The sequence below is a fragment of the Actinosynnema sp. NPDC004786 genome (assembly GCF_053601135.1).
In genome coordinates, this window is sequence record NZ_JBSGBG010000023.1 from 1 (window position 1) to 56,557 (window position 56,557).

Annotated in this window: 53 protein-coding genes, 1 rRNA gene and 1 pseudogene; 39 read left to right on the forward strand and 16 right to left on the reverse strand. The window is 72.2% G+C overall.

Annotation, left to right across the window (positions count from 1 at the left end; genetic code table 11):
* Positions 1-71, forward strand: a 5S ribosomal RNA gene (gene rrf, locus ACWEFJ_RS21350); the annotation flags it as partial.
* Between the two features lie 52 nt (positions 72-123).
* Here the strand turns inward: rrf and ACWEFJ_RS21355 are convergent.
* A complete protein-coding gene (locus ACWEFJ_RS21355) occupies positions 124-348 on the reverse strand; it encodes a hypothetical protein (RefSeq protein ID WP_449714788.1) in 225 nt (74 codons plus the stop codon).
* Positions 349-419: 71 nt separating this feature from the next.
* On the opposite strand from ACWEFJ_RS21355, the gene ACWEFJ_RS21360 reads away from it, so the two are divergent.
* Positions 420-1,988 (forward strand): deoxyguanosinetriphosphate triphosphohydrolase family protein, encoded by a 1,569-nt coding sequence (locus ACWEFJ_RS21360; RefSeq protein WP_449714789.1) that lies wholly within the window; start codon positions 420-422, stop codon positions 1,986-1,988.
* A 180-nt stretch (positions 1,989-2,168) separates the two neighbouring features.
* Positions 2,169-4,922: a S8 family serine peptidase gene (locus ACWEFJ_RS21365; protein ID WP_449714853.1), complete on the forward strand. Its 2,754-nt coding sequence runs from the start codon at positions 2,169-2,171 to the stop codon at positions 4,920-4,922.
* A gap of 52 nt (positions 4,923-4,974) precedes the next feature.
* On the opposite strand, the gene ACWEFJ_RS21370 is transcribed toward ACWEFJ_RS21365, so the two are convergent.
* Positions 4,975-5,952 carry a hypothetical protein gene (locus ACWEFJ_RS21370; RefSeq protein ID WP_378092279.1) on the reverse strand — a complete coding sequence of 326 codons (978 nt, stop codon included), beginning with the start codon at positions 5,950-5,952 and terminating at the stop codon, positions 4,975-4,977.
* 319 nt (positions 5,953-6,271) lie between these two features.
* Here ACWEFJ_RS21370 and ACWEFJ_RS21375 point away from each other — a divergent pair, with 319 nt between their 5' ends.
* From ACWEFJ_RS21375 to ACWEFJ_RS21395, 5 genes are all read left to right on the forward strand, one after another.
* Positions 6,272-6,841: a hypothetical protein gene (locus tag ACWEFJ_RS21375; protein ID WP_449714790.1), complete on the forward strand. Its 570-nt coding sequence runs from the start codon at positions 6,272-6,274 to the stop codon at positions 6,839-6,841.
* The gene (locus ACWEFJ_RS21380) at positions 6,838-7,518 is read left to right on the forward strand and encodes an acVLRF1 family peptidyl-tRNA hydrolase (RefSeq protein WP_449714791.1); all 681 of its coding nucleotides are present in this window, start codon (positions 6,838-6,840) and stop codon (positions 7,516-7,518) included. The genes ACWEFJ_RS21375 and ACWEFJ_RS21380 overlap by 4 nt, the downstream gene beginning before the upstream one ends.
* 80 nt (positions 7,519-7,598) lie before the next feature.
* Entirely contained in the window at positions 7,599-7,991 is a 393-nt protein-coding gene (locus tag ACWEFJ_RS21385) for a hypothetical protein (protein ID WP_449714792.1), read from the forward strand.
* A 4-nt stretch (positions 7,992-7,995) separates the two neighbouring features.
* Positions 7,996-8,517 carry a SigE family RNA polymerase sigma factor gene (locus ACWEFJ_RS21390; RefSeq protein WP_378092271.1) on the forward strand — a complete coding sequence of 174 codons (522 nt, stop codon included), beginning with the start codon at positions 7,996-7,998 and terminating at the stop codon, positions 8,515-8,517.
* A complete protein-coding gene (locus tag ACWEFJ_RS21395; RefSeq protein WP_378092269.1) occupies positions 8,504-8,926 on the forward strand; it encodes a hypothetical protein in 423 nt (140 codons plus the stop codon). Before ACWEFJ_RS21390 ends, ACWEFJ_RS21395 begins: the two co-directional genes overlap by 14 nt.
* Positions 8,927-9,533: 607 nt before the next feature.
* Here the strand turns inward: ACWEFJ_RS21395 and ACWEFJ_RS21400 are convergent.
* Positions 9,534-10,307, reverse strand: coding sequence for an SDR family oxidoreductase (locus tag ACWEFJ_RS21400; RefSeq protein ID WP_378092267.1), 774 nt, complete (start codon positions 10,305-10,307; stop codon positions 9,534-9,536).
* A 141-nt stretch (positions 10,308-10,448) separates the two neighbouring features.
* On the opposite strand from ACWEFJ_RS21400, the gene ACWEFJ_RS21405 reads away from it, so the two are divergent.
* The 6 genes from ACWEFJ_RS21405 to ACWEFJ_RS21430 all read left to right on the forward strand — a co-directional run bounded on the left by ACWEFJ_RS21405 (position 10,449) and on the right by ACWEFJ_RS21430 (position 17,571).
* Complete coding sequence (locus ACWEFJ_RS21405) at positions 10,449-12,077, forward strand: ABC-F family ATP-binding cassette domain-containing protein (protein ID WP_378092265.1); 1,629 nt, start codon at positions 10,449-10,451, stop codon at positions 12,075-12,077.
* A 177-nt stretch (positions 12,078-12,254) separates the two neighbouring features.
* A complete protein-coding gene (locus ACWEFJ_RS21410; RefSeq protein ID WP_015103570.1) occupies positions 12,255-12,464 on the forward strand; it encodes a helix-turn-helix domain-containing protein in 210 nt (69 codons plus the stop codon).
* 66 nt (positions 12,465-12,530) lie between these two features.
* Entirely contained in the window at positions 12,531-13,343 is an 813-nt protein-coding gene (locus ACWEFJ_RS21415) for an enoyl-CoA hydratase/isomerase family protein (protein ID WP_449714793.1), read from the forward strand.
* Between the two features lie 338 nt (positions 13,344-13,681).
* The gene (locus ACWEFJ_RS21420) at positions 13,682-14,089 is read left to right on the forward strand and encodes a YciI family protein (protein WP_449714794.1); all 408 of its coding nucleotides are present in this window, start codon (positions 13,682-13,684) and stop codon (positions 14,087-14,089) included.
* Positions 14,086-15,243, forward strand: coding sequence for an RNA polymerase sigma factor (locus ACWEFJ_RS21425; RefSeq protein ID WP_449714795.1), 1,158 nt, complete (start codon positions 14,086-14,088; stop codon positions 15,241-15,243). Before ACWEFJ_RS21420 ends, ACWEFJ_RS21425 begins: the two co-directional genes overlap by 4 nt.
* A gap of 351 nt (positions 15,244-15,594) precedes the next feature.
* Complete coding sequence (locus tag ACWEFJ_RS21430; protein ID WP_378092257.1) at positions 15,595-17,571, forward strand: ABC transporter ATP-binding protein; 1,977 nt, start codon at positions 15,595-15,597, stop codon at positions 17,569-17,571.
* On the opposite strand, the gene ACWEFJ_RS21435 is transcribed toward ACWEFJ_RS21430, so the two are convergent.
* Together ACWEFJ_RS21435 and ACWEFJ_RS21440 are read right to left on the reverse strand one after the other, a co-directional pair.
* The gene (locus tag ACWEFJ_RS21435; protein ID WP_449714796.1) at positions 17,475-19,046 is read right to left on the reverse strand and encodes a penicillin-binding transpeptidase domain-containing protein; all 1,572 of its coding nucleotides are present in this window, start codon (positions 19,044-19,046) and stop codon (positions 17,475-17,477) included. The two genes, ACWEFJ_RS21430 and ACWEFJ_RS21435, sit on opposite strands and share 97 nt — an antisense overlap.
* Before the next feature lie 62 nt (positions 19,047-19,108).
* Positions 19,109-19,849, reverse strand: a complete 741-nt coding sequence (locus ACWEFJ_RS21440; protein WP_378092253.1) for an SIS domain-containing protein — start codon at positions 19,847-19,849, stop codon at positions 19,109-19,111.
* 114 nt (positions 19,850-19,963) lie between these two features.
* Here ACWEFJ_RS21440 and ACWEFJ_RS21445 point away from each other — a divergent pair, with 114 nt between their 5' ends.
* On the forward strand, positions 19,964-20,719 hold the full coding sequence (locus ACWEFJ_RS21445) for a DeoR/GlpR family DNA-binding transcription regulator (protein ID WP_378092251.1): 756 nt from the start codon (positions 19,964-19,966) through the stop codon (positions 20,717-20,719).
* Between the two features lie 453 nt (positions 20,720-21,172).
* Here ACWEFJ_RS21445 and ACWEFJ_RS21450 read toward each other — a convergent pair whose 3' ends face one another.
* Together ACWEFJ_RS21450 and ACWEFJ_RS21455 are read right to left on the reverse strand one after the other, a co-directional pair.
* Entirely contained in the window at positions 21,173-23,305 is a 2,133-nt protein-coding gene (locus ACWEFJ_RS21450) for a transglycosylase domain-containing protein (protein ID WP_449714797.1), read from the reverse strand.
* 124 nt (positions 23,306-23,429) lie between these two features.
* Complete coding sequence (locus tag ACWEFJ_RS21455) at positions 23,430-23,807, reverse strand: hypothetical protein (protein ID WP_378092247.1); 378 nt, start codon at positions 23,805-23,807, stop codon at positions 23,430-23,432.
* 295 nt (positions 23,808-24,102) lie between these two features.
* Here ACWEFJ_RS21455 and ACWEFJ_RS21460 point away from each other — a divergent pair, with 295 nt between their 5' ends.
* Both ACWEFJ_RS21460 and ACWEFJ_RS21465 read left to right on the forward strand, forming a co-directional pair.
* On the forward strand, positions 24,103-24,945 hold the full coding sequence (locus ACWEFJ_RS21460) for a lysozyme (RefSeq protein ID WP_378092245.1): 843 nt from the start codon (positions 24,103-24,105) through the stop codon (positions 24,943-24,945).
* Between the two features lie 22 nt (positions 24,946-24,967).
* Positions 24,968-25,591, forward strand: a complete 624-nt coding sequence (locus ACWEFJ_RS21465; protein WP_378092243.1) for a hypothetical protein — start codon at positions 24,968-24,970, stop codon at positions 25,589-25,591.
* A gap of 3 nt (positions 25,592-25,594) precedes the next feature.
* Here ACWEFJ_RS21465 and ACWEFJ_RS21470 read toward each other — a convergent pair whose 3' ends face one another.
* Genes ACWEFJ_RS21470 through ACWEFJ_RS21485 form a run of 4 tightly spaced genes read right to left on the reverse strand, consistent with a single transcriptional unit; the run spans position 25,595 to position 27,776 of the window.
* Positions 25,595-26,128 (reverse strand): hypothetical protein, encoded by a 534-nt coding sequence (locus ACWEFJ_RS21470; protein WP_449714798.1) that lies wholly within the window; start codon positions 26,126-26,128, stop codon positions 25,595-25,597.
* A gap of 29 nt (positions 26,129-26,157) precedes the next feature.
* Entirely contained in the window at positions 26,158-26,724 is a 567-nt protein-coding gene (locus ACWEFJ_RS21475) for a nucleotidyltransferase family protein (RefSeq protein WP_449714799.1), read from the reverse strand.
* Between the two features lie 4 nt (positions 26,725-26,728).
* Positions 26,729-26,914, reverse strand: coding sequence for a helix-turn-helix domain-containing protein (locus tag ACWEFJ_RS21480; protein ID WP_378092237.1), 186 nt, complete (start codon positions 26,912-26,914; stop codon positions 26,729-26,731).
* A 37-nt stretch (positions 26,915-26,951) separates the two neighbouring features.
* The gene (locus tag ACWEFJ_RS21485; RefSeq protein ID WP_378092235.1) at positions 26,952-27,776 is read right to left on the reverse strand and encodes an alpha/beta fold hydrolase; all 825 of its coding nucleotides are present in this window, start codon (positions 27,774-27,776) and stop codon (positions 26,952-26,954) included.
* Between the two features lie 325 nt (positions 27,777-28,101).
* On the opposite strand from ACWEFJ_RS21485, the gene shbA reads away from it, so the two are divergent.
* From shbA to ACWEFJ_RS21520, 7 genes are all read left to right on the forward strand, one after another.
* Positions 28,102-28,800: an RNA polymerase sigma factor ShbA gene (gene shbA, locus ACWEFJ_RS21490; RefSeq protein WP_378092233.1), complete on the forward strand. Its 699-nt coding sequence runs from the start codon at positions 28,102-28,104 to the stop codon at positions 28,798-28,800.
* A 22-nt stretch (positions 28,801-28,822) separates the two neighbouring features.
* Positions 28,823-29,902 carry a PfkB family carbohydrate kinase gene (locus ACWEFJ_RS21495; protein ID WP_378092231.1) on the forward strand — a complete coding sequence of 360 codons (1,080 nt, stop codon included), beginning with the start codon at positions 28,823-28,825 and terminating at the stop codon, positions 29,900-29,902.
* A gap of 48 nt (positions 29,903-29,950) precedes the next feature.
* Positions 29,951-30,088 (forward strand): hypothetical protein, encoded by a 138-nt coding sequence (locus tag ACWEFJ_RS21500; protein ID WP_449714800.1) that lies wholly within the window; start codon positions 29,951-29,953, stop codon positions 30,086-30,088.
* A 269-nt stretch (positions 30,089-30,357) separates the two neighbouring features.
* A complete protein-coding gene (locus tag ACWEFJ_RS21505) occupies positions 30,358-32,472 on the forward strand; it encodes a transglycosylase domain-containing protein (protein WP_449714801.1) in 2,115 nt (704 codons plus the stop codon).
* A gap of 412 nt (positions 32,473-32,884) precedes the next feature.
* A complete protein-coding gene (locus ACWEFJ_RS21510) occupies positions 32,885-33,694 on the forward strand; it encodes a M23 family metallopeptidase (protein ID WP_378092227.1) in 810 nt (269 codons plus the stop codon).
* 248 nt (positions 33,695-33,942) lie between these two features.
* Positions 33,943-34,893: an LLM class F420-dependent oxidoreductase gene (locus tag ACWEFJ_RS21515; protein ID WP_449714802.1), complete on the forward strand. Its 951-nt coding sequence runs from the start codon at positions 33,943-33,945 to the stop codon at positions 34,891-34,893.
* 2 nt (positions 34,894-34,895) lie between these two features.
* Positions 34,896-35,519, forward strand: a complete 624-nt coding sequence (locus ACWEFJ_RS21520) for a TetR/AcrR family transcriptional regulator (RefSeq protein WP_449714803.1) — start codon at positions 34,896-34,898, stop codon at positions 35,517-35,519.
* 367 nt (positions 35,520-35,886) lie between these two features.
* Here the strand turns inward: ACWEFJ_RS21520 and ACWEFJ_RS21525 are convergent, their stop codons facing one another.
* Positions 35,887-36,351, reverse strand: coding sequence for a peroxiredoxin (locus ACWEFJ_RS21525; protein WP_378089820.1), 465 nt, complete (start codon positions 36,349-36,351; stop codon positions 35,887-35,889).
* 109 nt (positions 36,352-36,460) lie between these two features.
* Here ACWEFJ_RS21525 and ACWEFJ_RS21530 point away from each other — a divergent pair, with 109 nt between their 5' ends.
* From ACWEFJ_RS21530 to treZ, 6 genes are all read left to right on the forward strand, one after another.
* Complete coding sequence (locus tag ACWEFJ_RS21530; protein WP_449714854.1) at positions 36,461-37,384, forward strand: LacI family DNA-binding transcriptional regulator; 924 nt, start codon at positions 36,461-36,463, stop codon at positions 37,382-37,384.
* A gap of 121 nt (positions 37,385-37,505) precedes the next feature.
* Entirely contained in the window at positions 37,506-39,398 is a 1,893-nt protein-coding gene (gene malQ / locus ACWEFJ_RS21535) for a 4-alpha-glucanotransferase (protein WP_449714804.1), read from the forward strand.
* An 88-nt stretch (positions 39,399-39,486) separates the two neighbouring features.
* Entirely contained in the window at positions 39,487-39,825 is a 339-nt protein-coding gene (locus ACWEFJ_RS21540; protein ID WP_378089817.1) for a hypothetical protein, read from the forward strand.
* A 48-nt stretch (positions 39,826-39,873) separates the two neighbouring features.
* Positions 39,874-41,997, forward strand: a complete 2,124-nt coding sequence (gene glgX / locus ACWEFJ_RS21545; RefSeq protein WP_449714805.1) for a glycogen debranching protein GlgX — start codon at positions 39,874-39,876, stop codon at positions 41,995-41,997.
* On the forward strand, positions 41,994-44,165 hold the full coding sequence (gene treY / locus ACWEFJ_RS21550; RefSeq protein ID WP_449714806.1) for a malto-oligosyltrehalose synthase: 2,172 nt from the start codon (positions 41,994-41,996) through the stop codon (positions 44,163-44,165). Before glgX ends, treY begins: the two co-directional genes overlap by 4 nt.
* A complete protein-coding gene (gene treZ, locus ACWEFJ_RS21555) occupies positions 44,162-45,904 on the forward strand; it encodes a malto-oligosyltrehalose trehalohydrolase (RefSeq protein ID WP_449714807.1) in 1,743 nt (580 codons plus the stop codon). Before treY ends, treZ begins: the two co-directional genes overlap by 4 nt.
* Here treZ and ACWEFJ_RS21560 read toward each other — a convergent pair.
* Together ACWEFJ_RS21560 and ACWEFJ_RS21565 are read right to left on the reverse strand one after the other, a co-directional pair.
* The gene (locus ACWEFJ_RS21560) at positions 45,864-46,367 is read right to left on the reverse strand and encodes an ANTAR domain-containing protein (RefSeq protein WP_378089809.1); all 504 of its coding nucleotides are present in this window, start codon (positions 46,365-46,367) and stop codon (positions 45,864-45,866) included. The genes treZ and ACWEFJ_RS21560 overlap by 41 nt on opposite strands.
* A 208-nt stretch (positions 46,368-46,575) precedes the next feature.
* Positions 46,576-46,935, reverse strand: a complete 360-nt coding sequence (locus ACWEFJ_RS21565; protein ID WP_378089807.1) for a VOC family protein — start codon at positions 46,933-46,935, stop codon at positions 46,576-46,578.
* A 71-nt stretch (positions 46,936-47,006) separates the two neighbouring features.
* Between ACWEFJ_RS21565 and ACWEFJ_RS21570 the strand changes: the two genes are divergently transcribed.
* From ACWEFJ_RS21570 to ACWEFJ_RS21580, 3 genes are all read left to right on the forward strand, one after another.
* The gene (locus ACWEFJ_RS21570; protein WP_378089805.1) at positions 47,007-47,189 is read left to right on the forward strand and encodes a CsbD family protein; all 183 of its coding nucleotides are present in this window, start codon (positions 47,007-47,009) and stop codon (positions 47,187-47,189) included.
* Positions 47,173-47,805 (forward strand): UdgX family uracil-DNA binding protein, encoded by a 633-nt coding sequence (locus ACWEFJ_RS21575; RefSeq protein WP_378089804.1) that lies wholly within the window; start codon positions 47,173-47,175, stop codon positions 47,803-47,805. Before ACWEFJ_RS21570 ends, ACWEFJ_RS21575 begins: the two co-directional genes overlap by 17 nt.
* 318 nt (positions 47,806-48,123) lie before the next feature.
* A complete protein-coding gene (locus tag ACWEFJ_RS21580; protein ID WP_449714808.1) occupies positions 48,124-48,852 on the forward strand; it encodes a 3-oxoacyl-ACP reductase family protein in 729 nt (242 codons plus the stop codon).
* 149 nt (positions 48,853-49,001) lie between these two features.
* Here the strand turns inward: ACWEFJ_RS21580 and ACWEFJ_RS21585 are convergent, their stop codons facing one another.
* Positions 49,002-49,517 carry a lytic polysaccharide monooxygenase auxiliary activity family 9 protein gene (locus ACWEFJ_RS21585; RefSeq protein WP_378089800.1) on the reverse strand — a complete coding sequence of 172 codons (516 nt, stop codon included), beginning with the start codon at positions 49,515-49,517 and terminating at the stop codon, positions 49,002-49,004.
* Between the two features lie 276 nt (positions 49,518-49,793).
* On the opposite strand from ACWEFJ_RS21585, the gene ACWEFJ_RS21590 reads away from it, so the two are divergent.
* The 6 genes and pseudogenes from ACWEFJ_RS21590 (at position 49,794) to ACWEFJ_RS21615 (ending at position 55,017) form a co-directional block, all read left to right on the forward strand.
* Complete coding sequence (locus ACWEFJ_RS21590; protein WP_449714809.1) at positions 49,794-50,552, forward strand: TnsA-like heteromeric transposase endonuclease subunit; 759 nt, start codon at positions 49,794-49,796, stop codon at positions 50,550-50,552.
* A 148-nt stretch (positions 50,553-50,700) separates the two neighbouring features.
* Complete coding sequence (locus ACWEFJ_RS21595) at positions 50,701-51,585, forward strand: hypothetical protein (RefSeq protein ID WP_449714810.1); 885 nt, start codon at positions 50,701-50,703, stop codon at positions 51,583-51,585.
* Positions 51,537-52,109: pseudogene (locus ACWEFJ_RS21600) on the forward strand (integrase); the annotation flags it as partial. The gene ACWEFJ_RS21595 and the pseudogene ACWEFJ_RS21600, both read left to right, overlap by 49 nt.
* Before the next feature lie 424 nt (positions 52,110-52,533).
* The gene (locus tag ACWEFJ_RS21605) at positions 52,534-53,280 is read left to right on the forward strand and encodes a TniB family NTP-binding protein (protein ID WP_449714811.1); all 747 of its coding nucleotides are present in this window, start codon (positions 52,534-52,536) and stop codon (positions 53,278-53,280) included.
* A 143-nt stretch (positions 53,281-53,423) separates the two neighbouring features.
* Positions 53,424-53,843, forward strand: coding sequence for a hypothetical protein (locus ACWEFJ_RS21610; RefSeq protein WP_449714812.1), 420 nt, complete (start codon positions 53,424-53,426; stop codon positions 53,841-53,843).
* Positions 53,844-54,024: 181 nt separating this feature from the next.
* The gene (locus tag ACWEFJ_RS21615) at positions 54,025-55,017 is read left to right on the forward strand and encodes a hypothetical protein (protein WP_449714813.1); all 993 of its coding nucleotides are present in this window, start codon (positions 54,025-54,027) and stop codon (positions 55,015-55,017) included.
* Positions 55,018-55,535: 518 nt separating this feature from the next.
* On the opposite strand, the gene ACWEFJ_RS21620 is transcribed toward ACWEFJ_RS21615, so the two are convergent.
* Positions 55,536-56,246: a toll/interleukin-1 receptor domain-containing protein gene (locus ACWEFJ_RS21620; RefSeq protein WP_449714855.1), complete on the reverse strand. Its 711-nt coding sequence runs from the start codon at positions 56,244-56,246 to the stop codon at positions 55,536-55,538.
* Between the last annotated feature and the right edge of the window lie 311 nt (positions 56,247-56,557).

Below are 56,557 nucleotides of genomic sequence, written 5' to 3' on the forward strand. Positions count from 1 at the left end.
CGGTAGTTAAGCCTTCCAGCGCCGATGGTACTGCACTCGTGAGGGTGTGGGAGAGTAGGACGCCGCCGAGCATTCTTTGCCTTCAGGGGCACCCGGTTGGTCGGGTGCCCCTGAAGGCTTTTTTCAGTTCTGACCCGAGCCGACGCAGATGAACGGTCGGCGCAGCGGGCGTGGTAGCGGACCCGCAGCGCCGGGAGCGAGTCGCGGCTGGTCACGATCACGAAGCAGCTCGGGCTGCCCCGGCAGCAGCGGGTGGAAGCGGATGCCGCCGGACACGTCCCGCGCCTGGACGAACGACTCGCCGGAACCGACGAACGCGTTCCGGTGCCGCGGCTCCTCGCGCCCCAAGCCAGCCTCCCTCCGCCCGGTCAACGGTAGCGCCGCGCGTGTGCCGTTCGGCCGCGACTAAGTTCTCGTCCATGCGCCACGACCCCGACGACCCCCGCACCCTGCGCCGCTCCGGCGGGGACGCCGCCGTCCAGGCCGACCTGGCCACGAGCCCGTTCCGGATCGACCGGGACCGCGTGGCGAGTTCGCCGTTCTTCGCCCGGCTCGGCGGCGTCACGCAGGTCGTCAGCTCGACCGGCTCCGGCCTGCTGGTGCACAACCGGCTCACGCACAGCCTGAAGGTGGCGCAGGCGGCGCGGGCGATCGCCGAGCGGCTCACCGCGCGGGCCGACCTGGCGAGCCTGCTGGACAAGCTCGGCGGCTGCGACCCGGACGTGGTGGAGGCGGCGTCGTTGGCGCACGACCTCGGGCACCCGCCGTTCGGGCACCTCGGCGAGGAGGTGCTCGACCGCCTGGCCCGGCACCGGTTCGGGTTGTCCGACGGGTTCGAGGGCAACGCGCAGTCGTTCCGCATCGTCACGACCACGGACGTGCGCGGCCCGGCGGCGGTCGGGCTCGACCTGACGGTGGCGGTGCGCGCGGCGATGCTGAAGTACCCGTGGACGCGCCTGTCGTACCCGACCCCGCACCCGCGGGACCTGCCCGCCCCGCCGCGCGGCGCGGCCGAACCGGTGGACGCGCCGGGCACCGGTTCCAGCAAGTTCTCCGCCTACGTCACCGAGCTGGAGGACGTGGAGCAGGCCCGTGCGTGCTACGCGGGCCGGGTGGAGCCGTGGCAGCAGACGGTCGAGGCGTCGGTCATGGACACCGCGGACGACATCGCCTACGCCATCCACGACCTGGAGGACTTCCACCGCGTGGGCGTGCTCCAGCACGCGACGGTGTCGGCCGAGCTGAACACGTGGCTGGACCGGGCGGTGGAGCTGGCGGGGCTGAGCGCGGCCGACCTGGCCGCCCAGGAACGCCGGCCGGGTCGTTCGCTGGAGGCGCTGCGCCGCCGGCTGCACGCGAAGGACTCGTGGGCGGTGGACGACGACGCGTTCGCGCACGCGGTGGCGAAGGTGCGCGCCGAGCTGGTGGACGGCCTGCTGGCGGTGCCGTTCGACGGCTCGGTGGAGGCGGAGCAGGCCGTCGCCGGGTTCTCGGCGCGGTGGACGCGTCGCCTGGTGGACTCGGTGGGCGTCGTCGAGGAGCCGACGACCCGGTCCGGGCACGTGGTGCTGGCCGTGCCGCAGTGGCACGAGGTGCAGGTGCTGAAGTTCGTGCACCGCCGGTTCGTGCTGCAGCGCCCCGACCTGGCGCTGCACCAGCGCGGCCAGGCGCGGCTGCTCACCGCGCTGGTCGAGGCGCTGGAGCAGTGGGTCACCGACCGGCACGAGGCGAACCGGCTGCCGCGGCGGCTGCACGACCTGGTCGAGTTGGCGGGCGAGGAGTACGCGACGCTCGCCCGGACGGACCCGTCCGTGCTGGTCGGGGCCACGGGGGAGACGCCGTCCGGGCCGGACGCCGTCCGGGCGCTGGCCCGTGGCCGGGCGGTGGTCGACTTCATCGCCTCGCTGACCGACAACCAGGCCGCGGCGCTGCTCGACGCGCTGTCCGGGCGGACCGGTCAGCTGTGGACAGATGCTTTTGTACTGTGAAATGTGATGGATTCACGGTCTGAGAAGTAGGCCGAACGGTGGCAGACGGTACTTGGCCGTGCGCAATACGTTGACCCCTCGGTCGGAGACATCCGATCGCAGGTCGCGTGCGTCGGGGGCACGCACGAGCTGGGGGAGACGCCTGTGCGCTCACCGGAACGTCGTTCACGAAGAAACGCGCTGATCGCGGCGGGGGCCGCCGTGCTGCTGACGGTGGGCGTCACGTCGCCCGCCACCGCCGACCCGACCAAGGCGTCCAAGGGCGTCGAGGAGAGGACCGCCGCGCAGATCGCGGCGTTGCAGGACATCAAGAAGTCGCTCACCGCGGCCGAGTCCAAGGTGGACAGCGCGCTCGTGGTCGAGCAGCGCCGCCGGTCGAGCGCCACCACGTTCAACCGGCTCCCCGCGCTGCAGACGGGGGTCGCGGTCCACAGCGGAAACACCGTTCTCGTGGACATCCGCGCGGTCAAGGTCACCGACGAGCTGGTCTCGGCCGTGAAGGCCGCGGGCGGCGGCATCCGCTCGGTGTCCACCGAGGGCGGGACGGTCCGCGCGCAGCTGCCGCTCAACGCGCTGACCAGCCTCTCCGCCCGCGGCGACGTGCGTCGCGTGGAGACCGCGGTCGAGTACAAGACGTTCAACAAGCAGGACCGCAAGGCCGATCCCGCGCCCTCCAAGGAGGACAAGGCCCGCGAGATCGAGGCCCGCACCCTGGAGGCCCTGGTCGGGCCGCAGGCCGTGCGGACCGGCGAAGGCGACCGGGCGCACGCCGCCGACACCGCCCGCGACCAGTTCCGCGTCACCGGCACCGGTGTGAAGCTGTGCGCGCTGTCCGACGGCGTCGACTCGCTGGCCACCTCGCAGGCCGCCGGCGAGCTGCCCGCGGGCGTCGAGGTCCTCCCCGGTCAGGAGGGCTCCGGCAACGAGGGCACCGCGATGCTGGAGATCCTCCACGACATCGCGCCGAACGCGAGCCTCGGCTTCGCCACCGCGATCAACGGCGACGCGAGCTTCGCCGACAACATCCGCGCCCTGCGCTTCCAGCTCGGCTGCGACGTGATCGTGGACGACATCCTGTACTTCAACGAGTCGCCGTTCCAGGACGGCGTGATCGCGCGGGCCGTGGACGCGGTCGCCGCGGACGGCGCGCTGTTCTTCTCCTCCGCCGGCAACGAGGGCAACGTCGCCGACGGCACGTCCGGCCACTGGGAGGGCCAGTTCGTCGACTCCGGCGTCGGCATCGGCAAGTTCGCCGGCACCGCCCACGACTTCGACCCCGCGCCGAACGCCAAGCAGGTGTTCAACCCGCTGTCCGACAGCTCCGGCAACGTGCCCGTGACGCTGTTCTGGTCCGACCCGCTGGCCTCGTCGTTCAACGACTACGACCTGTACCTGACGAACTCGCAGGGCAACGTGGTGGCGTTCAGCCAGGGCGTGCAGGACGGCACCCAGGACCCGTACGAGCGGCTGACCACGCCCGCGAGCGCGTCCGGCCTGCGGTTGGCCGTGGTGAAGTTCCGCGGCGAGGACAAGTACCTGGCGCTGTCCGCCCTGGGCGGCCGCTTCAAGGACTCCGCGGACGGGCTGAAGAAGTTCGCCACGCCCGGCGTGACCCGCGGCCACTCCGCGGCCAAGGGCGCGATCAGCGTCGCGGCGGCCCCGGCGAACAACCCGCTGCCGTTCGACCTGGAGCCGGGCGACCCGGCCAACCCGCGCGGCCCGTTCCCGAACGCGTTCGACGGCACCCAGAAGCCGGAGCGGTTCACCTCCGACGGCCCGCGCCGGGTGTTCTTCGCGCCCGACGGCACCCCGAGCCCGGAGGTGCGGCAGAAGCCCGACGTGACCGCCGCGGACGGCGTGCAGACCAGCGTGGCCGGGTTCAACCCGTTCTTCGGCACGTCGGCGTCCGCGCCGAACGCCGCCGCCATCGCGGGCCTGGTGCTGTCCGGCAACCCCGGCCTGTCGCCCGCCGAGGTGCGGCAGGCGTTGACCGCCACCGCGATCGACATCGCCGAGGCGGGCACGGACAACCGGACCGGGGCGGGCGTCGTGCGCGCCGACCTGGTGCTGGCCTACACCGGCGCGTCGCCGCAGCCGCTGGCGAAGGCGGCGAAGCCGTCCGTGGTCAACGACGCCGACGGCAGCCAGTACCTCAAGCCGGGCACCACGGCGACGGTCACCGTGCCGGTGGTCAACTCCGGTGACGGCACCGCCGCGTCGACCAGCGTCGTGCTCACCACGCCCACCGCGGGCGTGACGATCGCGCCGCGGTCGAAGTACTACGGCAACGTCGAGGTCGGCCAGACGGTGACCAACACGTTCAAGGTGACCGTGCCCGCGTCCGCGGGTGTGGGCTCGGCGGTGCGGCTGGACGCGCGGGTGACGTTCGCCGGGTCGACGTCGCCGACGACCGCCTCGTTCGCGTTGAACGTCGGCGAGCCGTCCCGCGACGCGAAGACGTTCGCCTACACCGGGCCGGTCGTGGCCATCCCGGACAACGACGCCACCGGCGCCTCGGTGCAGATCCCGGTCAGCGGCGTCGGCCGCGGCTCGAAGATCGTGTTCACCGTCGACGGCGGCACCTGCAGCGCCGACATCGGCGCGACGGGCGTCGGCATCGACCACACGTTCGTCGGCGACCTGGTCGGCACGCTGACCTCGCCGTCCGGCGCCACGGCGACGGTGTTCCAGCGCAACGGCTCCAGCGGCAACAACCTGTGCCAGGTCGTGTTCGACGACTCCGCCGCGCAGCCGTTCTCGTCGGTGACCAGCAACCTCGCGCCGTTCACCGGCACGTGGCGGCCCACCACCGCGCTGGGCGCGCTGCTCGCCGAGCCGGTCGACGGCACGTGGACGTTCAAGGTCGTGGACACGGCCGCGTCCGACCGCGGCTCGATCCGCTCGGTCTCGCTGAAGATCAACGGTTACGTCTGAGTGACGGGAAAGGGCCCCGGGAGCGCGCTCCCGGGGCCCTTTCCGGTCCGTGTTACTTCGGCCACTCCCAGCGGATGCCGAACACGCCGGGCCCGAACCCGAGCGCCACGGCGTGCACGCCACCGGCCGCGTCCAGGGCCAGGTTCCGGCGCCGCGACGGGGTGTCGTCACCGGCGGGCACGCTGAACTGCTGGCAGCGGGCGGGCAGGTTCGACTGGTCGAACCGCACCTCGATCACGTACTCGCGCACCGGCAGCCGGAACTTGCGGGCGAACGTGTTGTTGCCCGCCGGGTAGTGCCCCTCGGCGAACAGCAGCTCGTACTCCATGATGATGGTCTCGCCCCTGGTCAGGGGCCGGTCGAACATCATCTCGGCGGCCATGATGTTGGCCTCGGTGTCCTCGACCACGCGGCCGAGGTGGCAGTTGCGCAGGTTCACCACCTGCGGCAGCACGTTCGCCTGCTCGGTCTCGAACACCAGCGCCCAGCGGTCCGGGCCGTCCTGCTCCGCGCGCAGGATCTGCCGCACCCACACCGAGCGCTGACCGCCGTCCGCGGCGATCTCGATCCGGTCGTGCTGGCTGATCCGGCCCAGCTTGACGTCCGACGACGTGTCCACCTGGGTGAGCAGGTTCGCCACCCGCTCGCGGCGCGCCCACAGCGCGTCGATCGGCATCATGGTGGTCGGCCGGGACCGCCTGCCCCGGGGCCGCGGCGGGCCGAGCAGCGCGGACAGGCCCGCCTGCGGCACGCCCAGCACGGTCTCCAGGTGGCGCAGCGCCTCCAGCGACTCGGGCCGCTCGGGCCGGCGCCTGCCGGACTGCCAGTAGCTCAGCGTCGCGACGCTGATGGTGACCCCGCGCAGCGCGAGCCGGTGCTGGATGCGGTCGAGGCTCAGCCTGCTCGCTTTGATCGCCGCTCTCAGCGCCTCCGGGAACGGTCCCGTGGTGAGAAGCTGCGCAAGACTGCCGTGGCCCGTCGAGTCGAGTTCGTCGACGGACAGGTTGGGTCGACCGGCAGCGTTGGTCATTGTGACTCCCCGCTGTCATGAGATCACGCCCCAGTGACCCTACCCGCCAACGCAGGGCGTTGGTGCCTTCCGAGCGGAGTCATTGGTTGGGCCGTACGGGTTACGAGTTCACTGGGATGGGCATCGTTCTGTCAAGTGGTGAACATCCGTGCTCTTCCCTTTGTAAACCCGCCGGTAACATTGTGCAACGGCCGCTTCGGTGTCCTGGCGTCGGCCCCTTCGGTCCTGGTACGGGCGGTGCCCGTTCGGCCGATCCCGTTCGCCCCGCCGGCCACGGGCCGTTGGCGTGCGGTGATCCGTTGGGCCTACTGTGTGCCCGGTGACGGCCGCCCAGGACCTCGTGCCCCTGCCGGAGGACCCGCTGACCGGGGTCGCCGCCGCCGTGCTCGGCGCGGGCCCCCACGCGGTGCTCGACCTGCTCGACGTCGCGCGGCACCACGGCGGCCCGCCGGTAGACGTCGTCCGCGCGGGCGACGACCTGCTGCCCCGCCTGGCCCACGAGAACGCGCTCGACCAGGCGCTGCGGCTCGCCCGGGCGGCGCTGCGGCCCGGCGGCCTGTTCGTCGCCGCCGTCCCCGAGCTGGACAAGCTCGGACCGCTGCGGCCCACCGCGCCGCCGCCGAAGGTGTCCGGGCGCGGACCCGACCGGCAGGTGACCGTGCAGCTGTGGGACTGGGCGGCCGACGGCGAGTCCTACGCCCTGGAGGTCGTGCGGCTCGTGCGCGGCGCGGAGACGTGGGAGGTGGCCAACACCGTGTCCACCCGGCACCGGGTGCTGTCGCCCGAGCAGGTGGCCGCCGCGCTCACCGACGCCGGGTTCGGGGCGGTGCAGCGGCTCGCGCCCGCCGAGTGCGGCCACCCGCTGCCGGTCTGGGTCGCGGTGGCATGAGCAGGGTCCGCCCGGTCGCCGGCGGCGGACGGGCGGTGGAGGTCGCCCCGGAACGCCTGGACGGGTGGTTCTCCCGGTTCGCCGCCCGGCACGGCGGCGTGACCTCGACGTCCGTGGCGCCGGACCGGGTCCTGGTCACGGCGGCGGACGGCGCGACGGCCTCGGTGGCGGCCGCGTTCGGCGCGTTCGGCTCCCCGGGCGTGTTCGACGGCCTGGTCCTCGACGGCCTGCTGGCGCACGCGTCCGCGTCCCGGGTGGTGGGGTTGCTGCTGGTGCGGCTCGGCGGGCACAGCGTCGGGGTGGCGCGGGACGGTGTGGTGCTCGTGTCGGCCACGGACAGCCGGCAGGTGCACGGGCGCAACAAGGCGGGCGGGTGGTCGCAGCAGCGGTTCGCGCGGCGTCGGGAGGGGCAGGCGCGGGTCGCCCTGCGGGCCGCGGCGGACGACGCGGCCCGGGTGCTGGCCCCCCGGGTCGGCTCGCTGGACGCCGTCGTGCTCGGTGGCGACCGCCAGGCGTTGGACGCCCTGCGGGACGACCGCCGGCTGGCGGAGGTGTTCGCGCTCGCGTCACCGCGCGTGTTGGACGTGCCGGAGCCGCGGCGGGCGGTGCTGGAGGAGGCGGCGCTGCGGGCGCGGGCGGTGGAGGTCGTGGTCCGGGAACCGGCCGGGAATTCGTGACAACCCCCGACCGCCCCGACCGCATGGATAGGGGTGAGGAACCCCCGAACCGCGGTGGTCCCCGAACCCGAGGAGCAGTCTTGCTGCGCAAACGACTCGTGCTGGCGGCGGGTGCCGTCGTGCTCGGCGGCATCGCCGTGGCCGGGACCGCGTTGGCGTCCGGCGGGGGCGACGAGGCGCCCGTGTCCACCACGCCGCCGGCCACCACCTCGACGGTGACGACGTCGCCGGTCGCGGTGACCCCGTCGCCCACGTCGGTCGAGGTCACGCCGCGGCCCACGTCGGTCGAGGTCACGCCGTCGCCCACGTCGATCGAGGTGACCCCGCGCCCCACGGTGACCACGAGCCCCGGCGGCGACCGGCCCACCACCAGCCCGCCGGCGACCACCGCGTGGACCACGTCGCCCGGGGCGTCGTTCCCGGCGACATCGCCGCCGCTGCCCACGCCCACGACGGTGTCCGCGGAGCGCTGACGGCGTGAACTGGGACGCGGAGTTCACCCACTTCTTCGACCGGTGCGCCGACTCGATGCGCTTCACCGCGTTCCTGTTGTGCGGCAACCACCACGAGGCCGAAGACGTGGTGCAGTCCGCGTTCCTCAAGCTCTACCTGGCCGGGCCGCGGCTGGCGCGGCGCGACGGGTTGGACGCCTACCTCCGGCAGATCGTGGTGCGCACGTTCCTCGCCGAACGCCGCCGGGCCCGGTGGAAACGGGAGAAGCTCACCGACGTCGTGCCGGAGGTGCCGGCGGAGGACTCGTTGAGCGAGGACAGGCTGGTGGTGTGGCAGGCGTTGAGCGCCGTGCCGGCCAAGCAGCGGGCGACGCTCGTGCTGCGGTACTGGCACGACCTGGGAGTGGAGGAGACGGCCGCCGCCCTCCGCTGCTCGGTGGGCACGGTGAAGAGCAACACGAACCGCGGCCTCAAGGCGCTGCGGCAGAGGCTGGGACCGGCGTTCGGCCCGTTGTGGGAGGAGGTGACGCGCGGTGCTCGAGGATGAGCTGAAGAAGATGTTCGAGGAACTGAACACCCAACCCGTGCCGCGCACGTTCGGTGCGATGGACATCGTCCACCGGGGCGTCGGCGTGCGGAAACGTCGCAGGACCTACGCCGTGGCCGCGACCGGCACCGGCACCGCGGTGGTCGCGGTGGTGATCGCGTTCGCCCTCAACCAGCCCTCGCACGGCTCCGACAACGACCCGGCCGTCCCCCCGGGGCCGGGCAGCTCCACCAGCCGCCCGGCCACGACGACCCCCGCCACGCAGCCGGAGAGGTCCTCGACGACCGTGCCACCGACACCGACCTCGACCACCCCCTTACCCGAGCACATCACCACGAGCCCGGACTCCCCGACGTGGACCAGGACGACCACCGTGACCGCCGGCCCGCCACAAACCACCCGCCTGTGACCTCCCCCCGGGCCACAGGCCATGCCGACCGCGCCCGGCCTCTCCCGCGACCACCGGCGGGATGCCGCGGGTGCGAGCGGTGGCGGTAGCCGTTGTCGGTCGGCACCCGGCGCACGGTGACGCCCGCGGCCTGGCGGAACGCCCGCACGTGGTCCGGAACGCGGCGGTCGTCCGGTCTTCGCGCGCGGGATCCCGGTGCGGTCCGAGCGGGTCGGGTGAACCGCGCCGGTCCCCGTCCCGCGACACCCTCGCCCCGGCGTGCCCAGGTCGTGCTTCACCGGTGAGGTGACGGGCGGCGTATCGGTGCCCGGAACGCAGGTTGGCGACCGGGCAAACCCGACACCGGAGACCTCGTGGCCGGTGCAGCGGCACGACCCGACCGACGCGCAGGGGGCGCTGCTGCGACCGCTGGTGCCCGTCGGCCGCAGGCCGGGTCGTCCGCCGAAGTGGAGCGAGCGGCAGCTCATCGACGGCATCCGGTGGAAGGCGCCTGTTCGCGCGGCAGCGGGCGGCGGCCACCCGGGCCGACGAACCCGCCGTCCGCTACCGGGCCACCATCGCCGTCGCCGCCGTCGCCATCCGGCCACGCCACAGCTGGAACACGGGCCTAACCCAGGCTGCCGGTCGCCAGCAGCCCGCCGTCCACCCGCACCGTCTCCCCGGTGATCCACCCCGCCGCGTCCGACGCCAGGAACGCGACCAACCGCGCCACGTCCTCCGGCGACCCGAGCCGCTTCATCGGGTACAACGCCGCCGCCTCCTCCTCGCGCCCGGTGTAGAGCGCCTCCGCGAACCGCGTCTTCACCACCGCCGGCGCCACCGCGTTCACCCGCACCTTCGGCCCGAGCTGCCAGGCCAGCTCCTCCGTCAACCGGATCAACGCCGCCTTGCTCGCCCCGTACGCCCCGATCACCCCGGTCGACCGCAGCCCGCCCACCGACGCGATGTTCACCACTGCGCCGCCGTGCTCGGCCATCCACGCCTTCCACGCCAACTGCACGAACCCCAGCGCGGCCACCACGTTGACGTCGAAGATCTTCCGCACCGCGTCCAGGTCCGCGTCCACCAACGCCCCGAACACCGGGTTGATGCCGGTGTTGTTCACCAGCACGTCCAGCCGGCCGAACCGCGCCACCGTCTCCTCGACGGCCCGCGCCCGGTCCTCGGCGCTGCCCGCGTTCCCCGGCACCGCCAGCACACGATCGGGTGAGACGCCCGCCGTGGCGGCGAGCGACTCGGCCGCCGCCGTCACCGCCTCCGCCTTGCGCGACGTGATGGTCACCGACGCGCCGCGCGACAGCAGCTCCAGCGCGATGCCGTGCCCGATGCCCCGACTGGCGCCCGTGACCAGGGCCGCCCTGCCCGTGAAGTCCGAAGTCATAGCGGCAATCTATGCCGGTGGACACACCGGGCTAATCCGGTGGCGCGCACCCCGTAGACTGGGCACGTGGTCGTTCTGATCGAGTAGGTCCCGCGCCAGCCGCGCCGTCGACCTCGCACGACCACATCCCCGGAGTAAAACTTGATCACCGCAACCGATCTCGAGTTGCGCGCGGGCTCGCGCGTCCTGCTGTCCGGCGCCACCCTGCGCGTCCAACCGGGCGACCGCATCGGCCTCGTCGGCCGCAACGGCGCCGGCAAGACCACCTCCCTGCGCGTCCTCGCCGGCGAAGGCCAGCCGTACGCGGGCGACGTGCGTCGCACCGGCGAGCTGGGCTACCTGCCGCAGGACCCCCGCGAAGGCGACCTGTCGGTCATCGCCAAGGACCGCGTCCTGTCCGCCCGCGGCCTGGACCAGCTGCTCCGCGACATGGAGAAGATGCAGTCCACGATGGCCGAGCTGGTGGACGACGACGAGCTGCAGACCGCCGTCCGCAAGTACGGCCGCCTCGAAGAGCGGTTCGCCGCCCTGGGCGGGTACGCCGCCGAGAGCGAAGCCGCCCGCATCTGCGCCAACCTCGGCCTGGCCGACCGCGTGCTCGCCCAGCCGCTGCGCACGCTGTCCGGCGGTCAGCGCCGCCGCGTCGAGCTGGCCCGCATCCTGTTCGCCGCCTCCGAGGGCGGCGTCGGCACCAAGTCCAGCACCATCCTGCTGATCGACGAGCCGACCAACCACCTCGACGCCGACTCGATCGCGTGGCTGCGCGGGTTCCTCAAGTCCCACGAGGGCGGCCTGGTCGTGATCAGCCACGACGTCGAGCTGCTGGACGACGTCGTGAACAAGGTGTGGTTCCTCGACGCCACCCGCGGCGAGGTCGACATCTACAACATGGGCTGGAAGAAGTACCTCGAAGCCCGGGCCGCGGACGAGAAGCGCCGCCGCCGCGAACGCGCCAACGCGGAGAAGAAGGCCGGCGCGCTCATGGCGCAGGCCGACAAGATGCGCGCGAAGGCGACCAAGGCCGTCGCCGCGCAGAACATGGCCCGCCGCGCCGAGAAGCTGCTGGCCGGCCTGGAGGACACCCGCCAGGCCGACAAGGTCGCCAAGATCCGCTTCCCGCAGCCCGCCCCGTGCGGCAAGACACCGCTGACCGCCGAGGGCCTGAGCAAGTCCTACGGCTCGCTGGAGGTCTTCACCGGCGTCGACCTGGCCATCGACCGCGGGTCGCGCGTGGTCATCCTCGGGCTGAACGGCGCGGGCAAGACCACCCTGCTGCGGCTCATCGGCTCCATGGAACGGCCCGACAGCGGCGAGGTGGTCAAGGGCCACGGCCTCAAGCTCGGCTACTTCGCCCAGGAGCACGAGACCCTCGACCACCAGGCCACGGTCTGGCAGAACATCCGCCACGCCGCGCCCGACGTGCCCGAACAGCAGTTGCGCTCGCTGCTGGGCACGTTCCTGTTCAGCGGCGAGCAGCTCGACCAGCCCGCGGGCACGCTGTCCGGCGGCGAGAAGACCCGGCTCGCGCTGGCCGGCCTCGTGTCGAGCGCGGCGAACGTGCTGCTGCTGGACGAGCCGACGAACAACCTCGACCCGGCCAGCCGCGAGCAGGTGCTCGACGCGCTGCGCCGCTACGAGGGCGCGGTCGTCCTGGTCACGCACGACCCCGGCGCGGTCGAGGCGCTTGAGCCCGAGCGGGTGATCCTGCTGCCCGACGGCACGGAGGACCACTGGTCCCAGGAGTACCTGGAACTCGTGCAGTTGGCCTGACCCAAGGGATTCCGCCGCCGGCCCCGCAACGTGAGCATTGGTCGACCGTCGGTGATCGAACGACCGCTCGCAGATCATTTCGCTTGATCACCTGGCGTTCTTGGTCTTCGTGTTCGATCATTGCGACGACAGGGGCTTACGAAGGCCCGACCTGCTGTCTACGGAAGGCGGGACAAGGTGGCTGACCTGAAGAAGGGCGCCCGGATCACCGGCGCCACGCGGGACAAGCTGGCCGCTGACCTGAAGAAGAAGTACGAAAAGGGCGCGAGCATCCGGGCATTGGCCGAGTCGACCGGACGCTCCTACGGCTTCGTGCACCGGGTGCTCAGCGAATCCGGTGTGCAGCTGCGCGGTCGCGGTGGCGCCACCCGCACGAAGAAGAAGTAAGCTACCCTCCGGTAACCACACGGCGTCGAGGAGAGACGACGCCTGACGAAACCCGGAGGTTCGCGCATGTCGGCACCGACCACCATCGACGCCGGCCTGCTGGAACGCGGAGGCGTGCGGCTCGTCGTCGACGGACCGCGCGCGACGATCACGCTCGACCGTCCCGACGTGCTGAACGCACAGACGCCCTCGACCTGGGTGGCGTTGCGGACGATCGGCGAGCACCTGGGCCCGGACGTCCGCGTCGTGGTCGTCCGGGGTTCCGGTCGTGCCTTCTCCGCCGGGCTCGACCGGCGCATGTTCACCGGCGCGCCGGTGGAGGGCGAGCCCGGTCTGCCGGACGTCACCCGACGCGGACCCGAGGCCGGCGCGGCGCTGATCGCGGAGTTCCAGGAAGGCTTCCGCTGGCTGCGCGACCCGGCCAGGGTGACGGTCGCCGCCGTGCGCGGGCACGCGATCGGCGCGGGCTTCCAGCTCGCCCTCGCGTGCGACTTCCGCGTGGCCGCGGACGACGTCAAGTTCTGCATGGCCGAGACCTCCCTCGGCCTGGTGCCCGACCTGGGCGGCACGTTGCCCCTGGTGCGCCTGGTCGGGTACGCGCGCGCGGCCGAGATCTGCCTGACCGGTCGGCGCGTGGGCGCCGAGGAAGCGCTGCGGATCGGCCTGGCGAACTCCGTCGTGCCCGCCGACGAACTGGACACCGCGGTCGACGACCTGGTCGCCCAGGTGCTCAAGCCGATGCCGGGCGCGGTGCGCGAGACCCTGGCACTGCTCGCGTCGGCCGCGGACGGCGCCGGCGAGGAGGACCAGCTCCGCGCCGAGCGCGAGGCCCAACTACGCCGCCTCGCCGAGCTGTCCGCCCTGACCGGCCAGTCCTGACCAGCACTTCCACCTCGGGCTCAAACACGATCGGGTGAGATCCGGCCAAAAGTGTACGGAAACACTGTTACCGCACCTCGGTTGATTATGACGAGCCCTCGACCACCCCGCCGTGCCAACCCACCCCCACCCGCCTCCAACCACCACCGCCCCCGCACACCTCCCACTCCGCACACCTCCCACTTCGCACACCGCCCGAGCCAGGGAACCGCCGATCCACCCGAGCCGCGAAAAAATCTCCGCGAACTTCGCCGGACGATGTCGAGAACCCGCGGCCGGCTCCGTCCCAGGGGTGTAAGCGAGCCAGAACGGGTCGCAAGAGCACCAAGGAGACGACGATGGCCAAGTACCTGCTCCTCAAGCACTACCGCGGCGCTCCCGACGCGGTGAACAACGTGCCGATGGACCGGTGGACGCCGGAGGAGGTCACGGCGCACATCAAGTACATGAACGACTTCGCCGACCGGCTCAAGGAGTCCGGCGAGTTCGTCGACGCCCAGGCGCTCGCCCCGGAGGGCACGTTCGTCCGGTACGACGGCGAAGGCCGCCCGCCGGTCACCGACGGCCCGTTCGCCGAGACGAAGGACCTGATCGCCGGCTGGATGGCGATCGACGTCGACAGCTACGAGCGCGCCGTCGAACTGGCCGGCCTCCTGTCCGCCGCGCCCGGCGCGAACGGCGAGCCGATCCACGAGTGGCTCGAACTGCGCCCGTTCCTCACCGAGCCGCCCACCATCACGGAATGACGTCGCACGTGGACGAGGCCCTGCTGCGGAGCCTCACGCCGAGCGTCCTCGCGATCCTCGTCCGCCGCGGAGCCGACTTCGCGGCGGCCGAGGACGCCGTGCAGGACGCGCTGGTCGAGGCGATCCGCGTCTGGCCCGCCGACCAGCCGCGGGACCCGAAGGGGTGGCTGGTCACCGTGGCCTGGCGGCGGTTCCTCGACGCGACCCGCGCCGAGGACGCCCGCCGGCGACGCGAGGACCAGGTCCACGAGGAACCCCCGGCCGGACCCGCGCCCGAAGTGGACGACACGCTGCAGCTCTACTTCCTGTGCGCCCACCCGTCGCTGACGCCGTCGTCGGCGGTCGCGCTCACGCTGCGCGCCGTCGGCGGCTTGACGACCCGGCAGATCGCCGAGGCGTACCTGGTGCCGGAAACCACCATGGCGCAACGCATCAGCCGCGCCAAGCGCACCGTCTCCGGCGTGCGGTTCGACCAACCGGGCGACGTCGCCACCGTGCTGCGCGTCCTCTACCTGGTGTTCAACGAGGGCTACTCGGGCGACGTCGACCTCGCCGCCGAGGCGATCCGCCTGACCAGGCAACTCGCCGCCGCGATCGACCACCCCGAGGTCGCGGGCCTGCTCGCGCTCATGCTGCTCCACCACGCCCGGCGCGCCGCCCGGACCACGCCGGACGGCGACCTCGTCCCCCTGGCCGAGCAGGACCGGAGCCGGTGGGACACCGCCGCGATCGCCGAGGGCATCGAAATCCTGCAAACCGCCCTCGCCCGCGACCGGTTGGGCGAGTTCCAGGCCCAAGCCGCCATCGCGGCGCTGCACGCCGACGCGCCCACCGCCGAGGAGACCGACTGGGTGCAGATCGTCGAGTGGTACGACGAGCTGGCGCGCCTGACCGACAGCCCGGTCGTCCGGCTCAACCGGGCGGTCGCGGTGGGTGAGGCCGACGGCGCGCGGGCGGGCCTGGCGGCGCTCGCGGAACTCGACACCTCGCTGCCGAGGTACACCGCGGTGGCGGCGTACCTGCACGAACGGGACGGCGACCTGGCGACGGCGGCACGGCTGTACGTCGAGGCGGCCGGGAAGGCGACCAACCTCGCCGAGCGCGCCCACCTGACCCGCCAGGCCGCCCGGCTCAACGTCCTCCGTGGACGTTGAGCCGGTGCGGTCGACGGGGTGGCTTGAGACGTTTCCGCAGGTCGGAGAGTTGCCCTCGATCTCGGCGGAACACGATCGGGTGAGATCCGGGCCAAAATGTACGGAAACGCTGTTACCGCACCTCGGTTGATATGACCGAGCCCTCGACCACCCCGCCACGCCGACCCGGCCGACCCGCCGACAGCTGACCCGGCCGACCGTGATCGCGCCGAACCCGTGAACGTGGCGAACCCCCGACCGCGCCGTCCGTCACGCCACCGCGTCTGCGGGATGTGCGCGGACCGTGCCTGCGGCTGTCTGCCTGCACACGAACGGGGAACGTCGGGAGTGCCGCCGGCGTTACCGTTCGTCGTGGACGGTTCGTGGGGATTGATGCGCAGCGCGATGCGGGCTTCCGACGCGCCCAACGCGGTGCGGCCGGGGACGTTGCGGCGAGTGCTCGGCTTCGCCGGTCCGCACCGGGCGAAGTTGGTGCTGTTCCTGCTGCTCACGGTGGTGTCGGCGGTGCTCGCGGTCAGCACGCCGGTGCTCGCCGGACGGGTGGTGGACGCCATCGTCGGCGGGCGGGACGTGTCGGTCGTCGTGTGGCTGGCGGTGGCGATCGCGGGCATCGCGGTGGTGGACGCGGGGCTCGGGCTGGTCGAGCGGTGGCAGTCGGCGCGGATCGGGGAGGGGTTGATCCACGACCTGCGCCGCGCCGTGTACGAGCACGTCCAGCGCATGCCGATCGCGTTCTTCACCCGGACGCGCACGGGCGCGTTGGTGAGCCGGCTGAACAACGACGTGATCGGCGCGCAGCGGGCGTTCACGTCGACGCTGTCGGGCGTCGTCACGAACGTCATCCAGTTGGGCCTCTCCCTCGGCGTGATGTTCACCCTTTCGTGGCAGGTGACCGCGCTCGCGCTGCTGTTGCTGCCCGTGTTCGTGATCCCGGCCCGTCGCATGGGCAGCCGGATGGCGGACCTCCAGCGCGAGGCGGCCACGCTGAACGCGGGCATGACCACCCAGATGACCGAGCGGTTCTCGGCTCCGGGTGCCACGTTGGTGAAGTTGTTCGGCCGACCGGGTGACGAGGTGGCCGAGTTCAGTGAGCGCGCGGCCCGGGTGCGGGACATCGGGGTTCGCACCGCGATGGCCACCCGGTGGTTCATGACCGGCCTCACGCTGGTGTCGGCGCTGGCGCAAGCGCTGGTCTACGGACTCGGCGGCTACCTCGCGCTGACCGGTCACCTGGCCGCGGGCACCGTCGTGTCGCTCGCGCTGCTGCTCACGCGCCTCTACACGCCGCTCACCGCGCTGGCCAACGCCCGCGTGGACGTGATGACCGCGCTCGTCTCGTTCGAACGCGTGTTCGAAGTGCTCGACCTCGAGCCGATGATCGCCGAACCCGACCACCCGCGCCGCGTGCCGGACGGCCCGGTGTCGGTGGAGTTCGACGACGTGCGGTTCGCCTACCCCGCCGCCGACAAGGTCTCCCTCGCCTCACTGGAATCGGTGGCCACTCTGGACACGCGCGGCGGCGAGGAGGTGTTGCACGGCATCAGCTTCCGGGCCGAGCCGGGGCAGCTCGTGGCGCTCGTCGGGTCGTCCGGCGCGGGCAAGTCGACCATCGCCACGCTCGTGCCGCGACTGTACGACGTGGACTCCGGCGCAGTCCGGCTGTCCGGTGTGGACGTCCGCGACCTGTCGTTCGACTCGCTGCGCGGCGCGGTCGGCGTCGTCACCCAGGACGGTCACCTCTTCCACGACACCATCCGGGCGAACCTGAGCTACCCGCGTCCCGACGCGACCGACGACGACCTGTGGGACGCGTTGCGCCGCGCCCGCCTCGATCACCTGGTCGGGTCACTGCCGGACGGGCTCGACACCGTGGTGGGTGAACGCGGCTACCGGCTGTCCGGAGGCGAACGGCAACGGCTCACGATCGCCCGGCTGCTGCTGGCCCGGCCCCGCGTGGTGATCCTGGACGAGGCGACGTCCCACCTGGACTCCGAGTCGGAGGTCGCGGTGCAGGCCGCGCTGACCGAGGCGTTGCGCGGCCGGACCGCGCTGGTGATCGCCCACCGGCTGTCCACCATCCGGGCGGCGGACCAGATCCTCGTCGTGGAGGACGGCCGCATCGTGGAACGCGGCACGCACACCGAGCTGATGGCCGCCGACGGCCGCTACGCCGAGCTGCACCGCACGCAGTTCGACGACACGGCCGTCGACGCCGCGCTCGACCAGGCCGTTCAGAGCGCGCCGAGGAACGTGCCGGTCGCGGCCACGGCGACCTTGGACGACCCGCCGTTCACCACCAGCACCGAGAACGCGAGATCACCCCGGTAACCGATGAACCACCCGTGCGCCTGGGTTCCGTCACCGAATTGGGCGGTTCCGGTCTTGCCTCGCACCGCTCCGTAACCGGCGAGGTCGCGGGCCGTGCCGCCGGTCACGACCTCGCCCATCATCGAGCGCAACGCCCCCGCGACCCCGCCCGGCAACGCCGTCGGCTGTTGCCCCTCGGTCGGGATCTCGCGGATCAGCCGCGGCACGGGCGTGCGGCCGTTGGCGACCGTGGCCGCGACCAGCGCCATGCCGAACGGCGTCGCCTGCACCTGACCCTGGCCGATGCCCGCCTCGACCCGGGCGGGCACCGACTCGGCGGGCGGGACCTTGCCGGTGTTGGTCGTGATGCCGGCGACCGTGAAGTCCGACGCCAGCCCGAAGTACGCGGCGGCCTCGGGCAGCGCCGTCGCCGGCATGGACGCCGCCAGCTCGCCGAAACTGGTGTTGCACGACGCCGCGAACGCCCGGCGCAGCGGCACCGTGCCCAGCTCGAACGAGTCCTCGTTGGTGATCTGCCGCGTGCCGATGGTCGCCTTGCCGGGGCACTCGACCGGCGTGTCGGCCGTCGCCAGGCCGTTGGTCAACGCCGCCGTGGCCGTGACGACCTTGAACGTGGACCCCGGCTCGTAGTGGCCGTAGAGCGCGAGCGGGTCCTGCCCGGCCGTCGCGTTCTGCGCCACCGCGAGGATCTCGCCGGTCGACGGCTGGATCGCCACGAGCATCGCCGCCCGGCCCGCGACCTGGTCGACCGCGGCCTGCGCGGCGGCCTGCGTCCTCGGGTCCAACGTCACCGTCGTCGACGGCGCGGCCTGGGCCTTCTGCTCCTGGAGCACGGTGACCGGCGCGCCGGCCGCGTCCACGATCGCGACCTGCCAGCCCGGCGTGCCCTTCATCGCGCCGACGGCCTGCCGCACCGACCCCATCACCACCGGCGCGAACCCCGGCGGCACCGGCTGCCCGTTGCGGTCGAGCAGCGCGCCGTCGCCGGGCGTCGTGGTGTAGGCGAGGCTCTGGCCCTCGGTGAGCTGCGGGTGCAGCACGGCCGGCGACCAGTGCACCAGCCACCGGTCGCCCGTCAACCGCAGCTCGGCCCGGGTCGCGTACTTCATCGGCACACCGCCGGGTAGCGCCCACGTGACGTCCGCGTCGACCGACGTCGTCGTGGTGCCGTCCGTGACCTGCGGCAACCGGCCGAGCTGCGCGTGGAACGACGCGCCCGGCATGCCCTGCTGCACGCGGGTGATGGTCGTGCGGGCCGCGTCCGCCGCGTCGGTGAGCGCGGCCGCCTGTTCCGCCTGACCGGACATCACCGCGGTGAAGAACTGCTGGGCGACGACGCCGGGAGCGACCCGCTGCGGTCCCCGCTCCGCCTCCGACTCGCCGCCCGACCGCAGCACCATCACGCCGGCCACGATCACGGCGACCGCCGTGACACCCCCGACGGCCAGCACCCAGCGCTTCGTCCTCGTGTTCACGGATGAACCCCCCTCGACGGTCGGAGGCTAACCCGATCGTGTGGAGGATTCGTGAAAACCGTTCAGCCCAGCTGGGGCACCCTGGTCTGGTACTTGCGCAGCAGGTCGGCGTTGGCCGCGTCGCCGCCCTCGACGTTCGCGCTGCGCCACAGCGGCAGGTCCACGCCGGCCTCGGCGGCCTTGTCGAACAGGCGCACCATCAGCAGGTTCCACAGGAACGCGGTCGCGATCGTGGAGATGGCGGCGGTGACCGGGCTCGCGGGCGGGTAGGTCGCGTCGCCGGGCGGGACCAGGTTGTCCAGCACCACGGTGGCGCTCTCGGCGAGGGTCGTGCCCGCGCGGCGGGGGGCGAGGGCGCCGGCCGCGACCGACGTCACCGCCACCACGGGGCAGCCGGCGTCGGCGGCGAGGACGGCGAGTTCGACCGGGTACGGGTTCACGCCCGAGGTGGAGAAGACGAACAGCACGTCGTGCGGGGCCAGGCGCGCGTCGCGCAGGACCTCGGCGGCCAGGCCGGAGCGGCGTTCGGCGGACGTGCTGCTCACCGCGCCGTGCATCGGCAGCAGTTCGGGGTGGTAGAGGGGGCGCACGCAGGCCAGGCCGCCGGCGCGGTAGAAGGTCTCGGCGACGGCGGCGAGGGAGTGGCCGGCGCCGGCGGTGAGCACCATGCCGTCCGCGCGGACGCCGGCCAGCACCAGCTCGGCCACGTCGTCGAGGGCCGCCGCGTTCTGCTGCTCCACCCTGGTCAGGTGGTTGCGCACGACGTCGCCGTAGTCGGTGTCGGTCACGGGCTCGGTCGTCATGCGGTCCTCCAGTGGTCTATACCAAACGCGGTGCCGGGGCCCAGTCCTACCGGATCGTCCCACCGGCCGCCAGGGTGTTGACCTGTGAACATTTTTGATGTTCGAATGAACGCCATGGATGTTGCACGGCGGCACGAGAAGATCCTCGAGCGGCTGCGGGGCGGTGAGCGGGTGGCCGTGAACGTGCTCGCGGAGCTGGTGGGCACGTCGGAGATGACCGTGCGGCGCGACCTCGACGTGCTGGAGCGCGACGGGTTGCTGCGCCGCGTGCGCGGTGCCGCGGTGCGGGTGCTGACGGGGGAGGAGACGCCGTACGCGGCGCGGTCGCGGCAACGACTGGAGGCCAAGCGGCGCATCGCCGCCGCGGTCGCGGCGCTGGTGGACGACGGCGAGACGGTGGTGCTCGACGCCGGCAGCACGGCGGTCGAGGTGGCGCGCCGGCTGACCGACCGGCGGCTGACCGTCCTGCCGCTGTCGCTGCACGCCGTGGACGCGTTGCGGGGCGCGGGGCACGTGCGGCTCGTGCTGCCGGGCGGCGACCTCCGGCCGGGGGAGTTGGCGTTCGTCGGGCCGTTGGCCGAGCACGCGTTCGAGGTCATGCGGTTCGACACGATGGTGCTGGGCAGCTGCGGGCTGAGCGCGCGCGACGGGGTGTCGGCGCACGACCTGGCCGAGGGTGCGGTGAAGCGGGCGGCGGTGGCGGCGTCCACGCGCGTGATCGCGGCGGTCGACGGCTCCAAGTTCGGGCGCTCCGCGTTCGGCCGGGTGTGCCCGGTGGGGGCGATCGACGTCCTGGTCACCGACTCGGGCGCGCCGGAGGACGAGGTGGCGCGGATCCGGGAGGCCGGGGTCGAGGTGCGGCTGGTCTGAGGTCGCGTGCTCGCGGGCGGGCTCGGCGCGGCGGGCGCGCAACGGCGGGGTGGGCGACGGCGGCGCGTGGCGGTGGCAGGGCGGCGGGTGGCGGTGGCAGGACGGCGGGTGGCGGTGGCAGGGCGGCGGGTGGCGGTGGCAGGGCGGCGGGTGGCGGTGGCAGGACGGCGGGTCGGCCCGGCGACGGTGCCGGGGTGGGGCGGGCGGTGTGGTCGGGTGGGCGGTGGCCGGCCAGATCCGGTGGCGAGGCCGGCAACGGCGGCGGGTGGCGAGGTGCAAGGTGGTGAGGTGCGGGGGTGGCGAGGTGCGGGGGGTGGTCGCCGGGGTGTGGGTGGTGGGTGGTGGGCGCTCCGGGGTGGTCGAGGGCTCGGTCATATCAACCGATGTACGGTAACAGTGTTTCCGTACATTTTCGGCCCATGATCACCCGATGGTGTGACCAGGCCCCGCCTCTCACGGGCGGCGGTAGCGGGGTTCCACCGGGGGGAGCGGTTTCTCCGGCAGGCCGGCGTGCGCCTTCATCATCAGGTCGAACCACGTGCGCGCGGGCAGCGTACCGCCGTAGATGTCACCCTCGCCGCACAGTCGCGGCGGGCCGGCGTTGACGCAGATGCCGCTCGGCGACGTGCTGTCGTTGAACACCTGCACGGCGCCCGCGTAGTCCGGCGTCGCGCCCAGGAACGCCGCCGACTTGTACTCCTCCGTCGTGCCGGTCTTGCCCAGCGCCGGCCGGGTCCACCCGAACTGCTTCGCCGACGCCGCCGCGGTGCCCCGGTCCTTGTCGTCCCCGCTCATCCCGACCGCCAGCGCGTTCGCCAGCGCCTCCTCCACCACCTGCTCGCACGGCGGCTCGGTGTAGGACACGTCCTTGCCGTTCCGGTCGGTGATCTTCACGATCGGCGTCGGCCGGCACCACGTGCCGCCCGACATCAACGTCGCCGCCACGTTCGCCAGCTCCAGCGTGTTCGTCGGCGCGGGCCCCAGCGTGAACGACGCGTTCCCGGACTGCTTGTAGAAGTCGGCCTGCGTCACGCGCAGCTCCTTGTGCTTCGACTTGGGATCCGGCGGCACGCCCGCGATGTTCGTCGCCAACGTGTCCCGCATCCCCAGCCGGTACGCCATGTCGACCACCGCGTCCAGCCCGACCTTCTCCTCCAGGATCACGAACGCGGTGTTGGGCGAGGTCGCCAACGCCTCCGTCAACGTCATCCGCGGCGGGTAGTTGCCCTCGTGGTTGCGCATGCAGTACCAGTACGTGAACGGCTCGCCGGTGCCCGGGCAGCCGGGCGCGCCGCCGCGGAACACGTGCGAGGTGTACGACGGGGGCGACTCGACGATGCTGTCGATCCCCACCGTGCCCTTCTCCATCGCCGCCGCGGCCGTGAACACCTTGTAGACCGATCCCGCGCCGAACTTGTTCTCCACGCCGCTCGGCAGGTCGAACTGGGTCTGGAACTGGTCCTGCTTGAGCCCGTAGTCGCGGTTGGCGACCAGCGCCACGACGTCGTGCCGGTCCTTGCCCGGCCGCACGACCGCCATCGTGTTCGCGATGCCCGGCGTGGTCTTCGGCACCTGCGCCTCCGCCGCCTGCTTGGCCTGGACGGTGAGCGTGCGGTCCAAAGTGGTCTGGATCGTGTAGCCGCCGACCTTCAGCTCGTTCAACGAGTAGCCGTTGCGGGTCAGGTGGTTCACCACGAACGAGCAGAAGAACCCGTACTCCGGCCCCGACCCGACGCACCCGGTGGGCAGCGGCCGCACCGGCGTGGCCAGCCCCAGCGGGGCGCGCTTGTGCGCCTCGGCCTGCTCGCGCGACAGCTTGCCGGTCTCCGCCATCAGGTCGATGACCATGTTGCGCCGCTCGATCGCCTTGTCCGGGCGGGCTTCCGGGTCGAGGAACGTCGGGCTGTTGACCATGCCCGCGAGCATCGCGGCCTGCGGCACGGTGAGCTGGTCGGGCGTGGTCTCGAAGTACGCCTGCGACGCCGCCGCGACGCCGTAGATCGTGCCGCCGAACGGCACCACGTCCAGGTACCGCGACAGGATCTCGTCCTTGCTGAGCTGCGTCTCGAGCTGCATCGCGATGCGCGCCTCGCGGAGCTTGCGGGCGATCGTCTGCTCCTGCGCCTGCACCTGCCCGCTGACGTTCTCCCGCTCCAGCACGTGCACCAGGTGGTTCTTCACGTACTGCTGCGTGATCGTCGAAGCGCCCTGCGACACGCTGCCCTCGGACTGGTTGCGGAACGCGGCGCGCAGCGTGGCCAGCCAGTCGACGCCCTTGTGCTCGTAGAACCGGCGGTCCTCGATGGCGACCAGGGCGTCCTTCATCGCCTGCGCCACCTTGTCCGGCGGCGTGAGCACCCGGTACTGGTCGTAGAGGTAGGCGAACGGGACGCCGTCCTTGTCGGTGATGGTCGTCATCAGCGGCGGCGGCGTCTCCAGCATGCTGAGCGTGGTCACGGCGACCTGGTCGCTCATCCGGTTGGAGACGAGGCCGGCCGCCGCGACCACCGGGAGTGCCATCCCGGCGAGCAGCAGGCCGGCCACCAGGCAGAGGCCGGTGAGTTTCGCGAGGGAGGCGGTGCGCATGACCCGGGAGTTACGCTCGGGCGTGGGGCGGAAACCTGCGCCGATCCGGTTTCACCGGAACGCTCGGACAATGCCGCCGCGATGTTTGACCGGGCATTGTTCACCCGTTCGTGGAGGCATTTGTCTACGCGGCGTCGGAGCGGTTGAAGGCGGCGCTGGCGAGGTCGGCCGCGTGCCGCATCGCGGCGGCGTGCAGCGCGGTCAGCGACAGGGCGTCCGCCTGCGCCGCCGGGTCGCCCTCGGCGGGCTCCAGCCGCGACTCCGCGGTCTCGTAGACCACGCACTCGGCGGCCATGCTGAGCCGCCGGGCGAGGAACGCGACCGCGCGCATCAGGCGTTCGGCCTCGGCCTCGGTGATCGGCACGACCCGCGGCGGGTCGGCGTCGACCTCCTCGTCCAGCTCGTGCCGGGTCGCCCGGCACGCCAGGCCGCGGTCCCACAGGCCGGCGGCCTCGTGCAGTGACTCGATGAACGGCTCCCAATCCACTCGGGTCGAGGTCATGGTCCTCACCTTCCAGTGCGTCGCGCTCACCGGGTGAGTGCCCCCGTCAGTGTCGCTTCATGCCGGCCATTTTCCCCCTCGTCGGGAAAATGATCGTCAGCGCAGCGTGCCGGCCGGTCACGTGCTGTGCCGCGAAAGTCTGTATTTGTCATTCTTCCGGGTGGAAAAGGCTTCCTCAGGTTGTCCCGGTTCGGCCGGTGGTAGCCGTTGCCCAGAAGTCACGGCCGCGGCTCGGCGCAGGCCGCCGCGCGAACACGGCTCCGCCCCCACCGGGCGGGGCGGGGAGGGATGTGCGATGCCGGCGCGAACCCTGAGGTGGCGGTCCCGCGTGACCGCGGTGGTGACGGCGCTGGCGTGCCTGGCGGTCCCGCACGTGCCGACCGCGTCGGCCGAGCGGCCCGCCACCGGCGCCGCGGACCACCGGCAGGAGCGGGTGGAGGACCACGAGGCCGGCTCCCAGATCGCCAAGCACGAGGGGGCGACGCCGGTGACCGCGGCCGACCTCGTGGTCGGGGGACCGACCGTCCTGGGCATCGACGTGAGCAGCCACCAGGGCGACGTCGACTGGCCGCACTGGTGGAACCAGGGCGTGCGGTTCGCCTACGTCAAGGCCACCGAGGGCACCGGCTACCGCAACCCCAACTACGGCCAGCAGTACCAGGGGTCCTACGACGTCGGCATGGTCCGGGGCGCGTACCACTTCGCGCTGCCCGACCGCTCCGACGGGGCGGCCCAGGCCCACTACTTCGTCGACAACGGCGGCGGGTGGACCGCCGACGCCCGCACGCTGCCCGGCGCGCTCGACGTCGAGTACAACCCGTACGGCGACGACAAGTGCTACGGGCTCACGCCGGAGGCGATGGTGGCGTGGATCCGCCAGTTCAGCGACACCTACCTGGCCCGCACCGGGCGACCGCCGATGATCTACACGTCCACCTCGTGGTGGGACCTGTGCACCGGCCGCACCGCCGACCTCTCGGGCACCAACCCGCTGTGGGTGGCCCGCTACGCCGACGCCGTCGGCCCGCTGCCGCACGCCTGGGCGGCGCAGGCCATCTGGCAGTACACCTCCACCCCGATCGACCACAACCTGTTCAACGGCACCATGGACGACCTCGTGGCGCTGGCCCGGGGCTGAGTCGTCCGGAACGGCGGCAGCCATGCACATCGACAAGTCCCGAGGCACGACGTTCCCCGTGCGGTGGCGCGGCTACGACCGGCGGGAGGTGGACGGGGCGCTGATCCGCGCGCGGCAGGAGGTCGAGCGCCTGCGCGAGGAGCTGGAGGTGCTCCGGACGGACCGGGACGGCGCCGTGGCCACCGTCGAGGACCTGGTGCGGGAGTTGGAGGACGCGCGCAGCGAGCTGGCCGAGTACCGGGTCCTGCACGCCGGCTACTCGAAGGACAACGCGGTGTCCGGCTGCATCCGCTACCTGATGCACGTGGCCCGGCAGAAGGCCGACGCGTTCGAGACCGACGCGCGGGAGCGCAGCGAGCAGATGCTCAAGCGGGCCGAGGAGGTGGCGCGGCAGCAGGCCGTGCTGCTGGACGAGACCGAGCAGGAGACCCAGCGCAGGCTGGCCGAGGCCGAGCAGCGCGCCCGCGAGATCGTGCAGCAGGCGACCGCGGAGGCGAGCGCCCTGCTGGGCGGCCAGGTCGACGGCCGCGACCGCTGGACGCCGGACACCGAGCCGCCGCTGGACGTGCCGCTGCCCCGCGTCATCTCCGGTCCGCTGCCCGTGGTGCAGCCCGATGCCGAGGAGCAGCGCCCCACCACGGCGTGACGGTCAGCCCGACGCCTCGGCGCACGTGCCGTCGCGCCGGGCCCCGTCCACGGCGACCAGCAGCTCGCCCGGCCGGACGTGCCCCGTCACGCACGCCCGCTCGCCCAGGTGCAGGCTGTAGCCGACGCCGGCCGAGTCCGGGAACGGCTGCACGTACACGTCGTTGGCCGGGTAGCCGGCCGCGGTGAACGCCTCGGCGGTCGCGGTCGCACCGAAGTCGCCCGCGGCGCACAGCCGCTCCAGCGCGGGCCGCACCCGCCCGGCCGCCTCGACGGCGGACCCGTGGTCGCGCGGCGACAGCGGCAGGCGCTGCCGCCGCCGCCGTTCCTGCTCCGCCGGGTCGAGGGGGGCCACGTGGATCTCGGCGTACGCCGAACTCGGCCCGACCGGGGCGACCGCGTCCGCCACCTCGTACCGGACCGCGCACCCGGCGCCCGACGTCGAGGGCGGCACGGCCCCCTGGTCGACGGCCGGTGCGCCACACGCCACCGCGCCGGACACCGCCAGCGCGAGCAACCCACCCCGCAGCAACCCCATGCCCCGAACCCTGGCACAGCGCGCTCGGCTCACGGGGGGAGATCGCGGGGGTGGTCGACATCGCGCCCGTCCGCCACGTCGTCGCACGGCACGTCGAGCGCGTGGTGGGCGCGCAGGTAGTCCCGGGCGCCGGCGTCGCCGACCGCCGCCGCGGACACCCCCGCCCAGTGCCCGACCCCGATCAGCACGGGGTGGCCGGGCGCGCCGTCGTACGAGGCGCGCGCCAGCGCCGCGGGCGACGCCAGCGCGCGGAAGCGCTCCACGGCCGCCGCGGTGACGCCCGGCGTGTCCACCGGCAGCACGACGACCGCCGCCACGTCCGCGCCGGTCAACGCGTCCAGCCCGGTGCGCAGCGACGACCCCATGCCGGTGGCCCAGTCGGGGTTGTCCACGACCACGCAGCCGTCCAGGGTCGCCCGGGCGCGCACCGACGACGCCGCGGCGCCGAGCACCACGACGACCGGCGAGCACCCGGCGTCGCGCAACACCGCCGCGGCCCGGTCCACCCACAGCCCGCCGCCGTGCGACACCAGCGCCTTGGGACCGCCGAACCGCCGCCCGGCGCCCGCGGCCAGCAGCAACCCCGCGACCCGCATGGGCTCACACTAGGGCGCTGTGCCCCTTCAGCTCCTCCCGGTTCGCCACGGCCAGCTTGCGGTAGACCCTGGTCAGGTGCTGCTCCACGGTGCTCACGGTGATGTGCAGCCGCAGCGCGATCGCCCGGTTGCCGTGGCCGGCGGCGGCGAGCGTCGCGACCCGGCGCTCCGAGTAGGTCAACTCCGTCATACGGGAGAACACGTGCGGCGGCGCGGCATCGGTTCAATCAAGACGAGAGGTGCTCGAGGAGCAGCGCCGTGAGCGCTTCCGGGGCCTCCTCCGGCACCCAGTGCGACACGTCCTCCAGCATCTCGAACCGGTAGGGGCCGGTGACCCAGTCGCCGGTGGCCAACGCGGCCGTGGAGCCGAACGCCACGTCCTCCGTGCTCCACACGTACAGCGTCGGCACGGACACCTTCCCCGCCCTGCCGCCCGGCCGCCCCGCCCGGTACCAGTTGAGCGCGGCGGTCAGCGCGCCCGGCTCGGACAGCCGCCGCACGTACTCGTCCACCCGGCTCGGCGGCACCCGCCACTCGAACATCCGCCGCAACGCCGCGGCGTCGTCGGCCAGCATGCGCTTCTCGGTGCCGCTGTTGCGCCACTCGGTCATGTAGCCCGACCGCAGGTGCTGGTCCTCGTCGGTGCGCAGGGCCTCGGCGAACGCGCCGGGGTGCGGTGTCGAGACGACCGCGAGCCGGCGCACCCGGTCGGGGTGCTCCGCCGCGGTCCACCACGCCACCGCGCCGCCCCAGTCGTGGCCCACCAGGTCGAACGACGACCAGCCGAAGTGGTCCGCCACCGCGAGCACGTCGCCGACCAGCTCCTCCACGCCGTAGTCGGCGGCGCGCTCCGGCCGCGCGCCGGGGGAGTAGCCGCGCTGGTCGAACGCCACCGCCCGGAACCCCTCGCGGCCGAGCACCGCCACCTGGTGCTCCCACTCGACGGCGGCCTCGGGGAAGCCGTGCAGCAGCACCACCGGCCTGCCGTCCTCGGGACCCGCCGCGATCGCGTCGAAGTCGCCCCGGTCGGTCCGCACGCCCAGCTGTTCCATCACGGTGCTCCTCAGCCCATCCGCTCCACGCGTTGCGCGGCCATTCTGACGGGGCCGCGGGACCCGGCCCGCCGGCGGTGGCGGGTTCCGCCGCTACTCCGATCCGGTCGAGAAGTACGCCCGGTCGGGTGCCGCAAGACTCGTCGTGGTGTGGCAACGCCGCCCTGTCGTTCCGCCGTTCGGCTTATCCGTCGTCACGGGCGAGTGCTGTGGGGGTCACAGGGAGTCGGATCGTGGTCAGCTTCGTATCAGGAGCACGTCTGCCCGCTCCTCTTCAGTGAGCCGGGATGGGCCGGAGGCAGGACGAGCGTGAGGAGGTCGCCGGATGGTGCAGCACGCATCCGTGCGGGCCGACGTCGAGGTGGGGGTCGGCGCGGTTCGCGACGTCGTGGACGTGCCCGGCCGCCCGGAGGTCAGGCTGGTGGTGGGCGACGGCCCGTCCCGGGGGACCGCCCGGTGGTTGGCCGAGGCCGAGCTGTCCGAACTGGTCGACGAGGCGCTGCTGGGCGACCCGCGCGCCGTCGGCCAACTCCTGGCGCGCATCCAGCCGCTGGTGCTGCGCTACTGCCGGGCGCGCGTCGGGTCCAGGGAGCGCACGCTCGTCTCCGCCGAGGACATCGCCCAGGAGGTGTGCCTGGCCGTGGTGGCGGCGCTCGGCCGGTACAGCTACGAGCCCGGGTCGTTCCTCGCGTTCGTGTACGGGATCGCCGCGCACAAGGTCGCCGACGCGCGAAGACGGGCGGTGCGCAGCCGGGCCGAGGTCGTGCCCGAGCTGCCGGACGCGCCGACCCTGGAGGACGGGCCGGAGCAGCGCGCGATGACCGGCGAGATGATCGGCCACGTCACCGAGCTGCTCCAGCGGCTGCCCGAGCGGCAGCGGGAGATCCTGGTGCTCCGGGTCGCCGTGGGGCTGTCGGCGGAGGAGACGGCGGCCGCGGTGGGCTCGACCGCGGGCGCGGTCCGCGTCGCGCAGCACCGTGCGCTGGCCCGTATGCGCGAGATGTTCGCGGCTGTTGACGGCTGACCGGTCCTGGCATGGTGGGTCCATGGCCGCCACGCCTCCGCCCGCGCCGCCGTCGGACCCCTCGGCCGGTGCGGGTCCGCCGCCGGAGTTCGACGTGCTGCTGTCCGGGACGGTCTTCCTCGACATCATCTTCACCGGCCTGAACCGGCCGCCCGCCCCCGGCACCGAGGTGTGGGCGGAAGGGCTCGGCTCGTGCCCCGGCGGCATCGCGAACCTCGCCGTGGCGCTGAGCAGGCTCCAGCTCCGGACCGCGCTGTCCGCCGCGTTCGGCGAGGACGCCTACGGCGACTTCTGCTGGGAGATCCTGGCCGAGCAGGAAGGCGTCGACCTCAGCTACTGCCGCCGGTTCTACGGCTGGCACTCGCCGGTGACCGTGTCCATGGCGATGGACCAGGACCGGTCCATGGTGACGCACGGGCACCGGTCGCCGGTGTCCGCCGACGAGCTGCTCGACCCGCCGCCGCGGACGCGGGCGTGCTTCGTGCACGTGGGCGCGGACGACGAGGGCTGGGTGATGAAGGCCAAGCGCCAGGGCGCGCTGCTGTTCGCCGACATCGGGTGGGACCGCACCGAGGCGTGGGCGCCCGAGCTGGTGCGGCGGCTGGAGCACTACGACGCGTTCCTGCCCAACCACGCGGAGGCCCAGCGGTACACGCGGTCGGACACGCCGGAGCGCGCTGCGATCGCGTTGGCGGAGCACGTGCCCGTGGTGGTGGTGACGCGCGGTGGCGGGGGAGCGGTGGCGGTCGACTCGGCGACCGGCGAGATGGTGGACGTGCCGGGGCTGAACGTCGCGCCGCTGGACTCGACCGGCGCGGGTGACGTGTTCGGGGCCGGGTTCGTGCTCGGCACGCTGGCCGGGTGGCCGCTGGCGCACCGGGTGCGGTTCGCGAACCTGTGCGCCGCGCTGTCCGTGCAGCACTTCGGCGGGTCGCTGTCGGCGCCGGGGTGGGCCGACATCGCCACCTGGTGGCGGACCGTGTCGCGGCGGCCGGACGAGGAGCTGAAGGAGTACGGGTTCCTGGAGGACGTGGTGCCGAGCCACACGGGGGTGGAGGTCCGCCGGGCCAGCGCGACGATCCGGCTGCGCGCGTCGAGCTGACCGCTCGGGGGCCGCGTTCGGCACCGCCGAACCCCGATCGGCCCCGACGTGCCCGCGACGGACACGGCCGGCCCGGACGCGCTCGCAGCGGACTTGATCGGCGCGGACGTGGTCGACACGCCGTGGGCGTCGGCGGATCACCCGATCGTGATCTTGCCGGCGGGGGAACACCTGTTCGATCATTGACCCGTCGAAGAACCCGACCGGAGCCTCCGCCAGGGCCCGCCGCACGGCCGCCCGGAGGTGAGGTCGATCACCCTCTCGTGCCTGGCGGGGTGCCGCCGTCCGGCCCAGTGGGGTTTGACCACGGGTTCGAGCGGGCAGGAGTAACTTCGACAACCGTCGTCGAAGATCACCCGGTGAACTCCCGCCCGCCGCGGAGCAACCTGCGGGGGTCTTCGCGCGACTTAGTCAGTGGGGGTTCCCGAGGGGTTGTTGGAAGGGGTTGCTGGTTCGTGTTCGCCGCGCGCGCGACAGGTCTGGTCAAGTTGGTGGGGTTGTGCCTGATGGCGGGCGTGCTCGTCGCGGCGGTGCTGTTCCCGGTCGTCGGCGGGCTCGGCCTGGCGTCCAACCGGGCGGCGGACACGGTCGACCAGACCTCCGGTGAGCTGACCAAGGCCGAGCTGCCGCTCGTGACCACCGTGCTGGACATGCACGGCCAGCCGATCGCCTACCTCTACGACCAGTACCGGATCCCGGTGCCGTCCGAGGGCATCGCGGACACGATGAAGGCCGCGATCATCGCGGTCGAGGACAAGCGGTTCTTCGAGCACAAGGGCGTCGACTGGCAGGGCATCGCCCGCGCCGCCGCCAAGGCGGGCGTCGACGGCGAGACCACCCAGGGCGCGTCCACGCTGACCCAGCAGTACGTGAAGAACTACCTCGCGTTCGTCGTCGGCAAGGGCTCCGAGGAGGCGTACGAGAAGGCGACGGAGGTGACGCTGGGCCGCAAGATCAGCGAGGCCCGGATCGCCACCCAGCTCGAGCAGCGGATGAGCAAGGACGAGATCCTCACCGCCTACCTCAACGTCGTCCCGTTCGGCAACGGCGCGTTCGGCGTCGGCGCGGCGGCCCGCACCTACTTCGACACCACCCCGGACAAGCTGACCGTGCCGCAGGCCGCGATGCTCGCGGGCCTGGTCAACGAGCCGAGCAGGCTGAACCCGGGCTCCGACGTGGACGCCGCGATCAAGCGCCGCAACACCGTGATCGACCGGATGCGCGACAACGGCGCGTTCGGCCCCGACCCGAAGGTCGCCGAGGAGCAGGCCAACGAGTACAAGGCCGCCGACATCGGCGTGGTGCCCGACCTGAAGCTGCTGCCCAACGGGTGCGTCGGCGCGGGCGACGGCCCGGTCTACGGCTTCTTCTGCCGCTACCTGATCGACTACCTGGACAAGGCGGGCCTGTCGGTCGAGGAGCTGAAGCGCGGCGGCTACACGATCACCACCACGATGGACCCGGTCGCCACCCGCGCGGCCAAGGACGCCGCCGAGGGCCAGGTGCCGAAGACCCAGCCGGGCGTCGCGAACGCCATGGCGGTGGTCGAGCCGGGCACGGACAAGCACCGGGTGCGGGCGCTGGCCGCCAACCGCGACTTCGGCAACAACGCCGACGCCGGGCAGAGCGCCTACTCGATCCCGGCCGAGGTGACCAGGTTCGGCGCGGGCTCGATCTACAAGGTGTTCACCGCCGCGTCCGCGCTGGAGCAGCACGTCACCGGCATCGACAAGCAGATCGACGTGCCGAAGCTCTACACGTCCAGGGTCTACAAGGACGGCAACAAGCCCTACACGGTCAAGAATGCGGGCGAGTACAAGGAAAAGATGACCTTGACCGAGGCGCTGGCCCAGTCGCCGAACACGGGGTTCATCATCCTGCAGGAGAAGGCCGGCCTGAACAACGTGGTCGACATGGCGTACCGGCTCGGCCTGCGGGAGTCGATGCAGGGCGTGAACAACGCGGGCGACCCGCTCAAGGCGGACGGCTCCAACGGCCCGTCGCAGGGCGACACCTACAAGCGGGACAACAGCGGCTCGTTCACCCTGGGCGCCGGCCCGACCAGCGTGCTGGAGCTGTCGAACGTCGCCGCGACGATCGTCAGCGGCGGCAAGTGGTGCCCGCCCACGCCGGTCGAGAAGATCGTGGACCGCAACGGCCGGCCGGTCCCGCTGAAGGAGATCCCGTGCGACCAGGCGGTCGCCCCCGAGGTGGCGAACGCGCTGGCGACCGCGATGAGCCACGACACCAAGCCGGGCGGCACCGCCGCGGGCGCGGCGACCGGCTGGACCCGGCCGATGATCGGCAAGACCGGCACCACCGAGAACCACTGGTCCGTGGCGTTCATCGGCGCCACGCCGCAGTTCGCCGGCGCGGTCATGACGTTCACCGATGGGGTGGCGCCGCAGGTGATCTGCAACGGCACCCCGCCGAGGCTGTGCGGCACGAACGACGCCGGCGGTGTTTACGGTGGTCAGGTGGCTGCGCCGACCTGGTTCAACGCCATGCGGGTGATCCACGAGGGCAAGCCGCAGGTGGATCTCCCGCCGGTCGACCCGCGCTACCGCTAGTCGACCTTCGTCACGGGTTACGTCACGACCAATCTGCCTTCTGACCTGGGGTTTTATAACGGACTGATACGGAACTTACGGGTATCCGAACACGCAGTGTGACGATCAGTGGGTTATCTCACCAAAAAGTCGCAGCGCTTGTGTTAGGACTTGCCCTCTCCTGTTACATCGGGTTACGGTCCCGGCCGCATGTCACGGTTCGGTCACCATAGGGACACGGCGGTCGCTCCCCGAAAGCGCCGCCAGCCTGGATCCCCCGCCAGGTGTCCCTGTGACCGGGCCGTGCTCCCCGATGCAGGAAGGCACTACCTTGGCACGGCACTCGAAAGCCGGCGGGCGACGCGCGTTCGTCGCGCCCCACCCCCCGACCGGCCCCCGCCGCTCGCACCGAGCGGTGTGCGACAGGAAACCCGTGGGCGGTCGCGTCGCGGCCGTCGTGGTCGCGGCCGGAGCACTGGCGGGCGGCGTCGGCGCCGCCGGCGGCTTCGACGGCGGCGAGACCAAGTTCCTCCCGCTCGCCGCGGGCCCCGACCTGGCGGCGGCGTTGGTCCACACCTCCGCGCCCCAGAAGGCCGAGGTCCGCACCGTCCACGCCGTCCAGCCCGCGTTCGAGGCGGCGAAGCTGATGCGGTCGGAGGGGCTGTTCGCCCGGCAGCACGTCGACCAGGCGATCCGGCACGCGTCCGACGGCTACCAGGCGCGGCAGGCCGAGCTGAAGCGGCAGAAGGAAGCCGAGGACGCGGAGAAGGCGCGCGTCGCCGAGGAGCAGGCCCGCGCCGCCGCGGCCAAGGCCGCCGAGGAGGCCGCCCGGGCCGCCGAGGAGGCCGCGAAGCGCCCGGCGGTCGTGAAGCCCGCCCAGGGCACGTTCACGTCCGGCTTCGGGGCCCGGTGGGGCACGACGCACTACGGCGTGGACATCGCCAACGCCATCGGCACCCCGATCCTGTCCGCGATGGACGGCGTGGTCGTCGAGGCGGGCCCGGCGTCCGGCTTCGGCCTCTGGGTGCGCGTGCAGCACAACGACGGCACGATCACGATCTACGGTCACGTCAACGAGACGCTCGTGACCGCGGGCCAGCACGTCCGCGCGGGCGAGCAGATCGCGACCATGGGCAACCGCGGTCAGTCGACCGGTCCGCACCTGCACTTCGAGGTGTGGATCAACGGCTCGCAGAAGATCGACCCGATCGGCTGGCTGGGCGAGCGCGGCATCAGCCTCTGAGCCCGACCACGCCCGTCACCGCACCTGCCGGGTCGGGGTCCGCGTCACGCCCTCGTGCGGCGCGGACCCCGACCCGGCAGGGGTCGTTCCGGCGGGGAGTGCCGGCAGGGCGGCGAGCCCCGGCCCGGTTCGGACCGCTTCTCCGCACGACGTGGCAGGTCAGGTCGTGCGCGCTGGTCGCGTGACGGGCATACCGACTGGTCGGTACCTGCGGTACGGTGGCGGTCGACACCTTCAGGGAGGCGATCGTGGGCCGTTGGGGAATCACCCTGCCGCTGACCGGCGTGCCGGTGCTCGACCACCGCGCGCTGGTGGCCGAGCTGGCCGAGCTGGGCTACACGGACGTGTGGTCCGCCGAGACCGCCGGCACGGACGCCTTCACCCCGCTGGCGCTGGCCGCGCAGTGGTCCGACCGGGTCCGGCTGGGCACGGCGATCGCCCCCGTCTACACGCGCGGCCCGGCCACGCTGGCCATGACGGCCGCCACGCTGGCCGAGGTGACCGGCGGGCGGTTCGTGCTCGGCATCGGCTCGTCCTCGCCCGCGATCGTGGAGCGGTGGAACGGCGTGCCGTTCGCCGAGCCGTTCAAGCGCACGCGGGACACGCTGCGGTTCCTCAAGGCGGCCCTGGCGGGCGGGAAGGTGTCGGAGGACTACGAGACGTTCTCCGTGCGCGGGTTCCGGCTGGAGCGGACGCCCGAGCAGCCGGTGCCGATCATGCTCGCCGCGCTGCGCCCCGGCATGCTGCGGCTCGCCGGGCGCGAGGCGGACGGCGCGATCACCAACTGGCTCGGCGTCGAGGACGTGCCGAAGGTGCGGGCCGAGCTGGGCGCGGGGGAACTCGCCGCCCGGATCTTCGTCTGCCCGACCGAGGACGCCGACGCCGCCCGCGCGCTCGGGCGCATGCTGATCAGCACGTACCTGACCCTGCCCGCCTACGCGGCGTTCCACGACTGGCTGGGGCGCGGCGAGGCGCTGCGCCCGATGCACGAGGCGTGGGCGGCCGGCGACCGGCGTGGCGCGGGCGCGCTCGTCCCCGACGAGGTGGTGGACGCGCTGGTCGTGCACGGCAGCGTGGCCGCGTGCCGGGCGCGGGTGGCGGAGTACGCGGCCAACGGCGTGGACACGCCCGTCATCGCCCTGCTGCCCACCGGCGGGGACCCGCTCGACCTCGTGCGCGCGCTGGCTCCGGGGGCCTGACGGTGGCGCGGCGGACCGGGGCGACGCCCGAGCGGATCGTGGGCGCGGCCGTGCGGTTGTTCGCCGCGAAGGGGTTCGACGCCACGACCGTGCAGGAGGTGGTCGAGGCCGCCTCGGTCACCAAGGGCGCGCTCTACCACTACTTCCAGTCCAAGGACGACCTGCTGTTCGAGATCTACCGGTCGCTGATCGGGCGGCAGATGGCCGACCTGGACGGGATCGTCGCGGCCGGGCTCGACCCGGCGACCACGGTGCGGCGGATCCTGGTGAGCCTGGTCGAGACGACCGCGGCGAGCGTGGACGAGACGGCGGTGTTCGTGCGCGAGATGCACCGGCTGGACGCGGGCCGGATGGCGAACTTCCGGGCCGAGCGCCGCCGGTACCACGAGACGTTCCGGGCGGTGGTCGAGCAGGCCCAGCGGACGGGCCGCTTCAGCTCCGCCGTGCCCGCCGACACGGCGGTCCTGATCGCGCTGGGCGTGGTCAACCAACTGCCGACCTGGTACCGCCCGGACGGGCCGAAGTCGCCGACCCGCCTGGGGGAGGAGATCGCGGACTTCGTGCTGGCGGGCCTCGGGGCCGCACCCCGGCCGGAGGACGACCGACCGCCGACCGACCGCCCCTGACCAGGCACTACGCGCAACTCGGAGGACGGTGGCGCGCTCGGGCGACGGCGACGGCGACGGCGACGGTGGCGGTGGCGGTGGCGGTGGCGGCGACGGTGGTGGCGGTGGTGGCGGTGGCGGTGGTGGTGGTGGCGGTGGTGGCGGTGGCGGTGGTGGCGGCGGTGGCGGTGGCCGGCGATCGGCGCGGACCCCGCTCGGAGGCGGGTTCGGCGCGGTGTCGGGCGGCGGGCGGGGCCGGTTCGAGCCCGGCAGCCGGCCCGAGGCGGCTCGGACCGGCTCGGGCCGGGGCAGGGGTGTCGGGGCGGGGGTGTCGGGGCGGGGGTGTCGGGCAGCGCCCGCTGCCGAGGCCGCCCGGCCGCCGGAGCGGCTAGGGGGTGCGGTCGGTCCGCCGGCGCAGGACTTCCAGCGCCTTGTCCGCGTGGGCGGCCATGGCGAACTCCGATTTGATGACTTCGATCACGGTCCGGTCGGTGTCGATCACGAACGTGTGCCGCTTCACCGGCAGCGGGCCGAAGCGGCGCTTCACGCCGAACCGGGCGGCCACCCCGCCTGCGTCGTCGGACAGCAGCGGGTAGTCGAAGCCGTGCCGGTCGGCGAACTCCCGCTGCCGCCGCACCGGGTCCGGGCTGATGCCCACCCGCTGCGCCCCGACCTGGGCGAACTCCGCCGCCAGGTCCCGGAAGTGGCAGCTCTCCGCGGTGCACCCGGCGGTCATCGCGGCGGGGTAGAAGAACAGCACCACGGGGCCGTCGGCCAGCAGGTCGGACAGGGTCCGGTCGACGCCGTCCTGGTCGGGCAGGGTGAAGTCGGGTGCCTGGTCGCCGGGCTTCATGGACGTCCTTCCGCGGTGTGCCGATCACGTCGCGCGGGGTGCTCGCGCCCGGGCAACCGTACGGTTCTCGCTAATCTCGTACCAGGCCGGGAGGTGTGAGTTGACGAGCATGTCCGACGTGGCGCGGGCCGCCGGGGTGTCCGCGGCGACGGTGTCGCGGGCGCTGCGCGGCGAGCCCGGCGTGTCCGAGGCGACCCGCCGGTACGTCACCGAGGTCGCGAAGCGCATGCGGTACGCCATCGCCCGGGACGCGTCCAGCCTCGCCGGCGGCCGGCGGTACGCGATCGCCGTGCTCACCGCGGACGTCGGCCGGGGCGACCTGCTCGCGGGCGCGGAGGGCGCGTTGCGGCAGGCCGGCTACGACGTGCTGCTCTACGTGCTCCGCGACGCCGACGCGCGCCGCCGCTTCTTCGAGGAGCTGCCGCTGGCCCGGCGGGTGGACGGCGTGCTGGCGCTGGCGGTCAACCTCACCGACGCCGAGCAGGCGGCCCTGGACGGCCTGGACGTGCCGGTGGTCGCGGTCTGGGACGACGACCTGCGGGAGGCGCTGCGGCTGGCGGTCGGGCACCTCGCCGGGGCCGGGCACCGGGACGTGGCGCTCGTGCTGGCGGGCGACATCGACGAGTCCTACGACGAGGTGCTGGTCGCGGAGGGTCTCGCGGTCCGTCCCGAGTGGACCCTGTGGTCGTCCTCGACGGTGGCGGGCGGCGAGCAGGTGGTGGACGCGCTGCTCGACGGCGAGCGGCTGCCGTCCGCGGTGATCAGCACGAGCGGCGAGGTGGCGCTGGGCGTGTTCCTGCGATTGCGCCGCGACGGCCGGGAGGTGCCCGGCGACGTCTCGCTGGTCAGCCTGGAGGGCACGGACCTGGCCCGCGCCGTCGGCATGACGGCCGTCGAGGGCGCGTGGCGGGAGCGCGGCGAGCACGCCGTGGACGTCCTGCTGGCCCGCCTGCGCGGCGAGGACGACGACACCGAGCCCCCGTCGGTGCAGCTCGTCGTGCGCGAGTCGACCGGTCCGGCGCGCCGGAGTTGACCTCCCTGGTTTGAACCTCACTCGGCTGGGTTATTAACCCCGGGCAACCTCCTGCAACCATCGGGTGACCACTTGTCACCGGCCTGGATTCGGACCGACGGGGAAGGCGAAGCTGTCCGACGTGGACGACGAGCTGGCGGCACTGGCCGAGGCCCACGGCGTGGCCACCCACTACGAGGACGCCGATCAACGCCGCGCCGACGTCGACCCCGACGTGGTCGTCGCGGTGCTCGCGCAACTGGACGTGGACGCGTCCACGCCCGAGGCGGTGCGCCGCGCGCTCGCCGCCCCGAAGCCGCCACCGCGCACGATCGTGCTGCGCGAGGGCGACGTCCTGGACGACCCCGGCCCGGACCGCGTGGTCGAGCTGGAGGACGGCGGCCGGGTCGGGCTGCCCGCCGCGCTGCCGCTCGGCTACCACCGGCTCGGCGGGCGCACCGTGATCGTCGCCCCGCGCCGGCTCGCGCCCGTCCCCCGGTCGTGGGGCTGGATGCTCCAGCTCTACGCCATGCGCTCGGCCGAGTCGTGGGGCATGGGCGACTACGGCGACCTGGCCACGCTGGCCCGGCGCAGCGCCGCCGAGCTGGGTGCGGGCGTGCTGCTGGTCAACCCGGTGCAGGCGATCAGCCCGACCACGCCGGTGGAGCGCTCGCCCTACTCGCCGTCGAGCCGCCGCTTCGCCAACCCCCTCTACCTGCGGATCTCCGACATCCCGGCGTACCGGGACGCCGACGAGGCCACCCGCGCGGCGGTCGACGCGCTGCGCCCGCCCGGCGACACCGAGCTGATCGACTACGACGCCGTGTGGCGGGCCAAGGCGCAGGCGCTGGAGCTGCTCTGGCGGCACGTCGGGCACCGCGAGCCCGAGGGCGAGCTGCGCGACTTCGCCCGGTTCTGCGCGCTGGCCGAGCGGCACGGCCCGGACTGGCGCGAGTGGCCGCCCGAGCAGCGCGACCCCGCGACCGCCACCGCCGACCCCGAACGGGTGGCGTTCCACGCGTGGCTGCAGGAGCTGTGCGAGCAGCAGCTCGCCGCCGCCCGCCGGGCCGCGCGCGACGCGGGCATGCCCGTCGGCATCGTGCACGACCTGCCCGTGGGCGTGCACCCCGGCGGGGCGGACACGTGGGCCGTGCGGGACGCGTTCGCCGCGGACGTCACGGTCGGCGCGCCACCGGACGCGTTCAGCCGCCTGGGCCAGGACTGGCGGCTGCCGCCGTGGCGGCCCGACCGGCTCGCCGAGCAGGGCTACGAGCCGTTCCGGGCCGTGGTGCGCAGCGTGCTGCGGCACGCGGACGGCATCCGCATCGACCACGTGGCGGGTCTGTGGCGGCTGTGGTGGATCCCGCCGGGCGAACCGCCCAAGCGCGGCACGTACGTGCACTACGACTCCGAGGCGATGCTCGCGGTGCTGGCGCTGGAGGCGCACCGCGCGGGCGCGGTCGTCGTGGGCGAGGACCTGGGCACGGTCGAGCCGAAGGTCACCGAGGCGTTGCACGAGCACGGCATGCTCAGCTCGGCCGTGCTGTGGTTCCAACGGGAGTACGACCTGCCCGACCACCCGCTGATCCCGCCGGAGAAGTGGACCGCGTCGGCCATGGCCAGCATCTCCACCCACGACCTGCCGACGGTGGCCGGGTTCCTCGCCGCCGAACACGTTCGGGTGCGAGCCGAACTGGGGTTGTTTGACGGGCCCGCGGACGGGGAATACGGGGCAGCCGAGCGCGAGCGCGGCGAGTTGCTCGAACTCCTCAAGCAGGAAGGCCTGGCCGCCGATGATGTGGTTACCGCGTTCCACGCCCTGCTGGCGAAAGCCCGGTCGGCGCTCGTGCTGACCTCGCCGCAGGACGCGTTGGGCGAGCTGCGCCAGCCCAACCTGCCGGGCACCACCGACCAGTACCCGAACTGGCGCATCCCGCTCCCGGTCCCGCTCGCCGACCTGTTCGCCGAGCCGGGCGTGCGCGCGGTGGCCGCGGCGTTGGCCGCGGGTCGCGCACCGGGAACCGGTTCGTCATGAAGCGACACCGGCACGTCACAGCGCGCGGCACCGCCGCGGAGTATCGTCAACCAGTCACCCGCGCCAAGGTTGGAGGTGGCAGTCTCCCGTGAACACCGACTTGGTGTCCCGTACCGGGCTGGTGCCCGAGCAGATGATCCCCCACAGCAGGCCGACGGACGCCCTGGAGACCGCCGTGGAGCGGGTTCTGGTGGCCGTCCGCCCGTCGAACCTCGCCGACCCGCTCGCCGGCGCGAGCCACGCGGAAGAGTCCCTTCGGGACGCTCTGCGGCGCACCGACGCGGGCTCGGACGCGGCGCTGGCCCAGGCGGTGGCCTGCGCCGAGGCCGCCTGCGAGCACCTGCGCTACTGCGAACTGCAAGAGGCCAGGCTCCTGCTGGTCGCCGCGCGCGGACAGCTCGTCCGGTCGCACGGCGGCAGAACGTGATCTAGAACGGTAGGGGTCGATCGTCCAAGCTCGTCCGGAGGAATCCCTGTGCGGCCGTGGCCCGGAACTCCCTACCCGCTCGGCGCCGCTTACGACGGCGTGGGCACCAACTTCACCCTCTTCTCCGAAGTCGCGGAGTACGTCGAGCTGTGCCTGTTCGACGACGACGGGACCGAGACCCGCGTCCGGCTGCCGGAGGTGGACGGCTTCGTCCACCACGGCTACCTGCTCGGGGTCGGTCCGGGGCAGAAGTACGGTTATCGCGTGCACGGTCCGTACGACCCGGACCGCGGTCTGCGTTGCAACCCGAACAAGCTGCTCATCGACCCGTACGCCAAGGCGATCACGGGCGACGTCGACTGGCACGAGTCGCTGTTCGACTACCGGTTCGACAACCCGTCCGCGCGCAACGACCTCGACTCGGCGGGCCACGTGCCGCTGTCGGTCGTGGTCAACCCGTTCTTCGACTGGGCGAACGACCGCCCGCCGAAGACGCCGTACAACGAGTCGGTCATCTACGAGACCCACGTGCGCGGCCTGACCATGCAGCACCCCGAGGTGCCGGAGGGGCTGCGCGGCACGTACGCGGGCCTGGCGCACCCCTCGGTGATCGACCACCTCAAGGGCCTCGGCGTCACGGCGGTCGAGCTGATGCCGGTGCACCACTTCGTCAACGACCACGCGCTGCAGCAGAAGGGCCTGCGCAACTACTGGGGCTACAACACGATCGGGTTCTTCGCGCCGCACGCCGGTTACGCGGCGATGCCGGAGTCGGCGAACCAGGTGCAGGAGTTCAAGGGCATGGTGCGCGCCCTGCACGAGGCGGGCATCGAGGTCATCCTCGACGTGGTCTACAACCACACCGCCGAGGGCAACCACCTGGGCCCCACGGTGTCCATGCGCGGCATCGACAACCAGGCGTACTACCGGCTGGTGGACGACGAGCCGAAGTTCTACATGGACTACACCGGCACCGGGAACTCGCTGAACGTGCGCAGCCCGCACACGTTGCAGCTCATCATGGACTCGCTGCGCTACTGGGTGACGGAGATGCGGGTCGACGGGTTCCGGTTCGACCTGGCCGCGACCCTGGCCCGCGAGTTCTACGACGTGGACCGGCTGTCCACGTTCTTCGACCTGGTGCAGCAGGACCCGGTGGTGAGCCAGGTCAAGCTGATCGCCGAGCCGTGGGACGTCGGGCCGGGCGGCTACCAGGTGGGCAACTTCCCGCCGCTGTGGACGGAGTGGAACGGCAAGTACCGCGACACGGTGCGCGACTTCTGGCGTGGCGAGCCCGCCACGCTGGGCGAGTTCGCGTCCCGCATCACCGGCTCGTCGGACCTCTACCAGGACGACGGCCGCCGGCCGTACGCGTCGATCAACTTCGTCACCGCGCACGACGGGTTCACGCTCAACGACCTGGTCTCCTACAACGGCAAGCACAACGACGCCAACGGCGAGGACGGCCGCGACGGCGCGGACGACAACCGGTCGTGGAACTGCGGCGTCGAGGGGCCGACCGACGACCCCGAGGTCAACGACCTGCGGGCCCGGCAGCGCCGCAACCTGCTGGCGACCATGCTGCTGTCGCAGGGCGTGCCGATGCTGCTGCACGGCGACGAGCTGGGCCGCACCCAGAAGGGCAACAACAACGCCTACTGCCAGGACAACGAGCTGTCCTGGGTGGACTGGACGCTGGCCGAGAAGAACCGCGACCTGCTGGAGTTCACCTCCGCCCTGACCGAGTTCCGCAGGCAGCACCCCGTGCTGCGGCGGCGCCGGTTCTTCCAGGGCAAGCCGATCCGCAAGGGCGACGAGCTGCGCGACATCGCCTGGTTCACGCCTTCGGGTGAAGAGATGACAGAGCGGAACTGGGGTGACGACTTCGGCCGCTGCGTCGTGGTGTTCCTCAACGGCGAGGGCATACCCGACCTCGACCAGCGCGGCATGCGCGTGCTGGACGACTCGTTCCTGCTCGCGTTCAACGCGCACGACGAGGACATCGAGGTCACGCTCCCGGAGGAGGGCTACGGTCCCCAGTGGACGGTCGTGATCGACACCGCGACCGGCGCGGTGACCCCGCCGGACGCGGGGGAGCCGGTGCCCGCGGGCGGCAAGGTCACGCTCGTGGCCCGGTCGCTGGTCGTGCTCCAGCGGGTGGAGCAGGAGTGAGCGGCCCCCACGGCGCACCTCCCGCGTCGACCTACCGCATCCAGTTCACCCCCGGGTTCACGTTCGCCGACGCCGAGGCCGTGGTCGACTACCTCGACGCGCTGGGCGTGGGCGCGCTGTACGCGTCACCGGTGCTGGAGGCCGTGCCCGGCTCCACGCACGGCTACGACGTGGTCGACCCGACCCGCGCCCGGGAGGAGCTGGGCGGCGAGACGGGCCGGGTGTCGCTGCACAAGGCGCTGCGGCGGGCCGGCCTCGGGTTCGTGCTCGACATCGTGCCCAACCACATGGCCGTCGGCCCGGACGACGTCAACAAGTGGTGGTGGGACGTGCTGCGGCACGGCCGGGAGTCCCGGTACGCGAAGTTCTTCGACATCGACTGGGACTCCGGGCCGCTGCTGCTGCCGTTCGCCGCCGACGAGGCGTCGGAGGAGGAGCACGAGCACTACCGGCTGGTGCACTGGCGGCGCGGCAACACCGAGCTGAACTACCGGCGGTTCTTCGACATCACCACCCTCGCGGCGGTGCGGGTGGAGGACCCGGAGGTGTTCGACGCCACCCACGGCGAGGTGCTGCGGTGGGTGGCGGCGGGCGAGGTGACCGGGCTGCGGGTGGACCACCCGGACGGCCTGGCCGACCCCGGCGGGTACGTGCGGCGGCTCAAGGAGCGCGCCGGCGTGTGGCTGGTGGTGGAGAAGATCCTCGGCGCGGACGAGCGGCTGCCCGCGAGCTGGCCTGCGGACGGCACCACGGGCTACGACGCGTTGCGCGAGGTGTGCGGGCTGTTCGTGGACCCGGCGGGCGAGGAGGCGTTCACCGCGCTGGCCGGCGGGCTGGGCGCGCCCACCGACTTCGCCGCGGTCGAGCGGGAGTCCCGCGACCTGGTCACGGGGTCGATCCTGCGCGCCGAGGTGCGTCGGATCGCCGCCCTGGTGCGCGGCGTGGACCGGGGGGAGGCGGAACGGGCGGTCGCCGAGGTCATGGCGGCGTTCCCGGTCTACCGCTCCTACCTGCCCGAAGGGCTCGACGCGTGGACGGCGGCGGTGGGCGCCTCGGCCTCGCCCGCGGCGCGCGAGCTGGACCGGCAGGTCCGGGCCGAGCCGCACGGCGAGCTGGCCACCCGCGTCCAGCAGACCTCCGGCATGGTGGTCGCCAAGGGCACCGAGGACACGGCCTTCTACCGGTTCACCCGGTTCGTGGCGCTCAACGAGGTGGGCGGCGCGCCGGACCGGTTCGGCGTGCCGCCGGCGGAGTTCCACGCGCGGGCGGCGGCGCGGGAGGCGGGGTCGCCGGCGGCGATGACGGCCCTGTCGACGCACGACACCAAGCGGTCCGAGGACGTGCGGGCCCGGCTCGCGGTGCTGTCCGAGCTGTCCGGCGAGTTCGCCGAGGCGGTGCGCCGGTGGACCGCCGCGCACCCGATCGACGAGCCGTCGCTGAACCTGCTGGCGTGGCAGTCGCTGGTCGGCGCGTGGCCGATCGGCGCCGACCGGATGCGCGCCTACCTGGACAAGGCGGCCAAGGAGTCGAAGGTCCGCACGACGTGGGTCGACCACGACGAGGAGTTCGAGGCGGCCGTGGCGGCGTGGCCCGACGAGGTGCTGGCCGGCCCGGTGGCCGCCGAGGTGGCCTCGTTCGTGGACCGGATCGTCGCGCCGGGCTGGTCCAACGCGCTCGGGCAGAAGCTCGTGCAGCTCACCGCGCCCGGCGTGCCGGACGTGTACCAGGGCACCGAGCTGTGGGACCTCTCCCTGGTCGACCCGGACAACCGGCGGCCCGTGGACTACGACGTGCGGCGGCGGCTGCTGGCCCGGATCGAGAACGGCTGGCTGCCCGACGTGGACGACTCGGGCGCGGCGAAGCTGCTGGTGGTGCAGCGCGCGCTGCGGTTGCGCCGGGAACGGCCCGAGCTGTTCCGCGGCTACCGGCCGCTGCCCGCGTCGGGCCGGGCCGCACCGCACGTAGTCGCGTTCGAACGGACCGGTCTGGTCGCGGTGGCGACCCGGCTCCCGGTGGGATTGGCGGCGGCGGGCGGCTGGGGCGACACGGTGCTCCCGCTGCCGCCGGGGGAGTGGACCGACGTGCTCACCTCCCGGCCGGCCGGACCGCTGCTCGCGGACCTGCTGGACCGCTACCCCGTGGCACTGCTGGTAAGAGGAGATCAGTGACTTTCTCGGTGTGGGCGCCGGCGCACGAGCGCGTCCGGGTCCGGGTCGACGGTCGGGACCACGAGATGACGGCCGGCGCCGGCGGGTGGTGGCACTGCGACGCGGACGGGCTCGACTACGGGTTCCTGCTGGGCGACTCCGACGACGTGCTGCCCGACCCGCGGTCGCGGTGGCAGCCGGCCGGGGTGCACGGGACGTCGCGGGTGTACGACCACTCCGCGTTCGAGTGGACCGACCACCGGTGGACCGGGCGGGCGCTGCCCGGCGCGGTGCTCTACGAGCTGCACATCGGCACGTTCACGCCCGAGGGCACGTTCGACGGCGCGATCGGGCGGCTGGACCACCTGGTCGACCTGGGCGTCACGCACGTCGAGGTGCTGCCGGTCAACGCGTTCGACGGCGTCGCGGGCTGGGGCTACGACGGGGTGCTGTGGGGCGCGGTGCACGAGCCCTACGGCGGGCCGGACGGGTTCAAGCGGTTCGTGGACGCCTGCCACGGGCGCGGGCTCGCCGTGGTCCTGGACGTCGTCTACAACCACCTCGGGCCGTCCGGCGCGTACCTCGACCGGTTCGGGCCGTACTTCGCGGGCAGCAACGACTGGGGACCGGGCCTGAACCTCGACGGCGAGGGCGCCGACGAGGTGCGCCGGTACGTCGTGGACAACGCGCTGGGCTGGCTGCGGGACTTCCACGTCGACGGGCTGCGCCTGGACGCCGTGCACGCCCTCGTGGACCGCAGCGCGCTGCACGTGCTGGAACAGCTCGCCGTCGAGGTGGACGCGTTGTCGGCCGCCGTGGGCCGGCCGCTGACGCTGATCGCCGAGTCCGACCTCAACGACGCCAGGCTCGTGACGGCCCGGGAGGGCGGCGGCTACGGCCTGCACGCCCAGTGGGCCGACGACCTGCACCACGCGCTGCACGTGGCGCTGACCGGCGAGACGTTCGGCTACTACCCGGACTTCGAGGGCGAGCTGGGCCGGACCCTGCGCGAGGTGTTCCTGCACGCCGGCACGTGGTCGTCGTTCCGGGGCCGCCGCCACGGCCGCCCGGTGGACCGCGACCGGCTGCCCGGCTACCGGTTCCTGGCCTACCTGCAGAACCACGACCAGGTCGGCAACCGCGCCGCCGGCGACCGGCTGTCGGCGGCGGTGCCCTGGCAGCGGCAGGCCGTGGGCGCGGCGATCGTGCTGTGCTCCCCCTACACGCCGATGATCTTCATGGGCGAGGAGTGGGCGGCGAGCACGCCGTGGCAGTTCTTCGCGTCCTTCCCGGACCCGGAGCTGGCCGAGGCCGTGCGCACCGGGCGGCGGCGCGAGTTCGGCCGCCACGGCTGGGGCGAGTCGGAGGTGCCCGACCCGATCGACCCGGAGACCGTGCGGCGGTCCACGCTGCGCTGGGACGAGGTGTCCGAGCCGGGCCACCGCGAGCTGGTCGACCTCTACCGGTCGCTGATCGCGCTGCGCCGGACCCGCCCCGAGCTGGCCGACCCGAGGCTGGACCGGTTCGGCGTGCGGGAGGAGGGCTCGGTCCTCGTGCTGCACCGCGGCGGGCTGCGGGTGGTGTGCAACCTGGGGGAGGACGCCGAGGTGCGGCTGGACGTCGAGCCGGCCGGGGTGCTGCTGGCGTCGGCCGAGGTGAAGGTGGACGGGCAGGCGGTGCACCTGCCCGCCGACTCCTTCGCGATCCTGGACGGCCCCGTCACGGACCCTGGTCCGGGGCCAGCCAGCCCACCTCGCTGAGCTTCTCCGCCAGCAGCCGACCGGCCAGCTCGACCTGGTCGGCGAGCTGTCTTCGCACCTCCGGCCGGTCGTCGCCCGAACCCTGGGCGGCGTCGTAGGCCGCGACGAGCCTGCGCGCGGCGTGCACGACCTCCACCCCGGGCCACTGCGAGACGACGATCGGGACGTCGTGCGGTTCGGTGGAGGCGTGCACGGCGCGCACCGCCTGCCGGGGTCCCAGCTCGGCGGAGAGGTCGAGCAACTTCAGCGCGATCGTGTGCAGCTTCACGTTGTGGTGCTGCGACATCCGCACCAGGAGCTGGAAGCCCTCCTGGGGCGTGCAGCCCTGCACCGCGGATATCAGGCCGGTGGCCTGTCCGATCACCGTGCGCGTCTGCACGGCTTTGCGCAGTCCCACGATCTCGGCCTCGAGGCCGGCGATCCGCGCGGTCAGCGAATCGTCACGCCCGTTGTCCCCGACCACGGTCGGGCTCCTCTCTCGCACGTCGGTACCGGTCAGCCAGGCCAGCAGTGCGAGAGCGTCAGGACACGCGGGTGCCAGCACCGGCAAGCCCACAGCTCTCGCTGACCCAGGTGCCCTTGCGGGTGCCGGGTGGCTTGCGGCTGGCTTTTCAACCGCGTAGACGATCACCGTAGTAGAGGAGGGCCGGTGAGGTGCAAGCGGAGGGGCTTCAGCGCGCCGGGAGCACGCAGAACTCGTTGCCCGCGGGGTCGGCGCACACCACCCACGGCAGGGCCGGGTCGGCGTCGACCACGCGTGCGCCCAGGCCGGTGAGCCGGGTCACCTCCGCGTCCCGGTCGCCGTCGGGCGCGAGGTCGAGGTGCACCCGGTTCTTGGTCCGCTTCGGCCCGGTGACGGGTTGCAGCACGAGCGTCGGGCCGTCACCCGCCAGCTCGGTGTACTCGACCCCCTTGGGGTCCTTCCAGCGGCCGGCGACGTGGTGCCCGAGGGCCGCGCACCAGAACTCCTCCAGGGCCTTGACCTGGTCCGACGGGCAGTCGAGGGCGATGGCTTCGATGCGTGCGGTCATGCGTCGGAGTTTCCCCGTCCGGGTGGCGGGTACTCGTCCGGTGCAAGCGAACCGCCGACGAGAGGACGGTCATGGGCACCGACGACAAGCTCAACAACAAGGCCGAGGAGCTCAAGGGCAAGGCCAAGGCGGCGGTCGGCGACGCCACCGACAACGAGCAGTGGCAGGCCGAGGGGCGCACCGAGCAGGCCAAGGGCTCGCTCAAGCAGGCAGGGGAGAAGGTCAAGGACGCCTTCCGTGGCAACGACCACTGACCGGACCACCAGCGCCGCCTCGTTCGTGCCGGAAGGCGCGGACCTGGCGGCGCTGCGCCGTGCGGCGGCCGGGTGCCGGGGCTGCGACCTCTACGAGCCCGCCACGCAGACCGTGTTCGGCGCGGGGCCGGAGGACGCCAGGCTCGTGCTCGTCGGGGAGCAGCCCGGCGACGTGGAGGACCGGCAGGGCGAGCCGTTCGTCGGGCCCGCCGGGCGGCTGCTGGACAAGGCGCTGGACGAGGCCGACCTGGCCCGTGAGGGCGTCTACCTGACCAACGCGGTCAAGCACTTCAAGTTCGTCCCCGCCGAGCGCGGGAAGCGGCGCATCCACAAGTCGCCGACGCGGGGCGAGGTCCTGGCCTGCCTGCCGTGGCTGCGGGCCGAGCTGGCGCGGGTGCGCCCCGACCTCGTGGTGTGCCTGGGCGCGACGGCCGCCAAGGCCGTGCTGGGCAGCTCGTTCAAGGTCAGCGAGCGGCGCGGGCAGGTGGAGCGGGTCGAGGACCACGACGTGATCGCGACCGTGCACCCGTCCGCCGTGCTGCGCGCCCCCGACCGGGACGAGGCGTACCGGGCGTTCCTGGCCGACCTGCGGGTCGTGCGCGCGCACCTGGGCTGACCCGTCGGCCGCGGAACGTGAAGCGGCCCCCTGACCACTTCCCGCACGGGGTGCGGGCCGAGCTGGACTGGGCTCGGGGTCACGGGGGCCGGGTGGCTGCCTGGGATTCGCCCAGACCACCTGGGAAAGGTCGGTCCTAGCGGACAGCCACCTCACGACGAGTCCTATAGCTATTCAACTTCGGACCACCTCCTTCCTCGTGTACCACGAACCTATGCGAGGTGCGGCGGACCCCGCAACGAGATTTCCGGCCCGGTCCGGACGCCCCGGTCCGATTCCCGCCGGACTCCGGCCCGGCGCGTCGGCAGGATCGTCGGCATGGCTTTCGACGGCAAGGTCGCCCTGGTCACGGGCGGCAGCAGGGGGATCGGCGCGGCGGTCGCGGTGCGGTTGGCCGAGCTGGGCGCGGACGTGGCGATCACGTACCGGAACGGACCGGGCGACGTGGTCGACCGGGTGAAGGGCCTGGGGCGGCGGGTGGTCGCCGTGCGGGCGGACAGCGGTGACGCCGACGCGGTGGCGGGCGCGGTCGAGGAGGCCGTGGCCGTGCTGGGGCGGCTGGACGTGCTGGTGAACAACGCCGGGGAGTTCGTCGTCGGGCCGGTGGAGGAGCTGGGCGTGGCGGAGTTCGACCGGACCTTCGCGGTGAACGTGCGGGCGGCGTTCGTGGCGGTGAAGGCGGCGCTGCCGCACCTGGGCGACGGCGGCCGGGTCATCGGGATCGGGAGCAACGTGGCCGAGCGGGCGGTGTTCCCCGGGTTCTCGCTGTACGCGGCGTCGAAGGCGGCGTTGGCGGGGATGACGAAGGCGTTGGCGCGGGAGCTGGGGCCGCGGGGGATCACGGTGAACCTCGTGCACCCCGGTGCGACGGACACCGACGCGAACCCGGCGGACGGCGACGGCGCCGACGTCATCCGCGGCTTCACGGCGGTGGGGCGTTACGCCGTGCCGGAGGAGGTGGCGGCGGCCGTGGCGTTCCTGGCGTCCGACGAGGCGCGTTACGTGACGGGCGCCCAACTGCACGTGGACGGCGGCTTCACCGCCTGACCCCCGCGAGAGTCCTGCGTTCACGCGGCGAGAGTCCTACGTTCGGGACACGTGAGTTCAACGCTCAGCGCTCCCTCGGGCCGCGCCGAGCGTTGAATTCGGGGTCCGTGAACGTAGGACTCTCGCGTGCTGGACGTAGGACTCTCGGGTTAGCTCGCGTTCACGTCGATGCAGGCGTAGAACGCGTTGGAGGTGTCGCCGATGTTCCAGATGGCGAGCACCGTCTGGCGGCCCGACGCGCCCAGGTTCACCGTGTGCGTCACGGAGGCCGGGGGCTGCTGCATGCCGCCGTCGACGAAGCCGACCCGCTTGCCGCCGACGTAGTACTCGTAGTTGGCGGTGCGGTGCCGGGCGGTGAAGGTCCAGGTGAACGAGATGGTGCGGCCGGTGTTGGCGACCTGCCAGCCCTTGTTGTTGTCGTTCAGCTCGGCGAACCTGGCGACGCCGCCGTTGCAGCTCCGCAGGCCCTTCGGGCCTTCGACGCTCTGCGGCTCCCACTTGATGTCGCCGCACGACACGACACCGCGGGCGCATTGGGCCTGGCGGCTCGCCGGTGACGAGACGTAGCCGTGCGCGAACGCGGGCGCCGAGGGCAGGGCGACCGTCACGAGCGGCGCGGCGAGCACGCCGGCCGCCACCGCGGCGATCCTTCGGCGGAGTGACATGTGGACTCCTCTGATCGGATGGGCGGAAACGCTTGTGGCGAACGCCAACCCGAGTGCGCTGGGTGGTCGTTCACCCAAACGCGGCGGCTAGGTCTAGACCATACTCTCCGTGACCACGTGATGACAACGTCCTGTTCGGCGCAATCTCGAAGCTTGTGTCCTGTCCGGGCGAACATGGCGGAGTCCGGCATAGTTGGCGGGCTGATTGGCGGGTGTCCAGGAAACATGGCGGGACACCCGTGAGGCTGGCTGGTCGATGACCGGGAGAATGCCCCTGTGCCTGAGCTGGATCTTGTCCCTGGGGACGCCCCGGCCGCGGTTCTCGGCGGCTTCGAGTTCTCGTACGCCGACGAAGGCAGGGAGCAGCGTGTTGCGCTGACCGAGGCATGGTCAGTGCCGTTCGAGGCGTGTTCGCCGGTGCGGGGGTTCCCCTCGTACAAGGGCCAGCGCCACTACAACGGGCGCTGGTGGACCGCGACGACCGGCGGCCTGGTGGGCTACGAGTCGTGGCTGGAGCGCGACCGGCTGATCCTCCTGGACTTCGACCCCGATGTCGTCGGCATCGCCTCGCAGCCGTTCTGGCTGTTCTGGACCACGGCGGATGGCAAGGCCCGGTCGCACGCCCCGGATTACTTCGCCCGTCGTGCCGACGGGTCCGCGCTGGTGCTCGATGTCCGCGCGGCGAATCGGATCAAGCCACGCGACCGGGTCGCGTTCGATGCAACGCGGAAGGCTTGCGAGGCGCTGGGCTGGGACTATGACGTCGTCGGCAGCCTGCCGCAGACGCTGCTGGCGAACGTGCGCTGGTTGGCCGGCTACCGCCATCCCCGCCACCAGCTCGATGACGTCGCCGCGGCGCTGCGCACGGCGTTCGCCGCCCCGGCCGGGCTGCTGCACGGAGCTGAGGAGGTCGGCGATCCGATCGAGGTGCTGCCGGTGCTGTTCCACCTGCTCTGGCGGCAGGAGCTGCACACCGACCTGGACCAACCGCTGCACCCAGAGTCCATCGTGACGGCCGAGGCGGTGGGCTGGTGATCTCGGCCGGGGCGGTTCTGAGGGTCGGCGACCGAGTCGCGTTCGACGGCGACGAACACTTGGTGGTAGGGCTCGCAGGCTCGATGGTCCGGTTGCGTGCAGACGCCGGCGGGGAGCAGGTCGTGCTACCGCGGTCGAGCCGTTCGGGTTGCTGGACGCCCTGCCCACCGAGGTCGTCACCGAAGCCGAACGTTGGCGTGACCACTTGATCGAAGTGCAGACCGGTCTACCGCCGGGAGCTGGGCCCGGCGCGGTCCCACGGCCGGGTTACGACCCTCACAGCACGACACTGGCCGAGCGTCAGCACGCCAAGGCTACCGAGTTGGGCGTCGGATTCCGCACGGTCGAACGCAAGCGCGCCCTCTTCGAGGCGCAGGGCCTTTGGGGCTTGGTCGACCAGCGCGCGGCACGCCGCCTGGATGTCGCCGGACAGGCCGACGTCCGGTTGGTGGAGGTGCTGCGGGAGCTGATCGCGGCGGAGACGGACGTGTCGACGGGCACGCGATCGCGATTGATCCGCCGCGCCACCAAGCGTGTCGAGGAGCTGCACGGCGTCGGGGTGGTGCCACTGCCGGGGCGCAGTGCCTTCTACGAGCTGGTCGACCGTCTGACGGTCGGGCGGCACACCTTCGGCTCAGCGGTCACCCGGCGGCAAACGGCGAATCGCCCGTCCGGGGCGTTCACCGCGACGATCGCGGCGCGCCCCGGTGAGCAGGTCCAGATCGACTCCACACCGATCGACGTCATGGTCCTGGCCGCCGACGGCGTCCCGGTCAAGGCCGATCTGACCATCGCCGTCGACGTCGCCACACGCACCATCTGCACGGCGGTGCTGCGCCCGGTGGGCACCAAAGCAGTCGATGCTTCCTTGCGCTACTGGCCAAGATGCTCGTCCCAGAACCGATGCGGCCCGGTTGGACCGATGCGCTGCGGATGTCGGCATCCCGGCTGCCGTTCCAGCGGCTGCTCGACATCGACGCACGGATGCGCGAGGCTGCGGCTCGGCCGGTCATCGTCCCCGACCAGGTCGTGATCGACCACGGGCGAGTGTTCGTCTCCGAAACCTTTACCCGCGCCTGCGAACGGCTCGGGATCTCCGTCCAGCCCGCACGCAAGGACACCCCGACCGACAAGGCCGTGGTCGAGGCGACGTTCAAGGCGATCAAGACACTGTTCGTCCAGCATGTCGCCGGGTTCAAGGGAGCCAACACCCAGCAGCGCGGGAGGGGTATCGCCGCCGCCTGGACGCTGGACCAGCTACAGGACCTGCTCGACGAATGGCTGATCGTCGGCTGGCAGCACCGCCCGCACGACGCCCTGCGCGATCCACACGCCCCGCGCCGGACGCTGACCCCGAACGAGCGCTACGCCGCGCTCGTCGCGATCGCGGGCTACCTCCCGCTCACCTTGACCGGCACCGACTACCTCGAACTGCTGCCGGTGAAATGGCGCGTGATCAACGACTACGGCATCCGGATCGACTACCGCACCTACGACTGCCCCGAACTCGGCGACTACCGGCGGCAGCACTCCGGGCTGACTGGCAAGCGCGGCCTCTGGGAAATCCACTACGACCCATACGATCTCTCCCAGGTCTTCGTCCGCACGCCGGGTGGCGGGATCACCGTTCCCTGGACGCACCGGTCGATGATCACCGCCCCGTTCGCCGATTTCACCTGGCGCCACGCCCGCCGTCTCGCCGAACAGGCTGGCCGGCACAAGCATGAACCGGCGACCGAAACCGAGATCGCCCGCGCGCTGGACGCCCTGCTCACCCGCGCCGAGCACGGACCGGACAAGTCCGGCGCACGAATCGCCGCCCGCACCCGCACCGCCGCAGCCGCGCACCGGCCCGAACTTCCCGCAGCGGCCGAGGGCGACGACAGGCACGCATCCCAAGCCGACCCGACACCCGCCGCGCAGAAGGCGCAGGTCATTCCGTTCGGTGTCTTCGACGCCGACGCAGAAGCGGAAGGTGGCTATGACCACGCTGCAAGCCGAGCTCGACCACGTCGACCAACTCGTGCCCGACGAGTCACTGACCACCAGGGAAGGCTGGCGGCGGTTCGTCGAGCACCAAAGCGTCCCACCGGTCCTCCCGACCGCCGCCGAACTCGCCTCGTTGTCGGCTCGGGCACGCGCCGAACTGGTCCAAGCCCGCCGCGACTACCACAGCGACCTGCCACTGGCCCACACCCCGGTCATCCGGGAACTGCTGACCACCGGGCGCTTGCTGGTCCAGCTCAACCGCGGCCAGATCTCCGCCCGACGAGGCATGATCCTCTCCGGCGTATCCGGCACAGGAAAGACCACCGCGCTCACCCAACTCGGCCGCATCCACGAACGCGCGGTCCGCAAACGCCACCCCGGCCGCGCCGGGCAGGATCGGATCCCGGTCGTCTATGTCACGGTTCCCACAGACGCGACCCCGAAGATGCTCGCGGTCGAGTTCGCGCGGTTCTACGGCGTCGAGTTCAACTCGCGCGCGACCATGCCCGACATCGTCAACACCGTCTGCGCCGTTGCCGCCCGCACCCACCTGGAACTGGTACTGATCGACGAGATCCACAACATCCTCGACACCCGCGCCCGCGCCGAGGTCTCCGACCAGCTCAAATACTTCGCCGAACGACTCCCGGCCACCTTCGCCTACGCCGGGATCGAGGTTGAAGAACGCGGCATGTTCGCCGGACCCCGCGGCCGCCAGATCGCCGGCCGGTTCGCGTGAACCGGGCCTTGACTGCTGCGGCGACCACCACGGCGGAGCAGCCAGGGCCGGGCTTCTAGGATGGCACCACCGCCGCCAACATCGCCACCTTCATCGGTGCGGTTGCCACGCTTACCGTAGGGATCGTCGCCGCCATCGTTGCGGTGAAGGCGTTCACTACCCAGCAGCGGGAGACCCGCAGACAGCAGAAAGCCAACCTGTATGCCGAGGCTGTGCGGGCGGTTGAGGACTACATGGAATGCCCCTACCGCATCCTCAGAAAGGACGGTTCCTCGCAGGCTCGTCGCGAGATAACCCAGCACATCAGCGACGTCAAGTCACGGATCAGCTTCTACACCGGATGGATAGCGATCTACGGCACCATAGAGGTGCGTGCTGCCTATGACGCGTTCGTCACGGCCGCTCAGCGGGAAGCCGGTCCGCAGATGACCGCTGCCTGGGAGAGGAAACCGGTCAAAAAGGACTGCGACGTCCCTCTCCGTACCTCGCCGCTGCCGCGCGCTGCTACTGACGCCGCTCGGACCCACTCGCTGGCAGTCCTGCAGGCCGATCTCGACCGGTAGCTGTTCTAGAGTTGCGGGCAGGCGAACGACGGGCTTCCGCAGGACGCGAGGCACGTCCCACTCCGGACCCTGGTCCGTATGGCCGACGACGACTACTTCTGGACATCGGTGGACCAAGCGCTGGTGGAGCAGTTCCAGGTCCTGCTGAACGCGCCGATCTCGGTGGCTCAGGGGGGACCCGTTGCCGCCGGATGTCGCGTCGTGGTTGGCGCTGGTCGGCAGCACCTACGCGCGCGAGCGCCTGCTCGCCTTGCTCATCCCGCCCCACGCCACGCCTGACACGTTCAGCGCGTCCCTGCTCTTCGCTGACCCTGCCAGTGATCGCGGTTGCGCCGATTGGCTGAATCTCCCTTTATCCCAGGGGCTGCCGATCGATCTTATCGGGGGCGTATGGGACGCTGGCAGAACCGACCACGGAAGGGGTTCCCGACTGATGGCCTACCAGCCTGGGCGCGAATTGAACCTGACTTATGATCCGCAGCGAGGATGGTTCAATTTCGTGCTCTACAGCGAAACACCGAAGTACTGGGGATCTGCGCTCAATGCCACCCAGCAACTGCGCAAGTCCAGCCGGTACACGCAGGAGTGGATTGGCCGGTTGCAAGACACCGAGCCGACCCCACTTCACATGGCCCTGGTCTCCAATGATGAGGCCCCGCGACTGTGGGATCCCTGCGTCTTCGACGACCCCGAGTCGCCGTCGGCAGTCGCCGGCGACGGCTGCCTGTGCCTAACGACCCTCTACGATCCGCTCACCTGGATGCCGGTGGTGAAACAGCACTACCGCACGGTCAGCGGGAACATCGAGAACTGGACCTACTGGACATTCGCCCCGTTGTCGCTGCCCGAGGGTCAGGCGCTCGAGCGGTTGATCATCGATCGGGAGGCTGGCGTCATGTGGCTGCGCAACGACCGCGGCGAGCTGCACTTCCTGCCAGAGAAGACCGGCGAGGGCTACAGCGTCGGTTATGGCGGCGGTGGGCCTGGGAAATTCGCCGAGATGATCGAGAAGATCGTGGCCTCCGACGGTCACGACATCACCCCTGACACGAGTCAGGTGACGGCGAACCGTCATTTGAACGACTGGACGTCCTCGCCCGTGTCGGACCGGACGCGGGAGTTGTCCTTGGCGCAGCTGCGGACCCTACGGGCGACGGGGACCGCACCGGCCTGATCGTGCTCCTCAGCGACGATCTCCGAAGGGCCGCTGACGGTCGCGGCTGACATCGTCAACATCGTGGGCATCCCTCCCGAGCCTTCCCGAGAGTAGTGTTCCCAACGTCCTAAGTTGGGACAACTAGGTCCGGGCAACTTAACGAGTACCCGTTCGGAGCTAGTTGACGAACGACAGTTCACGCCATCAAGTTCGCGCGGTCAGAATAACGGGTTTGTCTGGGTCCGCACGAAGGCGGCGGAGCCCGGGACTAGTTGATTGGGGCTGGTGCAGGTGGCACGCCGCTCGACCGGGAAGATGCCTCGGTGCTGAATCTGGATTACATGCCCGTAGGTGCCAACGCCATCGTGGTTCTACTAGGCCAGCACACCGCTAAACCGTAACGGCGGGGCTCGATCTCGCGGTGACCAATCAGGCCGACGGGGCCCTGACCCGTTGCCGTCGGACGGCAGTGGCGCATCCTAGAGCTGGCCTCGATGGCCTCGGGTCACCGGCCTGACCTCTTGTAGCTAGTCGGTCTACACAGCGGGGAGCGCAGCCGCAGCGGCGGCGACCTTGGCTGCGACGTTGCTCAGTGTCGACTCCTTGGTGCTCAGTCCAGCGTGCGAAGCCAGCAGCGGGCTGACGTTGTTGAGGTCGTCGAAGCCCACCCCATGCAGGACAGGGATGACGCGACGAGTGGAAAGCAGTACGGCGAGCTCCTTCTCGGCTACGCCCTCGGACTCGATGCTCTTGAGTAGCGCAGGCGTGACCAGCACGATCCCGACGCGGGAGTTTCGTAGCCCCTTATCGATTTCACGGATCATGAGCGAACCAAGTGGGAGGTCTTCTTCGCTGAACCACACCGAGGCGCCATTCAACTTCAGGTGGCCATACAGCTCTTTTGCGCTACCTTCTCGGTCGTCCCAGGCGTGGCAGAGGAAGAGGTCGCGGCGTTCCGGGTGCGCCTGAGCCTGCTCGCTGGCTTTCTGGGTGAAGGGCTCGACAGTGCGCCATTCGGCAGGGGTGTACAACACCGTCCTGCCGGTCCTCGTGCGGCGCGAGCCTCCGCCGCCTGACGAGCTGCCGTAACCCCCGCGGCTACCACTGGACGACGACCCGCCACTGTAAGAAGTCTGTGGCGAGTTGTAGGAGGAGGAACGATACGACCTTCTCCCACGACATGCCGGGCATCGCGCAGCTGCCGCTGACGAGCGGTGGCCTTCGACTGGTGCTGTGCATCGCGCCATACGCGCATGGTAGATGCAACCTCCGGCACTACCGAGTCGCTTTGCCGCCTGACGCTTTCCGTGTCGGAACTCGATGGCGATCCGCTCGGTCACCGCCGCACACGTTCGCGGCGGTGACCGAGCACTCCCCGCACACCGTCCGCTGGCTCCCCGAGGGGCGCTGCCCGTTTCGGCGATGAAGCCTCCGGTGACAGCACCGGGCACGGGGCCTCATGGTGGGTACGTCGCGAGCTCAGGGGCGGCCACCCACCTTGCTCTCACTGCAGCTCTTCGCCGCCGAATCCGCCAACTAGGTCCGGACACTTCGCCAG

What these genes read in the sequence shown, in the direction of transcription:
- ACWEFJ_RS21470 (WP_449714798.1), bottom strand. Translation starts at nt 26,128, where the DNA reads ATGGGGTTGCTGCGGGGTGGGTTGCTCGCGCTGGCGGTGTCCGGCGCG.
- ACWEFJ_RS21445 (WP_378092251.1), top strand. Translation starts at nt 19,964, where the DNA reads ATGGATGTTGCACGGCGGCACGAGAAGATCCTCGAGCGGCTGCGGGGC.
- ACWEFJ_RS21585 (WP_378089800.1), bottom strand. Translation starts at nt 49,517, where the DNA reads ATGTCACTCCGCCGAAGGATCGCCGCGGTGGCGGCCGGCGTGCTCGCC.
- ACWEFJ_RS21415 (WP_449714793.1), top strand. Translation starts at nt 12,531, where the DNA reads ATGTCGGCACCGACCACCATCGACGCCGGCCTGCTGGAACGCGGAGGC.
- ACWEFJ_RS21570 (WP_378089805.1), top strand. Translation starts at nt 47,007, where the DNA reads ATGGGCACCGACGACAAGCTCAACAACAAGGCCGAGGAGCTCAAGGGC.
- ACWEFJ_RS21455 (WP_378092247.1), bottom strand. Translation starts at nt 23,807, where the DNA reads ATGACCTCGACCCGAGTGGATTGGGAGCCGTTCATCGAGTCACTGCAC.
- ACWEFJ_RS21370 (WP_378092279.1), bottom strand. Translation starts at nt 5,952, where the DNA reads ATGACCAACGCTGCCGGTCGACCCAACCTGTCCGTCGACGAACTCGAC.
- shbA (WP_378092233.1), top strand. Translation starts at nt 28,102, where the DNA reads ATGGTGCAGCACGCATCCGTGCGGGCCGACGTCGAGGTGGGGGTCGGC.
- ACWEFJ_RS21465 (WP_378092243.1), top strand. Translation starts at nt 24,968, where the DNA reads ATGCACATCGACAAGTCCCGAGGCACGACGTTCCCCGTGCGGTGGCGC.
- ACWEFJ_RS21530 (WP_449714854.1), top strand. Translation starts at nt 36,461, where the DNA reads ATGTCCGACGTGGCGCGGGCCGCCGGGGTGTCCGCGGCGACGGTGTCG.
- ACWEFJ_RS21580 (WP_449714808.1), top strand. Translation starts at nt 48,124, where the DNA reads ATGGCTTTCGACGGCAAGGTCGCCCTGGTCACGGGCGGCAGCAGGGGG.
- ACWEFJ_RS21380 (WP_449714791.1), top strand. Translation starts at nt 6,838, where the DNA reads ATGAGCAGGGTCCGCCCGGTCGCCGGCGGCGGACGGGCGGTGGAGGTC.
- ACWEFJ_RS21485 (WP_378092235.1), bottom strand. Translation starts at nt 27,776, where the DNA reads ATGGAACAGCTGGGCGTGCGGACCGACCGGGGCGACTTCGACGCGATC.
- ACWEFJ_RS21565 (WP_378089807.1), bottom strand. Translation starts at nt 46,935, where the DNA reads ATGACCGCACGCATCGAAGCCATCGCCCTCGACTGCCCGTCGGACCAG.
- ACWEFJ_RS21440 (WP_378092253.1), bottom strand. Translation starts at nt 19,849, where the DNA reads ATGACGACCGAGCCCGTGACCGACACCGACTACGGCGACGTCGTGCGC.
- ACWEFJ_RS21525 (WP_378089820.1), bottom strand. Translation starts at nt 36,351, where the DNA reads ATGAAGCCCGGCGACCAGGCACCCGACTTCACCCTGCCCGACCAGGAC.
- ACWEFJ_RS21495 (WP_378092231.1), top strand. Translation starts at nt 28,823, where the DNA reads ATGGCCGCCACGCCTCCGCCCGCGCCGCCGTCGGACCCCTCGGCCGGT.
- ACWEFJ_RS21450 (WP_449714797.1), bottom strand. Translation starts at nt 23,305, where the DNA reads ATGCGCACCGCCTCCCTCGCGAAACTCACCGGCCTCTGCCTGGTGGCC.
- ACWEFJ_RS21400 (WP_378092267.1), bottom strand. Translation starts at nt 10,307, where the DNA reads ATGACTTCGGACTTCACGGGCAGGGCGGCCCTGGTCACGGGCGCCAGT.
- ACWEFJ_RS21475 (WP_449714799.1), bottom strand. Translation starts at nt 26,724, where the DNA reads ATGCGGGTCGCGGGGTTGCTGCTGGCCGCGGGCGCCGGGCGGCGGTTC.
- ACWEFJ_RS21620 (WP_449714855.1), bottom strand. Translation starts at nt 56,246, where the DNA reads ATGGCGCGATGCACAGCACCAGTCGAAGGCCACCGCTCGTCAGCGGCA.
- ACWEFJ_RS21420 (WP_449714794.1), top strand. Translation starts at nt 13,682, where the DNA reads ATGGCCAAGTACCTGCTCCTCAAGCACTACCGCGGCGCTCCCGACGCG.
- ACWEFJ_RS21460 (WP_378092245.1), top strand. Translation starts at nt 24,103, where the DNA reads ATGCCGGCGCGAACCCTGAGGTGGCGGTCCCGCGTGACCGCGGTGGTG.
- ACWEFJ_RS21360 (WP_449714789.1), top strand. Translation starts at nt 420, where the DNA reads ATGCGCCACGACCCCGACGACCCCCGCACCCTGCGCCGCTCCGGCGGG.
- ACWEFJ_RS21425 (WP_449714795.1), top strand. Translation starts at nt 14,086, where the DNA reads ATGACGTCGCACGTGGACGAGGCCCTGCTGCGGAGCCTCACGCCGAGC.
- ACWEFJ_RS21605 (WP_449714811.1), top strand. Translation starts at nt 52,534, where the DNA reads ATGACCACGCTGCAAGCCGAGCTCGACCACGTCGACCAACTCGTGCCC.
- ACWEFJ_RS21480 (WP_378092237.1), bottom strand. Translation starts at nt 26,914, where the DNA reads ATGACGGAGTTGACCTACTCGGAGCGCCGGGTCGCGACGCTCGCCGCC.